38 protein-coding genes and 1 tRNA gene (2 of these 39 cut by a window edge) are annotated in these 57,671 nt (G+C 64.4%); 19 read left to right on the top strand and 20 right to left on the bottom strand.

The genetic code is table 11. The annotated features are described in order from the left end of the window. Positions 1-741 carry the start of a hypothetical protein gene (locus B0919_RS16090; protein ID WP_078013307.1) on the bottom strand. It extends 2,139 nt beyond the left edge of the window, so only the first 741 of its 2,880 coding nucleotides appear in the window; its start codon is at positions 739-741; the stop codon falls past the left edge of the window. 270 nt (positions 742-1,011) lie between these two features. Beyond that, the gene (locus tag B0919_RS16095) at positions 1,012-1,407 is read right to left on the bottom strand and encodes a hypothetical protein (protein ID WP_078013449.1); all 396 of its coding nucleotides are present in this window, start codon (positions 1,405-1,407) and stop codon (positions 1,012-1,014) included. 184 nt (positions 1,408-1,591) lie between these two features. Here B0919_RS16095 and B0919_RS16100 point away from each other — a divergent pair, with 184 nt between their 5' ends. The 3 genes from B0919_RS16100 (at position 1,592) to B0919_RS16110 (ending at position 7,188) form a co-directional block, all read left to right on the top strand. Then, entirely contained in the window at positions 1,592-5,023 is a 3,432-nt protein-coding gene (locus B0919_RS16100; protein ID WP_176133082.1) for a PAS domain-containing protein, read from the top strand. A gap of 89 nt (positions 5,024-5,112) precedes the next feature. Beyond that, positions 5,113-6,267, top strand: a complete 1,155-nt coding sequence (locus B0919_RS16105) for a methionine aminotransferase (RefSeq protein ID WP_078013309.1) — start codon at positions 5,113-5,115, stop codon at positions 6,265-6,267. A gap of 117 nt (positions 6,268-6,384) precedes the next feature. After that, positions 6,385-7,188, top strand: a complete 804-nt coding sequence (locus B0919_RS16110) for an amidohydrolase (RefSeq protein ID WP_078013310.1) — start codon at positions 6,385-6,387, stop codon at positions 7,186-7,188. 114 nt (positions 7,189-7,302) lie between these two features. On the opposite strand, the gene B0919_RS16115 is transcribed toward B0919_RS16110, so the two are convergent. Next, a complete protein-coding gene (locus B0919_RS16115; protein WP_078013311.1) occupies positions 7,303-9,582 on the bottom strand; it encodes an FG-GAP-like repeat-containing protein in 2,280 nt (759 codons plus the stop codon). Positions 9,583-9,696: 114 nt separating this feature from the next. Here B0919_RS16115 and B0919_RS16120 point away from each other — a divergent pair, with 114 nt between their 5' ends. Next, positions 9,697-11,001 carry a UDP-N-acetylmuramoyl-tripeptide--D-alanyl-D-alanine ligase gene (locus B0919_RS16120; protein ID WP_078013312.1) on the top strand — a complete coding sequence of 435 codons (1,305 nt, stop codon included), beginning with the start codon at positions 9,697-9,699 and terminating at the stop codon, positions 10,999-11,001. Between the two features lie 83 nt (positions 11,002-11,084). On the opposite strand, the gene rfbC is transcribed toward B0919_RS16120, so the two are convergent. The 7 genes from rfbC to B0919_RS16155 form a co-directional block, all read right to left on the bottom strand. Further along, positions 11,085-11,636 (bottom strand): dTDP-4-dehydrorhamnose 3,5-epimerase, encoded by a 552-nt coding sequence (rfbC, locus tag B0919_RS16125; RefSeq protein ID WP_078013313.1) that lies wholly within the window; start codon positions 11,634-11,636, stop codon positions 11,085-11,087. 73 nt (positions 11,637-11,709) lie between these two features. After that, positions 11,710-12,828 (bottom strand): glycosyltransferase family 4 protein, encoded by a 1,119-nt coding sequence (locus tag B0919_RS16130; RefSeq protein WP_078013450.1) that lies wholly within the window; start codon positions 12,826-12,828, stop codon positions 11,710-11,712. 232 nt (positions 12,829-13,060) lie between these two features. Continuing rightward, positions 13,061-14,890: a T9SS type A sorting domain-containing protein gene (locus tag B0919_RS16135; protein WP_139362180.1), complete on the bottom strand. Its 1,830-nt coding sequence runs from the start codon at positions 14,888-14,890 to the stop codon at positions 13,061-13,063. Between the two features lie 103 nt (positions 14,891-14,993). Next, positions 14,994-15,695 (bottom strand): hypothetical protein, encoded by a 702-nt coding sequence (locus tag B0919_RS16140; RefSeq protein WP_078013315.1) that lies wholly within the window; start codon positions 15,693-15,695, stop codon positions 14,994-14,996. Positions 15,696-16,451: 756 nt separating this feature from the next. Further along, positions 16,452-17,183, bottom strand: coding sequence for a hypothetical protein (locus B0919_RS25875; protein ID WP_078013316.1), 732 nt, complete (start codon positions 17,181-17,183; stop codon positions 16,452-16,454). Between the two features lie 160 nt (positions 17,184-17,343). Next, positions 17,344-17,892, bottom strand: coding sequence for a hypothetical protein (locus B0919_RS16150; RefSeq protein ID WP_078013317.1), 549 nt, complete (start codon positions 17,890-17,892; stop codon positions 17,344-17,346). Between the two features lie 32 nt (positions 17,893-17,924). After that, positions 17,925-18,632 carry a hypothetical protein gene (locus B0919_RS16155; protein WP_078013318.1) on the bottom strand — a complete coding sequence of 236 codons (708 nt, stop codon included), beginning with the start codon at positions 18,630-18,632 and terminating at the stop codon, positions 17,925-17,927. Positions 18,633-18,931: 299 nt separating this feature from the next. On the opposite strand from B0919_RS16155, the gene B0919_RS16160 reads away from it, so the two are divergent. The 8 genes from B0919_RS16160 (at position 18,932) to ppk1 (ending at position 33,053) form a co-directional block, all read left to right on the top strand. Beyond that, a complete protein-coding gene (locus B0919_RS16160) occupies positions 18,932-21,559 on the top strand; it encodes a cellulase family glycosylhydrolase (protein ID WP_078013319.1) in 2,628 nt (875 codons plus the stop codon). Between the two features lie 6 nt (positions 21,560-21,565). Beyond that, positions 21,566-23,995, top strand: coding sequence for a glycoside hydrolase family 2 protein (locus B0919_RS16165; protein WP_078013320.1), 2,430 nt, complete (start codon positions 21,566-21,568; stop codon positions 23,993-23,995). A gap of 212 nt (positions 23,996-24,207) precedes the next feature. Beyond that, positions 24,208-25,080 carry a GNAT family N-acetyltransferase gene (locus B0919_RS16170; protein WP_078013321.1) on the top strand — a complete coding sequence of 291 codons (873 nt, stop codon included), beginning with the start codon at positions 24,208-24,210 and terminating at the stop codon, positions 25,078-25,080. 174 nt (positions 25,081-25,254) lie between these two features. Next, on the top strand, positions 25,255-26,619 hold the full coding sequence (hflX, locus tag B0919_RS16175) for a GTPase HflX (protein ID WP_078013322.1): 1,365 nt from the start codon (positions 25,255-25,257) through the stop codon (positions 26,617-26,619). Positions 26,620-26,828: 209 nt separating this feature from the next. Next, on the top strand, positions 26,829-28,103 hold the full coding sequence (locus B0919_RS16180; RefSeq protein WP_176133083.1) for a M43 family zinc metalloprotease: 1,275 nt from the start codon (positions 26,829-26,831) through the stop codon (positions 28,101-28,103). Between the two features lie 357 nt (positions 28,104-28,460). After that, complete coding sequence (locus B0919_RS25340; RefSeq protein WP_176133084.1) at positions 28,461-30,182, top strand: GEVED domain-containing protein; 1,722 nt, start codon at positions 28,461-28,463, stop codon at positions 30,180-30,182. Between the two features lie 165 nt (positions 30,183-30,347). After that, positions 30,348-30,845, top strand: a complete 498-nt coding sequence (locus B0919_RS16190; RefSeq protein ID WP_078013323.1) for a SixA phosphatase family protein — start codon at positions 30,348-30,350, stop codon at positions 30,843-30,845. A 114-nt stretch (positions 30,846-30,959) separates the two neighbouring features. Continuing rightward, a complete protein-coding gene (gene ppk1 / locus B0919_RS16195) occupies positions 30,960-33,053 on the top strand; it encodes a polyphosphate kinase 1 (RefSeq protein ID WP_078013324.1) in 2,094 nt (697 codons plus the stop codon). A gap of 167 nt (positions 33,054-33,220) precedes the next feature. Here ppk1 and B0919_RS16200 read toward each other — a convergent pair whose 3' ends face one another. Together B0919_RS16200 and B0919_RS16205 are read right to left on the bottom strand one after the other, a co-directional pair. Then, on the bottom strand, positions 33,221-34,363 hold the full coding sequence (locus B0919_RS16200) for a DUF6268 family outer membrane beta-barrel protein (protein ID WP_078013325.1): 1,143 nt from the start codon (positions 34,361-34,363) through the stop codon (positions 33,221-33,223). Between the two features lie 208 nt (positions 34,364-34,571). Further along, positions 34,572-38,495 (bottom strand): metallophosphoesterase, encoded by a 3,924-nt coding sequence (locus B0919_RS16205; RefSeq protein WP_254846597.1) that lies wholly within the window; start codon positions 38,493-38,495, stop codon positions 34,572-34,574. 227 nt (positions 38,496-38,722) lie between these two features. Between B0919_RS16205 and B0919_RS16210 the strand changes: the two genes are divergently transcribed. Then, entirely contained in the window at positions 38,723-39,946 is a 1,224-nt protein-coding gene (locus B0919_RS16210) for a Pycsar system effector family protein (protein ID WP_078013327.1), read from the top strand. Between the two features lie 7 nt (positions 39,947-39,953). On the opposite strand, the gene B0919_RS16215 is transcribed toward B0919_RS16210, so the two are convergent. After that, a complete protein-coding gene (locus B0919_RS16215; RefSeq protein ID WP_078013328.1) occupies positions 39,954-41,117 on the bottom strand; it encodes a DUF2652 domain-containing protein in 1,164 nt (387 codons plus the stop codon). 161 nt (positions 41,118-41,278) lie between these two features. On the opposite strand from B0919_RS16215, the gene B0919_RS16220 reads away from it, so the two are divergent. Then, a tRNA-Arg gene (locus B0919_RS16220) sits at positions 41,279-41,353 on the top strand. A gap of 379 nt (positions 41,354-41,732) precedes the next feature. After that, positions 41,733-42,293 (top strand): cupin domain-containing protein, encoded by a 561-nt coding sequence (locus tag B0919_RS16225; protein WP_078013329.1) that lies wholly within the window; start codon positions 41,733-41,735, stop codon positions 42,291-42,293. Positions 42,294-42,581: 288 nt separating this feature from the next. Here B0919_RS16225 and B0919_RS16230 read toward each other — a convergent pair whose 3' ends face one another. The 3 genes from B0919_RS16230 to B0919_RS16240 form a co-directional block, all read right to left on the bottom strand. Next, entirely contained in the window at positions 42,582-44,018 is a 1,437-nt protein-coding gene (locus tag B0919_RS16230; protein WP_078013330.1) for a TolC family protein, read from the bottom strand. Continuing rightward, a complete protein-coding gene (locus B0919_RS16235; protein ID WP_078013331.1) occupies positions 44,011-47,208 on the bottom strand; it encodes an efflux RND transporter permease subunit in 3,198 nt (1,065 codons plus the stop codon). Before B0919_RS16235 ends, B0919_RS16230 begins: the two co-directional genes overlap by 8 nt. A 141-nt stretch (positions 47,209-47,349) precedes the next feature. Then, positions 47,350-48,438, bottom strand: a complete 1,089-nt coding sequence (locus B0919_RS16240) for an efflux RND transporter periplasmic adaptor subunit (protein WP_078013332.1) — start codon at positions 48,436-48,438, stop codon at positions 47,350-47,352. A gap of 711 nt (positions 48,439-49,149) precedes the next feature. Between B0919_RS16240 and B0919_RS16245 the strand changes: the two genes are divergently transcribed. Next, a complete protein-coding gene (locus B0919_RS16245) occupies positions 49,150-49,416 on the top strand; it encodes a hypothetical protein (RefSeq protein WP_078013333.1) in 267 nt (88 codons plus the stop codon). Positions 49,417-49,610: 194 nt separating this feature from the next. Here B0919_RS16245 and B0919_RS16250 read toward each other — a convergent pair whose 3' ends face one another. Next, positions 49,611-50,087 carry a hypothetical protein gene (locus tag B0919_RS16250; protein WP_078013334.1) on the bottom strand — a complete coding sequence of 159 codons (477 nt, stop codon included), beginning with the start codon at positions 50,085-50,087 and terminating at the stop codon, positions 49,611-49,613. A 584-nt stretch (positions 50,088-50,671) separates the two neighbouring features. Here B0919_RS16250 and B0919_RS16255 point away from each other — a divergent pair. The 3 genes from B0919_RS16255 to B0919_RS16265 all read left to right on the top strand — a co-directional run bounded on the left by B0919_RS16255 (position 50,672) and on the right by B0919_RS16265 (position 54,743). Then, a complete protein-coding gene (locus tag B0919_RS16255; protein ID WP_176133085.1) occupies positions 50,672-51,697 on the top strand; it encodes a LacI family DNA-binding transcriptional regulator in 1,026 nt (341 codons plus the stop codon). 166 nt (positions 51,698-51,863) lie between these two features. Next, positions 51,864-53,921, top strand: a complete 2,058-nt coding sequence (locus tag B0919_RS16260; RefSeq protein ID WP_078013336.1) for a M13 family metallopeptidase — start codon at positions 51,864-51,866, stop codon at positions 53,919-53,921. Between the two features lie 114 nt (positions 53,922-54,035). Beyond that, positions 54,036-54,743, top strand: coding sequence for a TIGR04283 family arsenosugar biosynthesis glycosyltransferase (locus B0919_RS16265; protein ID WP_078013337.1), 708 nt, complete (start codon positions 54,036-54,038; stop codon positions 54,741-54,743). 190 nt (positions 54,744-54,933) lie between these two features. Here B0919_RS16265 and B0919_RS16270 read toward each other — a convergent pair whose 3' ends face one another. From B0919_RS16270 to B0919_RS16280, 3 genes are all read right to left on the bottom strand, one after another. Further along, positions 54,934-55,620 (bottom strand): DUF1345 domain-containing protein, encoded by a 687-nt coding sequence (locus tag B0919_RS16270; protein WP_078013338.1) that lies wholly within the window; start codon positions 55,618-55,620, stop codon positions 54,934-54,936. Between the two features lie 80 nt (positions 55,621-55,700). Next, on the bottom strand, positions 55,701-57,047 hold the full coding sequence (locus tag B0919_RS16275; RefSeq protein ID WP_078013339.1) for a sensor histidine kinase: 1,347 nt from the start codon (positions 57,045-57,047) through the stop codon (positions 55,701-55,703). Between the two features lie 147 nt (positions 57,048-57,194). Then, positions 57,195-57,671: the 3' end of a sigma-54-dependent transcriptional regulator gene (locus B0919_RS16280; protein WP_078013340.1), read on the bottom strand. Its footprint extends 912 nt past the window's final position; the window shows 477 of its 1,389 coding nt (coding positions 913-1,389); its start codon lies beyond the right edge, outside the window; the stop codon is at positions 57,195-57,197.

A 57,671-nucleotide genomic window follows, 5' to 3' on the forward strand; every position in this document is an offset into this window, starting at 1 on the left:
GCGCGTCAGCACCCGGTCCCAGGCGTCGGGGCCGTAGTGGTTTTTCAGGTACGAGGTCATGAAATACCCCAGCACGTACCAGTCGGGCACCTGGTCGCGGAAGGAGCCGCCCACGGCCTTGGGGTACGAGTAGAGCCGCCCGGCCAGCAGGTTGGCGCGCAGGCCCACGTCGAAGCTGGGGATGCGCCCGCGGCCGCTGCGCGTCAGGGCCGTTTCGGTGCCCACGGCGTCGCCCTCAAAAAACCACGGCGGCAGGCCCACCGAAGCCACGCCCAGGGCGCCCTCGCCCAGCAGCGGCACCAGCACCCGCCCGATGCCTTGCCGGGCCTTGTCGAACTGCCCCACGTGGCGAAACTCGTGCACCACCAGCTGATCCAGCCAGTCCACGGTGCCCAGGCTCATGTCCTGCGGCGGCACGATAAAAAACTCGGCGTGGCGCGGCAGAAAGGTCACAAAGGCGTTGTTGACGGTGGTCTGATTCTGCAGCACCACCGTCAGGGGCCGGGCCGAAACGCCCAGGGAGCGGGTGCCGGCCGCGTGGGCCTGCTCCAGCCGCCGGGCCGTGTGCCGGGCCGCCGAATCGAGCCCTTGGGCGTAGAGCACGCGAAAGTGAGGAGTCCGGACCTGCTGCCAGCGCAGCGAGGGTGGGTTTTGGTCGAGGATGGGCAGGGACTGCGCCTGGGCGGCCGACGCGGCGCTGAGTGCGGCAGCCAGCAGGGCAAATGCGGGAGTGCGGAGCATAGAAAGTAAAGCTGGCCCCAGCGGCGCGGATTTGCAACTGCCAGCCGGGCACTTTGCCGCGCCCAGCCAGGCTACGGGCACCGCTATACTGGCTGCCGACTTCTATTTACTCGCCGTAGCCGCGCGGCTTTGCCTAGAAGCACCCGGCCCGCGCTGCTTATCAGGCAGTGCGGGACGTTTTGTTATTGTCCAGGCTATACAGCGGCAGGAGCCGCCGGTCGGACGCAGCCGCACGGTTTCGCATTACTCATTGGTCCGCTCTCCGCCAACTCACACCTGCCGCAGCCAGGCGCTGGCCGTGTCGATGTTGTCGAACGTCATCACGACGGGCTTCTCGGTGTGCGCCAGGGTCAGGTCGGTGCTGAGGCGGCTGTAAATATTGGGCGAGTACACCCAGGCGAAGTACTCCAGCCCGGCCTCGGCCATGAGCGGAAACCACACCTTGCCGCCCCACTCCGACGCATCCGACCAGATGGTTTGCACCCGCCGGTTGTCGTTGAGCACCTTGCGGCAGCGTTCCTGGCGCAGCAGGCCCAGCATCTTCAGCGCCCCGGCCTGCACCGAGAAGTCGTCCTGCTCGGCTTGCCAGTCAGCATAAAGCCAGTCGTTCGAGTAATCGTAAGAAATACTGATGACCGAATCTTGGTGCAGGAGGCGCAGGGCCATACGTAGAAGCAAAAACAATCGGCTGATAACGGCATATTGGCGGGCCGGGTTACGATTTTGCCGGCCAAAGCCGAAAAAAACTTTCCGGGACCGGACAATAAGCACCGTCAAGCGCCGGATGGCTTGCCGCCACCCCTTATCTTTGAGGGAGGCCCCTGCCCCATTCTCCTCCGCTGACGTCGCCATGTCCTTGTTGCAAACGCCTGATTTTGGGCTGCTGTTCGATGCGCTGCCCACGCCGCACCTGGCGCTGGCGCCCGACCTGACGGTGGCAGCTACCAACGCGGCCATGGCCACATGGCTGGGCCAACCGGCCGCGCACCTCCTCGGCCGACCAGCCGCCGAGGTGCTGCCGCTAGCCTCCGAGGAGCCCCGCTGGCCGCAACTGCTGCGTGATATTCAGGCCTGCCCCGACGAGCATACTCTTACGCTCCTGGCGCCCGGCGGCACGCTTCGGCGCCTTACTCTCAGTGCGGTACTAGCGCCCGATAGCGGCGAGCTGCGCTACCTGCTGGCCCGGCCCGCCGCCTCCGATGTGGCCCCGGGCGTGCGGCGCCAGCAGGAGCAGTTCCGCTTTCTGAGTGAGTTCATTCCCCAGCTGGTATGGACCACCGATGCCTACGGTCGCCACGACTACTTTAACCAGCGCTGGCGTGACTACACGGGCCATGCCGGCGTGGCCGCTCCCGAGGTAGCGTGGATCAGCCAGCTGCACGAAACGGAGCAATCGGCCGCGCGCGAACGGTGGCTGCTGGCCCTGCGGACCGGCGCCCCATACCGCGGCGAATCCCGCCTGCGCAGCCACGACGGGCGCTACCGCTGGTTTCTGATTCAGGCCCTGCCCCTGCACGACACGCACGGCCAGCTCAGCCAGTGGCTGGGCACCTGCACCGACATCGACGACGCCAAGCGCGTGCAGCAGCGCCTGCTGGCCAAGGACCGGCAGCTGCAGCAAATTCTGCGGCAGGTGCCCGCGCACGTGGCTACCTTGTTTGGGCCGGAGCACATCTGCTCCTTTGCCACGCCCAACTTCCTGGAACTGCTGGAGGGCCGCCTGCGCGTGGGCTGGGCTCTGGGCCAGACGCTGCCCGAATTTGCCGAACAGGGCGTACTGGCCCTGCTCGACGCGGCCTACCGCACGGGCCAAACCAGCATGCACCAGGCCTACCCGCTGGCCTGGAACGCCCCCGACGGCACGGCGCGCCCACGGCGGTACTTCGACCTGACGCTACAGCCGCTGTTCAACGAGCACCATCAGGTGCAGGGCGTGCTGTTTTTTGCGGTGGAGGTGACACCCCGCGTGCTGGCCCGCCGCCGCAACGAGCGTCTGGCCGCCGCCGTGCGCCGCCGCGACGAGCAGATCCGCACCATGACGGAGGCGCTGCCGCTGATCAGCTACATCCAGGCGCCGGGGGGCCGCATCGTGTACGTGAGCCCCCAGTGGGCCGCCTACACCGGCACGCCCGCCACCGCCGCCCGCGGCGGACAGGGCTGGCGCACCCTGGTGCACCCCGACGACCAGCCCCAGCTGGCCACGGCCTTTGCCGGCGCCCGGCGCGAGCAGCGCGCCTGGAGCACCGAGTTGCGCCTGCGGGCCGCCGACGGGCAGTACCGCTGGCACCAGGCCCGCTCCCTGCCCATGTTCGACGAGCAGGGCCGGCTGAACCGCTGGTACGGTTCGCTCATCGACGTGCACGAACACAAGGCGCTGGCCGAGCAGCTGCGCCAGAGCGAGCAGCAGTTCCGCTTCCTCACCGACGTAGTACCGCTCTTCACCTGGACGGCCCGGCCCGACGGCGTGCTGGAATTTGCCAACCGCCGCTTTCTGGAATACTCCGGCCTGTCCGCCTCGGCGCTGCCCGATGGCTCGTGGCTGGAGGCCATTCACCCCGACGACCAGGCTGCTACCCGCCAGCTGTGGGCCGCAAGCTTGTCCACGGGCGCAGATTTTCAGGTGCAGCACCGCGTGCGCAGCTGCCAGGGCGACTACCGCTGGCACCTGGTGCGCGCCACCGCCATGCGCGACGAGGCCGGGGGCATCCTGCAGTGGTACGGCTCCAGCACCGACATCCACGAGCAGCGCGCCCTCAACGACCAGTTGCGCTACTCCGAAGAGCGGTTCCGCCTGCTCACGCACAGCATTCCGCACATCATCTGGACGGCCACGGCCCAGGGCACGCTGGATTACCTGAGCCCGCAGTGGTTCCGCCTCACCGGCCAGGACCCGCTCGACCCGACGCTGCTCGGCGCCGATGCCGGCTGGCTGCGGGCCGTGCACCCGGATGATCTGCCGCTGGCCAAGCGGGAAATCGGCAACGCCCTGACCAAGCGCCTGGCCTACACCATGCACGTGCGCCTGCGCCGCCGCGACGGGCAGTACCGCTGGCACCTGGTGCGCGGCGTGCCCGAGCTGGGGCCCGATGGCGCGGTGCTCCGCCTGTTCGGCTCCAATACCGACATCCACGACCAGTACGAGCTGCAGGCCGAGCTGCGCCGCTCCGAGGCCGAATTCCGCTTTCTGGCCGACAGCATTCCGCAGCTGGTATGGACCCTCGGCCCCGACGGCACACCAGAGTTCCTCAACGAAGGCTGGCTGCAGTACACGGGCTTCGGCGTGGAAGAAGTGCGCCAGAACGGCTGGGGCGTGCTCGTTCCGCCCGCCGAGCGCGACGAGGCCATGCAGGTGATGAGCGACAACATCAGCCAGGGAAGAGCCCACGAGCACGAAAACCGCCTGCGCCGCGCCGCCGACGGGCAATACCGCTGGCACCTGCACCGCGCCCGCCCCATGCACGACGCCGAGGGCCGCATCATCCGCTGGTTCGGCACCAGCACCGATGTGGACGACTACAAGCGCTTCCAGCACGAGCTGGAAACGCGCAATGCGGAGCTGATGCGCATCAACCAGGACCTGGATAACTTTGTGTACACGGCCTCGCACGATCTGAAGCAGCCCATCGACAACATGGCCAGCATCTTCCAGGAGCTGGCCCGCACGGCCCACTACGACGACCCCGACGCGCCCGCCCTGGTAGCCATGTTTGAGCACTCCATCGACCAGCTCTACGGCACCATTCAGGAGCTGGCCGCGCTGGTGCAGGTGCAGAAGCGCAACCTGGAAGTAGCCCCGGAGGAAGTGCGCCTGGAGCGCCTGACCCAGGAAGTGCTGCACAGCATCAGCGAGCAGATACGGGCCGTGGGCGCCGTGGTGGAAACGGATTTTGCGGCCGTGCCCGCCGTGGAGTTTGTACGGCCGAACCTGCAGAGCGTGCTCTACAACCTCATCAGCAACGCCGTGAAGTACGCCGACCCGCAACGCCCGCCGCGCATCCGGGTGTGGACCGAGCACGACGCCGACGGCCGCCCCGTCCTCGGCGTGCAGGACAATGGCCTCGGCATCGACCTGGAGCGCCACGGCAAGGATCTGTTTCAGCTGTTCCGCCGTTTCCACGACCACGTGCCGGGGTCCGGCACCGGCCTGTACCTGGTGCAGCGCTTGGTGCAGGCCCACGGCGGCCGCATCGAGGTACAGAGCACCTTGGGCGAGGGCACCACGTTCTGGGTGCAGCTGGCATCACGCCGTACGGGACGGATGCTCGTGGCCGATCCGACTTAATCTTCCGTTACCGCAGGCCATTACGAGCGACGCGTGTATTTTCGGAGCCCGCTGCCCGGTGGGCTTCCTCCACGCACGTTTTCTGTCCCTTGCTTACTTCCAAACTCCCCGACGTCGGCACGAGCATTTTCGCCGTGATGACGCAGCTGGCCACCGAGCACGGCGCCATCAACCTCGCCCAGGGTTTCCCGGACTTCAACCCGCCCGCCGCCCTTACCGAGGCCCTGGTGCGCCACGCCCAGGGAGCGCAGCACCAGTACGCCCCCATGCCCGGCCTGCCGCGGCTGCGCGAGCTGATTGCCACCAAAACCGCCGCCGTGTACGGCGTGCCCGCGCCCGACCCGGCCACCGACATTACCGTGTGCAGCGGCGCCACCGAGGCGCTGTTTGCCGTGATTACCGCCGTGGTGCAGCCCGGCGACGAGGTGCTGGTGCTGGAGCCAGCCTACGATTCCTACGCTCCCGCCATCCGGCTGGCGGGCGGCCGGCCGGTGTACGTGCCGCTGCGCCTCCCCTACTTTCGTCCCGACTGGGACCAGGTGCGCGCCGCCCTCACGCCCCGCACCCGGCTGGTAATGGTGAACACCCCGCACAACCCTACCGGCACGGTGTGGACGGCCGACGACTGGCAGCAGCTGGCCGAGGCCCTGGCTTCGAGCGACGCGCTGCTGCTCTCCGACGAGGTGTATGAGCACATGGTGTTCGACGGGCGGCCGCACCGCTCGGCCCTGCAGCACCCCGAGCTGCGCGCCCGGGCCTTTGTGGTGTCGTCGTTCGGCAAGACCTACCACGCCACGGGCTGGAAAGTGGGGTACTGCGTGGCTCCGCCGGCCCTTAGCGCCGAAGTGCGCCGCGTGCACCAGTTCGTGACCTTTGCGGTGAGCACGCTCAGCCAGCTCGCCATTGCCGATGTGCTCGGCGATGCTGCGTCCTACGATTACCTGCCCGCCTTCATGCAGCACAAGCGCGACTTGTTCCGCGAGCTGCTACAGGGCTCCGGCTTCGAGCTGCTGCCTTCCGAGGGCTCTTACTTTCAGCTGGCCCGCTACCAGCAGCTGGCCCCTGGCCTCGACGATGTCACCTTTGCCCGCCGCCTCACGGCGGAAGCCGGGGTAGCGGTAGTGCCCGTGTCGGCGTTCTACCACGACGGCACCGACCATGGCCTGGTGCGTTTCTGCTTTGCCAAGCAGGATGACACGCTGCGCGCCGCGGCCGAACGGCTACGCCGCGTACGTTTGGATTAAATATCAGGCAGTTGGACGGGGCCTATACAATCATTAGCACTTTACGCATTATATGTTGTGTTTTTGCTACCGATTGATTAATATGCCTTACCATCTGCCCAATAGTCATTTTTGCCTGTGTCCGATCTTACCGTCTCCTTCGTTCAGTCGGCCACCCAGTGGCACGACCCGGCGGCCAACCGCGCCACGCTCACGGCGCACATTGCCGAAATTTCCGTACCGACGGACCTGATTGTGCTGCCCGAGATGTTCAGCACCGGTTTTACTATGGCGGCGGCCGACTGGGCCGAGCCCGTGGAAGGCCCCACCCTGGCCTGGATGCGCGAGCTGGCCGCCGAGCGCGACGCCGTGGTGACCGGCAGCGTCATCACCCACGACGAGGGCCACTACTACAACCGCCTCCTATGGGTGCGCCCCGACGGCACGTACAGCCACTACGACAAGCGCCACCTGTTCCGCATGGCCGGGGAACATGAGGTCTACACCGCCGGGCAGCAGCGCCTCGTGGAAGAGTGGCGTGGCTGGCGCATCTGCCCGCTGGTGTGCTACGACCTGCGCTTTCCCGTGTGGAGCCGCAACGACCAACAGCAGCCCTACGACCTGCTGCTGTACGTGGCCAACTGGCCCGCCGCCCGCCGTACCGCCTGGATTACGCTGCTGCGGGCCCGCGCTATCGAAAACCTGGCCTACACCATGGGCGTGAACTGCGTGGGCCTCGACCTCAACGGCCAGCCCTACGACGGCGACTCAGCCCTGCTCGACATGAAGGGCGAGTACCTGGTGGAAGTCGGCAATCAGGAAACGGGCATCACGCGCACGCTGCGCCGCGCCGACTTGGAGGCCTACCGCTGCCGCTTCCCGGCCCTGCTCGACGCGGATGAGTTCGAGCTGCGCACCAGCGGTGAATTGGTGAAATTGTGAATTGGATAGTTGTCGTTCTGACAACACCTAATTACCAAAACGGTCCCGACTGCAGCAGTCGGGGCCGTTTTGGCTCAGGCTCGTGGCACGTTAACTCACTTGTTCACGATTTCACTACTTGACGGTGAGGCGCTGCACGCCGCGGCGGCCGGTGGCGTCGGTGGCTTCCAGCAGGTACACGCCGGCGGCCAGCCCCTCCACGCGCAGTTGGTGGCGGCGCTGCGGGGCGTCGGCTTGCCGCACGGTACGTCCGAGCAGGTCGCGCAGCACCACGCGGGCGGCGTTGGGTGTTTCCACGGTCACCACGTTATCGGCTGGGTTGGGGTATACCTGCACGGCCAGCGCGTCGGCGGCCTTGCTGCGGGTGCTCAGCACGCGGCCGCGGGTGCCATAGAGCAGCAGCCCGCCGGTTTCGAGGCCCACCACCAGCTCGGGCGCGCCGTCGGCGGTGAGGTCGGCCAGCGTGATGTGGTTGCGGGCGCGGCTGATGCGGCCCCAGTCGGAGGCCTCGTACTGGTTGGTGAGCGGGTTCAGCAGCAGGTCGGTGCGGTCGAGGAACACCCCGCTCTGGGCGCGGAAGTTGGCAAACAGGTGCAGCGTGCCGGTGTGGTCCACCGTCAGCAGGTCGGGGTTGCCGTCGCCGTCCACATCGGCCACGGCCGGCGAAATGCCGAAGGGCAGCGTGTTGGCGGCCGTGCGGATGCGGCCAAAGTCGTCGTTGGTGAGCGTAAAGCCATCGTTCAGCGGCTGGCTGGGGTTGCGGCGGTAGTAGAGCAGGTGGCCCGCGGTGGTCTGCGAATTGGTACCCACCAGCAGGTCCAGGTACCCGTCGCCGTCCACGTCGGTGAAGTAGGGCGTGTCGCCGGGCACGTTGCCCACGTTGTTGAGGCTGTTCAGCTGGGCGGTGTTGAACGCCGCCGGCTGGCCGGGGCGGGCCGTGTTCAGGAAGTAGTACACGAAGGTGGCGCCGATGTTGTAGCCGCCGAAGGCCAGGTCCAGGGCGCCGTCGCGGTTCAGGTCCACCAGCTGCGGGCGCAGGTTGCCCCAGTTGCCCGCCGACAGGTTCAGGTAGTCCTCGGTGACGAGGCTGAACACGGGGCGGCCGGCCGTGCCCACGTTGCGGTAGTAGGAAAGCGTGGCCCGCAGATTGTTGTAGCTCATCGGCGCGCCGTACTGGTCCTGGGCGTTGCCGATGATCATATCGGGCAGCCCGTCGCCGTCCACGTCGCCGAAGGTGGCGGCGGCGCCCTCGCTCACGTCGATCATCTCGCTCTGCAGGAAGCTGCCGCTGCGGCGCACGTAGGCCGGCGCGGCGGCCGTGCCGCGGTTCTCAAACCACATGCCGGTGTTGCGCAGGCTCACCAGGTCGCTGTTGTCGACCAGGCCCGGCGCCACCACCAGGTCCGCTTTGCCATCCTGGGTGGCGTCCACGGCGTAGGGCACCAGGTAGTTGGGCATGCTCACGCTGCCCAGGCCGTTGGGCAGGTTGGTCAGGATGCTGTTGGCGTCGGTGCTGGCGCTGGCGGCCGTGCCCGTGTTGCGGATGCCCACCAGCTCGGGGCAGCTGTCGCGGCCCAGCAGCAGGTCCTGGTCGCCGTCGTTGTCGAAATCCTGCAGCAGCAGCCCGAAGCCGCCGGTGTGGTTGGTCTTGTGAGGGTCGGGCGGCGCGGCGGTGCGGCAGGCCAGCCCGGCCGGGGTGTAATCGGTGCAGGTGGTGCCGCACCACGTCAGGCCCGCCCACCGGTCAGTTACCAGCTCGTACTGCAGGCCGCCGCAAGTGGGGCTGGTGTTGCGCAGGTACTGAATCAGCGTACCGCCACCGAAGTCAAAGGCCAGAATATCGAGCTTCCCGTCGCCGTCCACGTCCTGAATGGCCGGAATGTCGTAGCCCCCGAGGTGAATGTTGGCGCTTTGGGTGGGCGTGTAGAAGTACTCCAGCCGCGCATTGACGAGCCGGAAGCTGGGCCGGCCGTTCTGCGGCTCGTTGCGAAACACGCGCACGTCGCCGGGGCCAGCCTGCGTCCACAGGTCGGGGCGGCCGTCGCAGTCGTAGTCGCGCAGCAGCACCCAGTTGTTGAGGTCGGCTGGAAACAGGCTTTCGTACTCGGGCGCATACTGCCAGCGGCGTCCGCCGCCCGAGGCGGGCACGCTCAGGTAGGTGAGCACGCGCGCGTTCATGCGCTCAAACACGAATAGGTCGTTGACGTTGTCCCCGTTCAGGTCGATGCTGGAGTACTGGGGGCTGTTGAGGCCGCCGGTCCACGCCTGCCGCAGTGTATCGGTACTGGTCTTGACCACGGCCGCCTGCGGGCGGTATTCGAAGCCGAACGGGCTCTGGGCCGCTGCGCCCAAGGGCAGCAGCAGGGCCAGTAACGCGGGTAAACGACGCAGCATAAGGCGAGGCTTGGCGGGTGAAAAGCAACAAATAGAAATCGGACGCCGACAATCAGCAAAATTTGCGCCGGAGCCAGAAGGTTCCGGCCACCCAAATTACGCCAACTCACCGGTATGTCGCCGATTTCCATTCCCGAGCTGTACGCCCGATTCCGCCAGTGCCGCAGCGTGAGCACCGATACGCGCCAGGCGCAGGACCAGACCCTGTTCGTGGCGCTGAACGGGCCCAGCTTCCGCGGCGCCGACTTTGCCCCGCAGGCCCTGGCCCAAGGCGCGCGCCTGGCCCTCGTCGACGATGCGGCGCTGGCCGCCACCGACGCGGAGCGCTACGCCTACGTGCCCGACACGCTATTGGCCCTGCAGCAGCTGGCGCATCATCACCGGCGGCAGCTCGGCGCCCTGCCCGTGCTGGCCGTGACGGGCTCCAACGGCAAAACCACCACCAAGGAGCTGCTGCACGCCGTGCTCAGCCGCCGCTACCGCGTGCAGTACACCCGCGGCAACCTCAACAACCACATCGGCGTGCCGCTGACGCTGCTCAGCATCGACGCCGCGCAGCACGATCTGGCGGTGGTGGAAATGGGCGCTAATCACCAGGGCGAAATCGAGAGCTACTGCCAGTACGCCGAGCCCACGCACGGACTCATCACCAACATCGGCAAGGCGCACCTGGAGGGCTTCGGCGGGGCCGAGGGCGTGGCCAAGGGCAAAACCGAGCTGTTTCGCTACCTGGCCGCTACGGGCGGCACGGCCTTCGTGAACACCCAGGATACGCGCCTGCCCGCGCTGGGCGAGCTGGTGCCCCAGCGCGTGACCTACCCCAGCCCCGGCGACACCTACCCGGCCGAACTCGTAGCGGCCGCCCCGCGTGTGGAGCTGCGCCTCTTCGACGGCACGCCGGTGCAGGCCGCCATTACGGGCGCCTACAACTTCCTGAACCTGGCCGCCGCCGCCGCTGTGGGGGCGCATTTCGGCGTTTCCACGGCCGATATTGCCGCTGCCCTGGCCGGCTATGACCCGCAAAACAACCGCTCGCAGCTGGTGCGCACCGAGCGCAACGAGGTAATTCTGGACGCCTACAACGCCAACCCGTCGTCCATGGCCGCGGCCATTGCCAGCCTGGCGGCGCGCCCGGCCCCAGTGGCCGGGAAAGTGGCTATCCTGGCCGATATGTTTGAGCTGGGCGACGAAAGCGCCGCCGAGCACCACGCCCTCGGCGAGCTGCTGGCGCGGCAGGAGTTCGGCACGGTGCTGCTCATCGGCGAGGAAATGCAGCGGGCGCAGCGCCCCGGCTTCCGCCACTTCGCTACCAAGGCGCAGGCCGCGCACTGGCTGCGCGAACATCCGCTCGCAGGCCGCCTGATCCTGGTGAAAGGCTCGCGCGGTATGGGCCTGGAAACGCTGATGGAACTGTTGTAAGGGTAAGCGTTGAGGCGGGTAGGAGTGTAAGAGTTGTCGGGCTGATGACTCTTACACTCCTACCCGCCTCAACGCTTACCCTATTAGAACGGGCTGTCCAGGTCGGCCAGCTTCGGCAGGATTTCGTCTTTGGGCGACACGTTCGGGGCGCCGCCGGTCCAGCCCCAGTCGATGCCGATGGCTGGGTCGTTCCACAGCAGGCCGCCTTCGGAGGCGGGGTGGTAGTAGTTGGAGCACTTGTAGAGGAACACGGTGTCGTCGTCGAGGGCGAGGAAGCCGTGGGCGAAGCCGACCGGGATGTAGAGCATGTTGGCCCGCTCGGCGTCGAGCAGGGCGGCGGTGTACTGCCCGTAGGTGGGCGAGTCGCGGCGGATGTCCACGGCCACGTCGTAGGCGCGGCCCCGGGCCACGCGCACCAGCTTGGCCTGGGCGTAGGGCGGGCGCTGAAAGTGCAAGCCGCGCAGCACGCCAGCCGAGGAAATGGATTGGTTGTCCTGCACCCACTCCTCCCCGATGCCGGCCTTCTCGGCCAGCGTGCGGGCGCTGTACGACTCGAAGAACACGCCACGGGCGTCGCCGAAAATGCGCGGCACCAGCTCGATAACCCCGCTGAGCGGGTGTTGGATAACTTCCATAAGTCAGGAGAACGGGGAAAGGCGAAGAAGAAGGAGCGGCGGGGGCACGTACGCACCGGCCCGGCCGAAGGGTTTAGCGGCGGCCGATTTCGGCCACGGTGCGCAGGTATTTGTCGAGCACCAGCCGCTCGTCGAACTTGGTTTCGGCCAGGCGGCGCGAGGTCTGGCCCATGCGCTGCAGCTCGGCGTCGGGCAGGCCGAGTACCTGCAGCATCTTGGCCGCGAGGTCGTCGGCGGAGCGTACCTGGCACAGGTAGCCGTTTTGGCCGTCGACCACGGTTTCGCGGCAGCCGGGCACGTCGGTGGTCACCAGGGGCTTGCCCAGGGCGGCGGCTTCGAGCAGGGTTTTGGGGGTGCCTTCGCGGTAGGAGGGCAGCACCACGCAGTCGGCCTGGCGGATGTGGCTGGGCACGTCGTCGGAGGTGCCGAGGTACTCCACGTTACCGGCCTTCATCCACTCCTCAAACACCGCGCGCTTCACGCCCACGCCGCCCGACTCATCGATGCCGCCGAGCAGCTGAATGCGGGTACCGGGCACGGCGGCGCGCACCTGCCGGGCGGCCTCGAAGTACTCTTCCACGCCCTTTTCGTAGAGCACGCGGGCAATCATGAGGAACACGAACGGCGCGTGGCGCACGGGCGCGGCCGGGTCGGGGCGGAACTTCTCCACGTCGATGCCCGAGCCGGGCACCAGGTCGGTGATGCTCTCGCGCACGAGGCCGTGCTCCAGGAAAAGCTGCCGGTCGTCGTTGTTCTGAAAAAATACCCGCTTGGGGAAGCGAAAGGCGAAGCGGTACAGCCCCAGCGCCACCTTGCTCACGAAGTTCTTGACGATGAACACCGTGCCCAGGCCCGACACGTTGTTGGCGCACGGAATGCCCGCCAGCCGGGCCGCGATGGTGCCGTAGATGTTGGGCTTGATGGTGTAGTGCAGGATGACGTCGGGCCGCTCGCGGCGGTAGATGTCGTAGAAGCGCTTGGTGAGCAGGGCGTCCTTGACGGGGTTGGTGCCCTTGTTTTCCATCAATACCGGCACGTAGCGGCAGCCCAGCTCGGTTTCGAGGCGCTGGGAGTAGGCGTCGGGCGGGGCAATGGCCAGCACCTCGTGGCCGGCCTGCTGCAGGGCGCGCACGAGGTTGCGGCGAAAGTTCCAGATGTTCCAGCTGGTATTGATGACGATGGCAACGCGCATAAAAAAGCCGGCGCGGGTAGGGCGCCGGGCGGCAAAGGTAAGGCAGCCGGGCGGCTGACGCGGCAATGCCGGCCGGAAGCGGCCGCTGGTGCAGCCGCCGCGCAAGTGCTCCGCCAGGAAACGACTGTAGGTTATTCGTGCCGCCGACGAAAATAACCTACACGCATTGTAGCTTATTTTCGTCGGCGGCGCGAATAACCTACACCCGCCGCGCGCTTAGGCAGCGGCCGGCTTAGTGGTGCCGCACCTGTATCCGGTGCCGAATGGCCCGCCCGCCGATTCGCAAAAAGTACGTTCCTTCGGGCAGCGCCCGTGTGGATAGCTGATGCTGCCTGGCCGCCACCGTTGCCACCGGCGCGCCGGAAGCGTTGTAGAGGGTGGCCCCGGCGCTGCTTTTGATGGTCAGCGACTCGTCGGCCGGGTTGGGGTAAGCGGCTTGCTGGGCGGTGCTCGTGCCGCAGGTGTAGTCAAACTCCTCGCAGAAGAAGGTGCCTACCTGGAACACGTTGACGGCCGTGCCAGCCGGGGTGCAGCTGTTGCGCACTTCCACCATCAGGTCGAAGGAGCCCTGCGGATCGGTAATGTACACGGGCACCTGATTGCCGGTGGAGCCGAAGCGCAGGCGGCCGCCGTTGCCGCTGATGCTCCATTTGAACGTGGCGCCCGGGTCGGCGGCGCGGGCCGTGAAATACACGAGGCCGGTGCTGCACAGGTTGAGGTCGTTGTAGCCCAGGCTGTCGGGCTGGGGCGGACCGTAGCTGGCCTTGAAGGCCGTGATGGCGCTGGCGGCGCAGTTGGCATTGACGGCCTGCACCCGCACCGTGCCGCTGCCCCCGCCCGTGGCCGAGCCCACCGATACGCTGGCCCCGGTGGCGCTGGTGGCCCCGTTGACGCGCATCGAGCCGGTGGTCGTCCAGGCATAGGAGGTGGCGCCCGGGGCGCTGGCCGTGATGGTGGCGGGCTGGCAGAGCACCTGCACGGCCCCCGGCTGCGGCTGCGGCAGCCCGCTGAGCGTGGGCTGGGCTACCTGCGCCACCACCGATACCGTAACGGGCGTCGCCATTGTCGGTGCCGGTGCGCAGGCCCCGTTGCGGCAGTAAGTGCCCTGCAGACCGGCTGTACCCGTGCCGCTGCCGCCCGAGGCCACGAGCACGGGCGCGGCCGTGTTGCCGCCGCTCACCAGCTGCAGTACCCCGCCGGCGCTCCAGCTGTAGTTTGTGAAGCTGCCGCCGGTCGGCAGCGGATCATAAGCCGGGCGGAAGTGGTAGTCGGTCTGGTCGCCGCAGCTGAGCGTCAGGTTGCCCCCGTTGGGGGTGCGGTCGGTGACGATGCGCAAGGTGGGCACCGGGCGCGTGACGGTAGCCGATGCCGCCAGGCTCTGGCTAGATACCGTACTGGTCGGGCCATTGAAACCGCAGGAGGTATCGGCCGCACGCACCGTAACGGTGCCGCCGGTGCCAGGTGTAGGCGTGACTGCGATGCTGTTGCCGCTGTAGTTGTTGATGAGCACGGCCGTTGTTCCATCCGAAGGCTGGCCGTTGGGAAACTGCCAGAACTGCGGGATGGTCCAGTAGTAGCCAGAGGCCAGTACTGTCGGGCTGTTCGCCGGCCCGGGCACGCTCACCTGCGGCACACTCAGGGTGACGGAACCCGTTGCGTTGTTGCCGAAGCCCACGTCGCCGCTGACCGTGACCGGGCCGATGGCCGTCTGGCTCAGCGAGCGGACGAAGACGCTTTTGGGACCATACAGCTGACTAGAAGTTGAATTGACGCACCCTGTAGCTTGTACCTGCAAGCTGGTCGGGTTGCCAGGTCCCGTGGGTACATCATTCCACACCACGCTGACCAAGGCTGTGCCGACGCCGTTCACGATCTGCCCACCATTAATGGTCCAAGTGTAGCTGCACCCGCCCGACGAGGCGGCTGTGGTCACGCTGTACAGGTACGTTCTACCCGGGCACACAGGCTGCCCGTTCGTAGGGTCGTTGATGCCTTGGCCAGCGGCGCCTTGCGCCAACAGCCCGAGCAACAGCAACAAATAGAGGTGTTGAAGTCGTCGCATAAGCGTAAAAGAGGGTTGGAATGGAAAAAGGATATCGAGCTTGGCCTGTAACAGGGTCACGCAAGAAGCATCTACCCAAAAGAGAAGCGGCTCGTCAGCTACCTTAGAAGCGGAAGCTCAACCCTACCAACTGCACCGGGCGCAGCACGAAACCGAGACGCTTGCTAGTGTAAAAGGAAGATGCCCGAACAAGTGAGCCTGCAGTGTTTTGTCGGACTATATCAATGGTGTAATCATCACGGCGGCGCACATAGCTAAGCGGAGCGGCGGCTTCAGCGAATAAGGATATGGCAGAACCCAGGTGCAAGCGCAGGCCTACAAAAGGCCGCGCCTGCGCTTGCCAGTATTCACCTACATAGCGGAGGTCTGTTGCGTAGGTGCCCACGCCGTTGGTGTTGGGCGTCTCGCGCAGCACGCGGGAGGTGGTGCGGCCCAGGCCGGCGCCGAGCTCGGCGCCGTAGCAGAGCTGCCAGCGGCGGGCCAGCGGGCGCTGCCACTCGTAGCCGGCCAGGGCGGTGAGCTCCCAGGCGCGGCGGCCCGAGCCGGCCAGCTGCCCGGCGTAGTCGCTCGTGTCCTGGCGGGCGTACTGGCCCACCACCCGCAGGCGCAGGGCCTTGGTGGGGCCGAGCGGGCGGCGGTAGAGCAGGCCCACGGGCAGGGCGCGGTTGCCGGTGAAGAAGTGGTCGAGCTGCGGCGAGGCCGTCAGGCCCAGCTCGTAGCGGCGGGCGGTGGTGTCCGGGGCCTGGGCCTGGGCCAGCAGCGGGGCGGCCGCCAGCAGGCCGCCGAGTAAGAAGAAACGCGTCATAGCGGAAAGAATAAGCGGGGTGCGGCGGCCAACGGCCCGCCGGCGGATCAGCCCACAAAGAGCGGCCGCGGGCCCGCCGCGGGCCAGGCAGCAACGGCCCCGGCTGTGACGGCCCACAGGACCACCGGCACGCCTGCCCCCCCGCACAACAAATACTTGATTAGCAGCACCAAAATCCAGAACCACCCGGGATACAGGCGTGGCCAAACCCCGGCGCCTGTGACGAGCGGGCGTTGCCGTCGGCCGGCACCACCTCCACGGGCGGGATGCTCAGGGTCAGAACGCCGGTGCTGCCGAAGCCCAAGTCCCCGCTGGTTGTGATGGGGCCGATGGGCTTGTTGGTGATGCTGCGGATGTAGACCTTGAGTTGCTGAGAAGTAGAATTAGCCTATGCGGGGTTACAGTTGCTGGCCGCTACCTGCAGCGTGGCTTCGTGGTTGCCGAACCACGTTACGTCCGGCCACACGACCCGCATAACTGAAAAGGATGATCCATTGGGGTCTTGCAAGCTGACGCCGGTACTAGGTTGCCAGGTATAGGTACTGCACGACGAACCGCTGGCCGGCACGGCGGTATACGTATATGGCCGCCCGGGACACACCGGCAATGTGCCGTAAGGATTGCTGATGGTGACACTGGGGTTTTGCGCTTTCACAGCGTGAGTCACTGCCAGCAGCGGGGCGGCTAGCAAGTGGACGAACAATAAAGCGTATTTCATTAAATGGCGAAAAAATGGTTAAACGGGTAAATGCAAAATCAAAATCTTACAGCAACACCAACAAACTGCACCGGGCGCCACTGCAAGGCCAAGTTCCGGCCTCGGAAATCAGCGAAGCCGCCGGCCGGCGACGTGTAGTCCGGCATGTTGTTGTACCACTGAGTTCCTTTGACGCGCAGCTTGTAGGTGTGCCATTCGTACGCGGCGGAAGCAGCGGACTCGATGAACACGCCCAAGCGGGGCGCTAGCTGCCAGTGCAGCCCGACAAAGCCGCGCAACTGCGCTTGGATGCGCCGGGTGGTATAGGTACCGTCCTGAAAAAGGTACCCCGTCTGGTTGTATGAATAGTACACCGAGCGCATCTTTTCCACTCGCCAGTCAACCCCAGCTTCCACACCGTAGTAGCCGCGCAGACGCTTGGCCAACGGGCGCTGCCATTCATAACCAGCAAACGCCCCCATGCCCCAACGTTGCGCGTTCGAGCCCTTGTCAAGGCCGATGAAGTTGCCCGGTCGCTGCTGCGGGTAGTCTACTGTATCGCGGCGGCTGTAGCGGCCCACCAGGCGCAGGCGCAGGGCCTTGGCGGGGCCGAGCGGGCGGCGGTAGAGCAGGCCCACGGGCAGGGCGCGGTTGCCGGTGAAGAAGTGGTCGAGCTGCGGCGAGGCCGTCAGGCCCAGCTCGTAGCGGCGGGCGGTGGTGTCCGGGGCCTGGGCCTGGGCCAGCAGCGGGGCGGCGGCCAGCAGGCCGCCGAGTAAGAAGAAACGCGTCATAGCGGAAAGAATAAGCGGGGTGCGGCGGCCAACGGCCCGCCGGCGGATCAGCCCACAAAGAGCGGCCGCGGGCCCGCCGCGGGCCAGGCAGCAACGGCCCCGGCTGTGACGGCCCACAGGACCACCGGCACGCCTGCCCCCCCGCACAACAAATACTTGATTAGCAGCACCAAAATCCAGAACCACCCGGGATACAGGCGTGGCCAAACCCCGGCGCCTGTGACGAGCGGGCGTTGCCGTCGGCCGGCACCACCTCCACGGGCGGGATGCTCAGGGTCAGAACGCCGGTGCTGCCGAAGCCCAAGTCCCCGCTGGTTGTGATGGGGCCGATGGGCTTGTTGGTGATGCTGCGGATGTAGACCTTGAGTTGTTCCGATACTGTGTTGCCGGCGCTGTTGCTGCAATTGCTGGCCGCTACCTGCAGCGTGGCTTCGTGGTTGCCGAACCACGTCACGTCCGGCCACGCAACGCTCATGATGGCAGCGGTCGTGCCGTTCGGGTTCTGCAGGCTGACGCCCGAGCTGGGCTGCCAGGTGTAGGCGCAGCTCGACGAGCCGCTGGCCGGCACGGCGGTATACGTATAGGGCCGCCCGGGGCACACCGGCAATGTGCCGTAAGGATTGCTGATGGTTACTCTTTGCGCCGCCGCAGGCGAACTGCCCGCCGCCCAAGCGGCGAGCAGCATCAACGCGTGAACAATGCGTTTCATGTGGTATATGGGATGAGGTAAAGAAAAGCCCTTTAGAAGCGCACGTCCGCGCCAAACAACTGCACCAGCCGCCAGTTGAGCGTGAGTGTTTTGCTCTCGTAATGCGCAGAGGCCCCCAAACTAGACTGATAGCCCGGCATTGCCACGTACTCCTGATAACCCTTTACTCTAACATCATCCTCGCGGCGTTGGTAGCCGGCGGCCACCGCTGTTTCGGCGAACACGCCCAGACGCGGGGTGGCTTGCCAGCGCAAGCCGGCAAAGCCGTCGGCCTGCAGCTGCCAGCGCTTGATGCGGGTGATGTCGTCGTAGTAGTAGGGCCCGGTGGGGTTGACCCAGCGGCGCACCTCGCGCACCTTGTCCAGGCTGTAGCCCAGGCCCAGCTCCGCCCCATAATAAGCGCGCAGGCGCCCGGCCAGCGGCCGCTGCCACTCGAGCCCCGCGTAGGCGGCCACGCCCCAGCGGCGCGTGCCCGTGCCGGGCTGGTAGCCCAGAAACTCCGCCAGCGTGTCGCGGCGGCTGTACTGGCCGACTGCCCGCAGGCGCAGGGCCTTGGCGGCGCTGAGCGGGCGGCGGTAGAGCAGGCCCACGGGCAGGGCGCGGTTGCGGGCGAAGAAGTGGTCGAGCTGCGGCGAGGCCGTCAGGCCCAGCTCGTAGCGGCGGGCGGTGGTGTCCGGGGCCTGGGCCTGGGCCAGCAGCGGGGCGGCGGCCAGCAGGCCGCCGAGCAGGAAGAAGCGCATAAACAACTAAAGAGGCAGGTAATAATGCCGGCAAGCTACCGCCGGCGGGCCAAACGGGCCGCAAGGTGCGGCCCGGGCGCCGCCCATACCAGGAAGAAAGCGCGGGTTTTGCGACGCTCATTTGCGCCGCTGGCAGGCGTCGCCGCCTTTTCTTCGCGCATTAGCACTTATTCATCAACCCGTTATACCCCGTCAGCCTTATACCATTGCTTCACCAAAGCAGCCCGCTTGTGACGCGGCGCGCCTCCCTGCTTGGCCGGGGCACGTAAGTTTGCGGTGTGAATTACTTTCTTCCGCGTATGCTCCAGCTTCGTGGGCTGCTGCCGCTGCTCTGCTGCCTCGGCCTTGCTACTGCCGCTCCGGCCCAATCCCGCTCCGCCGCCAGCGCGGGCGTTTTCGTCGATCAACAAGGCGTGCTGCGCTGGCAGGACTCCAGGCGCGAGGTAGCCCTGTTCGGGGTGAACTACACCACGCCCTTTGCCCACGCCTACCGCGCCCATCAGCGGGTGGGCGCCAACCCCGAGCAGGCCATCCGGCAGGACGTGTACCACCTGGCCCGCCTGGGCGTGGACGCCTTCCGGGTGCACGTGTGGGACGTGGAAATCACCGATACCACGGGCAATCTGCAGCAAAACGAGCACCTGCGCCTGCTCGATTTTCTGCTGGCCGAGCTCAAGCAGCGCGGCATCAAGATCATCCTTACGCCCATTGCCTACTGGAACAACGGCTACCCCGAGCCCGACACTGGCACGGGCTTTTCCAGCATCTACTCCAAGGCCGAGGCCTACGTGAACCCGCGCGCCATCCGGGCCCAGGAAACGTACCTGACGCAGTTTCTGAACCACCAGAACCCCTACACCAAGCTCGCCCTGCGCGACGACCCGGACATCATTGCCTTCGAGGTGTGCAACGAGCCGCGCTACCACGAGCCCAAAGCCCAGGTGACGGACTTTGCCAACCGCATGGTAAAGGCTATGCGCGCCACCGGCCTGCAGAAGCCTATTTTCTACAACATCGCCGAAAACTACCCGGTGCACGAGGCCATTCTCGACGCCAACGTGGACGGGCTGACCTTTCAGTGGTACCCGCAGGGGCTGGTGAGCGGGCACGAGTTGCGTGGCAACCTGCTGCCCTACGTAGATCAGTACCCGATTCCGTACCGCCAGGACCCGCGCTTCCAACGCCGGGCCAAGATGGTGTACGAGTTTGAGTCGGCCGACGTGCTGCAGCCCATCATGTACCCGATGATGGCGCGCAGCTTCCGCGAGGCCGGGTTTCAGTGGGCTACGCAGTTTGCCTACGACCCGCTAGCCATTGCGCCTTATAACACCGAGTACCAGACGCATTACCTGAACCTGGCCTACACGCCGAGCAAGGCAATGAGCATGCTCATTGCCGGCAAGGTATTCCGCACGGTGCAGCGCGGCCAGCAGTTCCGCCGCTACCCCGCCGATTCGGTGTTCGGGGCCTTCCGCGTGAGCTACCGCGAGCAGCTGAGCGAGATGAACACCGACGAGGAGTTCTACTACACCAACTCGACCCGCACCCAGCCGAAGCGACTGGCCAGGCTGCAGCATCTGGCCGGCGTGGGCTCGTCGCCGGTGGTGACGTACGGCGGTACCGGCGCCTACTTCCTCGACCGGCTGGCCCCGGGCGTGTGGCGCCTGGAGGTGATGCCCGACGCGGTGCCGTTGCGGGACCCGTTCGAAACGGCCTCGTTGCGCAAGGCTGTGACCAGCATCCGCTGGAACGAGCAGCCCCTGCGTGTGCAGCTGCCCGACCTGGGTTCGGCTTTCACGCTGCGCGGCCTCAACCAGGGCAACCGCGTCCAGCAGCAGGCGCAGGGCGGCGCCCTGACGGTGCATCCGGGCACGTACCTGCTTACCACCCGCGAGCAAGACGCCGCGAAGTGGGTAACGCAGGATCGTAAGCTGGGCGTGCTTGGGCTGAGCGAGTTCGTGGCCCCGCTACCCACCCCCGACCAGCCGACCACGCAGCCCGTGCCGACGGTGCGGTCGACGCCGCCGGCGCAGGCCACGGCGGGCCAGCCCCTGCAGCTGCGCGTGCAGGTAGCAGGGGCCGAGCTGCAAGACAGCCTGCTGCTAGTGGCGCAGCACTTCTACGGCCGCACCCGCCGCCTGCCGATGACGCGCCTGGGCCTCAGCACCGCCGAAGCCACAGTGCCCGCCGAACTACTGTATCCCGGCCTGCTGCGCTATTGGGTGGTGCTGAAACCCCAGAAAAAGTCCGCCGGTCAGCCCATCCGCACCTTCCCCGCTGGCCAGCTGGGCCAGCCATCCGACTGGGACTTTTTCTCCCAGGAGCACTGGGAAGTGCCCATTGTGGCGGCTGGCAGCCCGCTGCCGCTGTTCCGCGCCGCCCACGACCAGCGCCGGGTGGAAGTGCGCGGCACCGAAAACGCCTTTTCCGGCTGGGCCGACTACGTAACCACGCCCGCCGGCGAGCTGGCCCTGCGCCTGGTGGTGCCCGTGCCCTCGGCCCAGGCCGCTGCCAGCTCCGAAGCAGCTGCCCCGGCCGTGAGTTTGCGCGCTTACTTTGCCGATCAGCTGCTGGGCCGTAGCGCCGAGCTGGCCGGCGCCAAAGAGCTGCTGGTGCGCGTGCGCAGCAACCAGCCCGCCGCCAGGGCCAAGGTGCTGCTCGTCACCCGGGATGCCGCGGCGTATTCGGCCGCGCTGCCACTTACGGCGGACTGGCAAACGGTGCGCATCCCGCTCAGCGCGCTGCAGCCCGACGCTATGCTCATCACGCCGCGCCCCTACCCGGGCTTTCTGCCTCTGCACTTCAAGCCGGCCAATCAGCCCGCCCAGCTGCGCCTGGCCGACGCCGAAGTGCTGCAAATCGTAGTAGACGGCCCGGCCACCGGCTCCCCGATTCAAGTAGATCTGGAGTCGGTTTCGCTCCAATAAGTACCCATGCCCCGAATCCTCACTTCCCGCATAGCTGCGGCGGTTCCGCTAACCGCTCTGCTGCTGGCCGCCGGCCTCACGCAGTGCACCAGCAGCCATGTGCCCGCCTCCTCGACTGCCGAAACCTTCCGCCCCCTGGGCGCGCTGGACTTCAACCCCGACTGGCAGTTTAGCCAGAGCCGCGACACGGCCGTAACGGCCGCGCTCTTCGACCGGGCCGCCACTACGCTGCCCTGGGCCGCGGCCACGCTGCCGCACACGGCGCAGCTGGAGCCGGTAAATACCGCGCAACGTCAGTGGCAGGGCATCAGCTTCTACCGCAAGTTTTTCCGGGTACCGGCCGGCGCCGCGGGCAAGCGCGTGGCCGTGCACTTCGGCGCGGCTATGCACACGGCTGATGTGTACCTGAACGGCCGGCGCCTGCAGCGCCACTACGGCGGCTATTTGCCCTTCGAGGTCGACCTGACCGACCAACTCAAGCCCGACCAGGACAACTGCCTGCTGGTGCGCCTCAGCAACGAAGACGACCCGACGGTACCGCCCGGCAAGCCGCTCAAGGACCTCGACTTCAACTTCTACAGCGGCCTGTACCGCGGCGCCGAGCTGCGCCTGCAGGCCCCGCTGCACATCACCGATGCCGTGCAGGCCGGCCGCGTGGCCGGGGGCGGCGTGTTTGTGAACTACACCAACGTCTCGGCCGAATCGGCGACGCTGCGGCTGCAGACGGAGGTGCAAAACCACCACCCCAGCGCCCAAAGCCTGCAGGTGCACGCCACCCTGCGCGACGAGCGGGGCCGCGTGGTAGCCCAGCAAACCGAGGAGCTGCGCGACGTGCCAGCCAATTCGTTTGGCCGCGTGGTGCACCTGATGAACATCAGCCGGCCGCAGCTCTGGTCGCCGGAGCAGCCCTACCTGTACCGCCTCGCCGTGGAAGTGCGCCAGGGCCGGCAGGTGCTCGACCGGCAGGAGCTGAGCACCGGCGTGCGCAGCATCCGCTTCGCGCCCGAGGGCTTTTACCTGAACGGGCAGACGCTGCGGCTGCGCGGCACCAACCGCCACCAGGAGTACCCCTACCTGGGCTACGCCGTGTCGGACAACGCGCAGTACCGCGACGCGTGGAAAATCCGCGAGGCCGGCTTCAACTTCGTGCGCTGCTCGCACTATCCGCCCTCCCCGGCTTTCCTGCAGGCCTGCGACGAGCTGGGCATTCTGGTGATGAACTCCATTCCGGGCTGGCAGTTTTTCGGCGACGCCACCTTTCAGCAGCGCAGCCTGCAGAACGTGCGCGACATGGTGCGCCGCGACCGGAACCACCCCAGCATCATCCTCTGGGAGGCGGCCCTGAACGAGACGGGCATGAGCAAGCCGTACATGGACGAGGCGCACCGCATTGTGCACCAGGAGCTGCCTTTCAAGGAAGGTGTGTACACCTGCGGCTGGCTTGATTACGCTTACGACGTGTTCATCCCGGCCCGGCAGCACGCCAAGGCGCCCGATTACTGGAACAAGTACGCCCAGCCCAAGCCCATCCTCCTCTGCGAGTACGGCGACTGGGAATACTACGCCCAGAACGCGGGCTTCAACCAGAAAGCCTACGAAGGCCTGAAGGAATCGGAGCGCACCTCGCGGCAGCTGCGCGGGCAGGGCGAGCGGGCCCTGGCCCAGCAGGCCCTGAACTTCCAGGAAGCCCACAACGACAACTTCCGCGGCCCGGCCGTGGGCGACGCCAACTGGCTGCTGTTCGACTACAAGCGCGGCTACGCGCCCGACATCGAGTCGTCGGGCGTGGGTGATATTTTCCGCCTGCCCAAGTTCGCTTACTACTTCTACCAGAGCCAGTACGGCCCCGTGGCCGACCGCCACGGCTTCGGCTGGCCCATGGTGTACATTGCCAACTACTGGACGCCGACCTCGGCCAAGGAAGTAGTGGTGTACAGCAACGCCGACGAAGTGGAGCTGCTGCTCAACGGCCAGATAGTAGCCCGCCAGAAGCCCGACCGCAACGCCTTCTCCGACCGGCTGGCGCACCCGCCGTTCACCTTCGCGCTACCTGCCTTCGCGCCCGGCACGCTGCAGGCCGTGGCCTACCTCGGCGGCAAGCGCGTGGCCACGGCCGAGCGCCGCACGCCCGGCGCCCCCGCCCGCCTGCTGCTGCGCTACGACCGCAGCAACCGCGACCTGAGCAGCGGCCAGCAGGATGCCGTGTTCGTCTACGCCTCGGTGGTCGATGCCACCGGCGAAGTAGTGCCCACGGCTACCACCCGGGTGCGCTTCGCGGCGCAGGGCCCGGCCGAGCTGGTGGGCGACGCCGCCCCGGCGGCCGAAGCGGGCATTGCCGCGGCCGTGCTGCGCGCCGGGCAGCAGGCGGGCACGGTGCGCCTCACCGCCACAGCCGACGGCCTGTCGGCTGCCTCGCTCGACATTCCGGTGCGCTAACCGCCTGCGGGGTGGAGCTACAAACCACATCACATAGCTCCACCCCAGCCTGAGCGGCCATCCGGCGCATTGGGTCGTACCTTGCGGCTGCCTATCACAGTGGTTTCAGGTTCCGTGTACACCATAAAAGTCCGTGCCACGACGCCCGCGCTCCGGCGCGGGCCTACAAATCGGGCCCACGGACGCCGAAACTGCTCTAGCTTTCTGTTGCCATGATTGAAACTCCGCGCCTGCAGCTGATTCCCTGCACTCCAGCCCACTTCGAGGCGGCGCTGGCGGGCCGGCACGTGCTGGCTGCCGTGCTGGGCGTGGCCGCGGCGCCGGGTTGGGCCGGCTCGCCCGAAGCCGAAGCCGTGCTGGCGCCCGGCTACCAGCACCTGCGCCGCCAGCCCACGCTCCAGGGCTGGTGGATCTACCTGCTGGTGCACCGCAGTGAGCAGCAGCTCATCGGCCTGGCCGGCTTCAAAGGCCGCCCCGACGAGCAGGGCAGCGTGGAAATCGGCTACAGCCTGATGGAAGCCTACCGCGGCCAGGGCCTGGCTACCGAAGCCACGCAGGCCCTGGTGGACTTTGCCTTCGGCCACGCGCAGGTGCAGCGCGTCACGGCCCTGACGCTGCCCACGCACAGCGCCTCCTGCCGCGTGCTGGAGAAGTGCGGGCTGCAGTTCGTGGGCCCCTCCCTCGACCCCAACGGGGGCGAGGTGTGGGAGTGGGCCCGCCAGCGCCCCGCCGGTGCTTCGGCCGCGGGCCCGCTGCTGACGGCCGCGGCTGCCCTGCTGGTGTTTCTCAGCGCCTGCGGCGAGAGCAAAGCCCCCGCTACTGACGCTCCGGCGCCTCCGGCCGCCGTAGCCACGGCTGCTATTGACCCGGGCAAGGCGCTGTTTGAGCAGAACTGCGTACTGTGCCACGGCCCCGATGGCAAGCGCGGCCTCAACGGTGCCCACGACCTGACCAAGAGCAACCTGAACCAGATGGGACGCGTGTACATGGTCACCAACGGCCTGGGCAAGATGCCCGGCTTCAAGGGCCAGCTCACGCCCGAGCAAATCGAGCAGGTGGCCGCTTACAGCCTCACACTGAAGTAGTGTAATCGGCACGCTATCCGGCAGCCTACCTTTGCCGTATGCTACTTGGAGGAAGCCTGCCGCCCGGCGGGCTTCTTTGCTTGCCCGAGCGCACCGGTCCAACAGGCCAGCGCTTACCTTCCCTGGCTCGTCAGCTCCCTGACGGCCGACTACCTTCTACCTAGCTCCCACTCCATGGCTAACCGCCCCACCTCCAAACGCCGCCACAGCGCCACCCGGCACCCCGGCGCTACCGATACGGTAAAAGGCCGCGCCGGCCGCATTCTGGCCAAAGGCAACAAGGACGCCACCTACGAAACCTCTCTGGAGTCCGAAACCGCCGTGCTGGTGGCCGTGCCCGACAAGCGCCAGGACGACGCCCTCACCACCGAATACCTCGACGAGCTGGCCTTCCTGACCGAAACGGCCGGCACGGTGCCCACCAAGCGCTTTATCCAGAAGCTCGAAAAGCCCGACATCCGTACCTTCGTCGGCTCGGGCAAGCTGGAGGAAATCCGCGCCTACGTGCACCACCACAACACCACCATGGTGGTGTTCGACGACGACCTTTCGCCCTCGCAGCTGCGCAACCTGGAAAAGGAGCTGAAGGTCAAAATCCTCGACCGTACACTGCTTATCCTCGACATCTTCGCCTCCCGGGCCAAGACGGCTACGGCCCGCACCCAGGTGGAGCTGGCTCAGTACCAGTACCTGCTGCCCCGCCTCACCGGCCTCTGGACTCACTTGGAGCGCCAGCGCGGCGGCGTGGGCATGCGCGGTCCGGGTGAACGGGAAATCGAGACGGACCGCCGCGTGGTGCGCGACCGGATCAGCCTGCTGAAGGACCAGCTCAAGGATTTCGACAAGCAAAGCCAGACCCAGCGCAAAGCCCGCGCAGGCATTGCGCGGGTGGCCCTGGTGGGCTACACCAACGTGGGCAAGAGCACGCTGATGAATCTGCTCAGCCGCGCCGACGTGTTTGCCGAAAACAAGCTTTTCGCCACCCTCGACTCGACGGTGCGCAAGGTGGTGCTCGAAAACATTCCCTTCCTGCTCTCCGACACCGTCGGCTTTATCCGCAAGCTGCCCACGCGCCTGATCGAAAGCTTTAAGTCGACGCTGGACGAAATCCGGGAGGCCGACCTGCTGCTGCACGTGGTGGACATTTCGCACCCCATGTTCGAGGAGCAGATTCAGGTCGTCAACGACACGCTCAAGGACATCGGCGCGGCTGAAAAGCCCACCATTCTGGTGTTCAACAAAATCGACCAATACCAGACCGACGTGGACCCGGCGGCCCACCTGCACGACGTGGAGCCCGACCACGACGAAGACCTGCACCACGCCGACGACGTGCAGCAACGCCCCACGCTGGAGCAGCTGCAGAGCTCTTACATGGCCCGCCTGCACGACCCGGTCATTTTTATTTCGGCCCAGGAGCGGCAGAACGTGGATGAGCTGCGCGCCATGCTTGTGCGGCGGCTGCGCACCATCTACGAGCATCAGTACCCCGGCCAGCCGCCCTACGCCGACCCGGCCGCCGCTGCCGACGAGCAATAGGGGCTGCTACGCTCACTCTGGTTTTGCCCGGATAGTCCAGTTTCTGCGGAAGCTCGACTATCCGGGCTTCTTTTTGTCTATTCTACAAAACGCGTAACCAGAATATGCAGCAATTTTAATTTATATCAGTATCTCTACTGATTTTTTGATAATATCGTAACATTTACTTTACTTATGCGTCTCAACCTGACCCAACCAAACCCTTCTTTATGAAAAAAACATTCTACGCTCTCGCACTCGCTAGCCTGGGTTTTGCATCCGTTTTCTCGGCTTCGGCCCAGTCCAACGTTGCTAACGCGCAAGGTATGCTGCAGAAGCAGGGCCGCCAGTGCGCCGCCATGGAAGTGCTGGCCGCCCAGATGGCCGCCGACCCGGCCATGGGCCAGCGCATGGCCGCCATCGAAGCCCAGACGCAGGCCTTTGCGGCTAGCCCCACCGCCAACCGTGGCAACGCGGTAGTGACCATCCCGGTGGTGGTGCACGTGCTCTACAACACGACTGCCCAGAACGTCCCGACCCAGCAGATCATCGACCAGATTGCGGTGCTGAACAAGGACTACAGCAAGACCAATTCCGACATTACCAAAGTGCCGTCGGCCTTCTCGGGCCTGGCGTCGGGCACCAACGTGCAGTTCGTGCTGGCCCAGCGCGACCCGAACGGCAACCCCACCACGGGCATCATCCGCAAGCAGACCAAGGTGTCGTCGTGGAGCACGAACGACGCGGTGAAGAACTCCAAGCGCGGCGGCGACGACGCCTGGCCCGCTGGCAAATACCTGAACCTGTGGGTGTGCAACCTGGGCCAGGGCCTGCTGGGCTATGCGCAGTTCCCCGGCGGATCGGCCACCACCGACGGCGTGGTAGTGCTGTACTCTTCGCTGCCCGGCGGCTCGGCGGCGCCCTATAACATGGGCCGCACCGCCACTCACGAAGTAGGTCACTGGCTGAACCTGCGCCACATCTGGGGCGACGCCAGCTGCGGCAACGACCTGGTGAGCGACACGCCCACGCAGCAGACCTCGAACTACGGCTGCCCCAGCTTCCCGCACGTAACCTGCTCGAACGGCGCCAACGGCGACATGTTCATGAACTACATGGACTACACCGACGACGCCTGCATGTACATGTTCTCGGCCGGCCAGGCTTCGCGCATGAACGCCCTGTTTGCGGCCGGCGGCGCCCGCGCTTCGCTGACCACCTCCAACGGCGGCACCGCCCCGCGCACTACGGCTACGCTGGGCACGCAGTACTCGCTGTACCCCAACCCGGCTTCGACTACGCTGAACCTGACCGACGCTACCTCGGCTGCCCGTAACGCCAACGTAAGCGTGAAGGTGTACGACATCCACGGCTTGGTGATGAAGGGCGCCAGCTACAACCCCGCCACGGGCCAGCTGAACGTACAAAGCCTCGACAAAGGCCTGTATCGCGTGGCTATCAACGATGGCAGCCAAGTAGTACAGAAGAGCTTTGTGAAAGAGTAAGCTCCGCTTCTCCGCTTTGTACCAAAAAGCCCATCCAATTGTGGATGGGCTTTTTTATTACTTGATCTACCTACGGCTGCAGAATTTTATCGAAATCAAATTATAGATAATAACATACTTCACTTATAAGTATGATTCAATTCCAAAATTGAAATAAGCATAAAAGTCAAAAATCGCGCAAAAGTACATTTATATTCCAGCAATATCAGAATATTAAGAGTGCATCTAAATTATTTATGTGTTTTTCGCAAAAACACCTGCCAAACGCTTGTTAGGATGATGATAATGTTAAATATTGGCCTCACTAATTCCATTTTCTTCACCCATCCCCTTTTTTCCACCACCAAAACCCTTCGTATGAAACAAACTCTCTACGCTGCTTTAGCATGCCTGGGCTTGCTGACTTCGGCAGGTGCTGCGCAGGCTCAGCGCAAATGCGCTACCATGGAAAGCCTGGCGGCCCAGCTAGCCGCCGATCCGTCGCTGGCCCAGCGCCGCGCCGCCATCGAAGCTCAGGCCCGTGCTTTCGAAGCCAACCCCACTCAGGGCACTGCCCAGCGCGGCAACGCGGTGGTGACCATCCCGGTGGTGGTGCACGTGCTCTACAACACGGCCGCCCAGAACATTTCGGACGCCCAGATTCAGTCGCAGCTTGACGTGCTGAACCAGGACTACAGCAAAACCAACGCCGACTACACCAAGACGCCGTCGGCCTTTGCCGGGCTGGTGGCCAACGTAGGCGTGCAGTTCGTGCTGGCCAAGCAAACCCCGACCGGCGCCGCCACGACGGGCATCGAGCGGAAGCAAACCACGAAGACCTCGTGGGGCACCGATGACTCGATGAAAAAAGCCAGCACCGGTGGTCTGGATGCCTGGAACTCGAGCAAGTACCTGAACCTGTGGGTGTGCAACCTCTCGGGCGGCGTGCTGGGCTACGCGCAGTTCCCCGGCGGCGCGGCCGCTACCGACGGCGTGGTAATCCTGACGACGGCCTTCGGCAAAGGCGGCTCGGCCGTGGCACCCTTCAACCTGGGCCGTACCGCGACGCACGAAGTAGGTCACTGGCTGAACCTGAACCACATCTGGGGTGACGATGGCACTTCCTGCTCGGGCACCGACAACGTAGCCGACACGCCCAACCAGGCCGACGAAAACTACGGCACGCCCGCGTACCCGAACCCCTCCTGCTCGAACACCAGCGACATGTTCATGAACTACATGGACTACGTGGACGACGCAGCCATGTACATGTTCTCCACCGGCCAGTCCTCGCGCATGAACGCGCTGTTTGCCACGGGCGGTGCCCGCGCCGGGCTGCTCACCTCGGTAGGCGGCACGGCTCCCGGCGGCGGCACCACTCCCACGCCCACTACGCCGACCTACTGCGCTTCCAAAGGCAGCAGCGTGAGCTACGAGTGGGTTGACCTGGTGCAGTTGGGCTCCATCAACCGCACCTCGGCCGCCAACGCCGGCTACTACGACGGCACGGCCCTGGGCACCACGGTAGCGGCCGGCTCGGCCCAGACCATCTACTACTCGGCCGGTTACGCTTCGTCGGCTTACACCGAGTACTGGAAGATCTACATCGACTACAACCAGGACGGTGACTTCGCCGACGCGGGCGAGCTGGTAGCCAGCCGCTCGAGCAGCGCCAGCACCACGCTGAGCAGCGCCTTCACGGTACCCACCACGGCCAAAAGCGGCAAAACCCGCCTGCGCGTGGTGATGAGCGACAACTCGGCCACCACCAGCTGCGGCTCCTACAGCTACGGCGAGACGGAGGATTACTCCATCACCATCTCGGGCGGTCTGCGCACGGCCGAATCGGCGAAGGCCGAGGTAGCCGACTACAAGCTGTTCCCGAACCCGACCAGCGGCGCACTGAACCTGGTGCTGCCCGCAGGCCACAAAGCCGCCGACGTGCAGGTGCAAGTATTCGACGTGCGCGGCGCCAGCATGAAGCAAGTGCGCTACGACGGCTCGGGCATGCTGGAAGTGCAACAGCTGCCGGCCGGCGTGTACACCCTGCGCCTGCAAGACGGCAACACGGTGGTGCACCAGCGCTTCGTGAAGCAATAAGCCACCACCCGGGCGTCGTTGCAGCCGCCCGGCTCACTCACCAACCGAAGAGCCCGTTCCGCCTCGCCGCGGGGCGGGCTTTTTTCTGGTAGATACAGCCCGTCAGCGAATAACTATTTTCGGCGGGGCTCAGTAAAGAAGCCCACTACTCCCCTCCCCGCATCCATGAAAACCCTGTACCTGATGCGCCACGCCAAGTCGAGCTGGAACTTCGACGGGCTCAGCGACAAAGAACGGCCCCTCAACAACCGCGGCCGCACCGATGCGCCCCACATGGGGCAGGCCCTGGTGAAGCGCAATGTCCAGCTGAATCTGCTGGTGAGCAGCCCGGCCGTGCGGGCCCTGAGCACCGCCGCGCTGGTAGCCAAGGAGCTGGAATACCCCGCCGACCGCATCCACGTCATCGACGGCATTTACGAGGCCGACCTGGACCGCCTGCTCGACATTATCCGCGACCTGCCGGACGAAGCCGATTCGGTGCTGCTGGTCGGGCACAACCCCACCATCACCGACACGGTCAATGCGCTGTCGCCTTCGCCGGTAAACGAAATGACTACCGCGGCGATGGTGTGCCTGCGCTTCTCGACGGATAGCTGGCTGGATGCGCACCGCACCAACGCCGAGCTGTACTTCGTGGATTCGCCGAAGAACTACGAGGAATAAGTGGTGAAATGGTGAGGTGGTGAACTGGTAAGTGTCGTGCTGCTTGCGCTAGCTGCGCGGTGTTGACCTACCGAACATCAACTCACCATTTCACCACTCACCATTTCAGCACCTATGCCGCACGACACCCAACCCACGCCCCTCTCAGCGGAGCCCACGCTGCTCAACCGCGAGCAAAGCTGGCTGAACTTCAACGCCCGGGTGCTGCAGGAAGCCCAGAACCCCGAGGTGCCTCTGCTGGAGCGGCTGAAGTTTCTGGCCATTTTCTCCTCCAACCTCGACGAATATTTCAAGGTGCGCGTGGCTACCCTGCGCCGGCTGCAGAACCTGAAGAAGAAAACCCGCGCCAAGCTGGGCGAAGACCCCGGCGAGCTGCTGCAGCAGGTGCTGACGGAGGTGGGGCGGCAGCAGGAAGTTTTCGGCGAGACGTTTCGTGACCAGATATTGCCGGAGCTGCACCGCCACCACATTCACCTGGTGACGGAACAGGACCTCACGGCCGAGCAGCACCAGTGGGTGCAGCAGTACTTCCGCGAGCGGGTGCAGGATCTGCTTTCCCCCGTCGTGCTCGACGACAACCTGCACCACCTGTTCCTGAAGGACCAGACCACCTATCTGACCTTTTACCTCACCGGCCACGCCAAAGGCAAAAAGGCCGAGAACGAGGAGCGGGTGCTGGTGATGGAGCTGCCCACCAAGCGCCACGGCGGCCGCTTCGTGCAGCTGCCCGACGCGGGCCCCGAGCACTACGTGATGTTTCTGGACGACGTAGTGCGCTGCTGTGCCCACGAGCTGTTTCCGAAGTACGAGGCGGTGGAGGTGCACAGCATCAAGATGTCGCGCGACGCGGAGCTGGACATTCAGGAGGAAGTATCGGGCAACCTGCTGGCCAAAATCAAGAGCAGCCTGCAGAAGCGCGAAACCGGCTACCCCGCCCGCCTGCTCTACGACCCGGCCATGCCCAAACCGGTGCTGCGGGCCATCATGCAGAAAACGGGCATCGGCAAGGAGGAACTGGTGGAGGGCAGCCGCTACCACAACTTCCGCGACTTTTTCGGCTTTCCGGGCTTCGGGCTGACCACGCTGCAGTACCCGCCGCAGGTGGCCCTGCCCCACCCCACGCTGCCGCGCGGCAAGGAAGACAGCCTGCTGGCCGCCATCGGGCAGCGCGACCATCTGATTCACTACCCCTATCAGTCGTTCGATTACGTGACGCGGCTGATCAAGGAAGCCGCCAAGGACCCCGCCGTGACCGATGTGGGCATTACGCTCTACCGCGTGGCCGACAAGAGCAAGGTGGCCAAAGCCCTGCTCAAAGCCGCCAAGCACGGCAAGCAGGTAACGGTGGTGGTCGAGTTGAAAGCCCGCTTCGACGAGGAATCCAACATCCGCTGGGCTGAGAAGCTGGAGCAGGCCGGCGCCACGGTCATTTACGGCGTGCCGGAGCTGAAGGTGCACGCCAAGCTGCTGCTCATCCGGCGGCAGGAAGGCGACGCTGCCCGTCATTATGCCTACCTGAGCACCGGCAACTTCAACGAAGCCACCGCGCACGTGTACGCCGACCACGGCCTGTTTACGGCCGATGAGCGGCTGACCGCGGAAGTGGCCCGCGTCTTCGACTTCTTCCGCACCCGCGAAACGCCGGCACCGTTTGGGCACCTGCTCGTGGCCCCGTTTGAACTGCGCCAGCGCCTAAACCACCTCATCGACGTGGAAATCGAGCACGCACGGGCCGGCGAGGAAGCCTACATCATCCTGAAGCTAAACGCGCTGCAGGACGAAGGCATGATTCGCAAGCTCTACGAAGCCAGCCAGGCCGGCGTGCGCGTGGAACTGCTGATCCGGGGCATTTCGTGCCTGTTGCCGGGTGTGGCGGGCCAGAGCGAGAACATTCAGCAGCGCGGCATCGTGGACCGCTACCTGGAGCACGCCCGCGTGTACGTGTTTGCCAACGGCGGGCAGGAGCGCGTGTACATGGCCTCGGCCGACTGGATGACGCGCAACCTCGACCGCCGCGTGGAAGTAGCCTTTCCCATCTACGACGCCGAAGTACGCCGCGAGGTGCGCTACCTAGTGGATTTGCAGCGCCAGGACAACCAAAAGTCACGCGACTGGCAAAACGAGTACCTGCGCGAAGGCGCGGAGGAAAAGCCGGTACGCGCCCAGGCGGAGACGTACGAGTACCTGCGCAAAAGGCGGAAGAAGTAGCCGGTAGCACTGCCAAGCGCAAACCGTCAGAACAAAAACAGCCGTGCCCGAAACCAAGTGTCCCTGGTTTCGGGCACGGCTGTTTTTGGCTTCTACTAGTGGTACCGTCGTGCTTCTAGAGGAAGGCTTGCTTCGCTCCGCTCGCCATGACGGCGGCTTGAGCCGTCTTACTGCCCGGCCGTTTTCTTCAGGAACTTGCGCGGGGGCACTAGGAATACCTCCACGCTGGCGTAGGGCGCGCCGCCCACGGTGTTGTCGATGATGCGCGGGCGGGGGCTGCCGCGGAACAGGCTAAACCCTTGGTTGCCTTTTTCATCCAGGGCGTTGAAGGAAGCGTTGTAGCGGTAGCCGGCTTCCACCCCGAACCAGATGAAGTCGTAGATTTCACGCTCCAACCGCAAGCGGGGCTTCAGCTCGGTCTGGCGCAGAATGAGGGTTTCCAGCTGGTTGTCCAGCGGCTTGCGCAGCTTGATGTTGTAGTTGTAGCCGTCGACGGTGTAGCCGGCAAAGAGCAGCGTGCTGGGCGACACGTTGTAGCGCACCGTCACGCGGGCCGGAAACAACGACTCCACGCCCCAATGCTTGTTCCAGGTGCGGTTGTAGAGGATAACCGGGTAGATGCTCTGCCGCCCGAAGGTGTAGCCCAGCTGCCCACCGATACCCCAAGCGAAGCTGGGTGAGCGTTTCCAGCCGTAGATGAACTCAGCCGACATCTTCAGGTAGTCCTTGGGTGCCGACAGCTCGCCGGAGGTGTAGTCGCCGTTCAGCTCACCCTTCACGCGGGCAATGTACCAGTGCACGTTGTCGATGGGCCGGATGGCGGCTATCTGCGCCCCGATGACCTTGAGGCCCTTGTCTTCGAGGTTGCGGTAGAAGTTCGACGCGTCCGGGTTCTTGAACTGGAACTCCTCCCGGTCGTAGTTCAAGCCCAGAATCAGCTTCAGGTGCGGGTGGTTGATCAGCGGCGCGTAGGCCTTGATAAACGCCCGGGCGTTTTTGGTCACGGTGGTTTTGGCCCGTCCCTCCGGCTCCCGGTCGCGCAGCTTGGTATCGATGCTGAAGTTGCCGAGCCGCTCGTAGTGAAAAACCACGCCCTTGCTGGGCCCGCCGCCGATAACGGAGGGCACGGCGAATTCCTGGCTTTGGCCCACCTGATCGGCAGCCACCGTGTCGGTGGGCAGCGGGGCGGGCGGCGGGTAGATGGGCGTGCGCGGGGGCTGGTCCTGGGCCCGGACCGCAAGGGCGCTCAGGCTGCATACGCCAGCCAGGAGCAGGCCACGAAAACGCGAGAAAGTAAGGTTTGTCGGCATGGCCGAAGTCGTTCGGTGAGAGAGTGGCGGCAAGGCTAGATGTTGGGCTAAACGTGAACGAAGCAAAAAGGCTACGCCCCAAATCAGTGCGGGGGATTTTTGTCGACCTGCCGGCGCGAAAAAGGCCCCGGCAGGTATCCGCCGGGGCCTTTTTGCAGGGCTGATAACGGTACTGACCACGGCTATTTTTACCGCAGCCGGCAGCCCGTTAGAAGAGGAAGTCGAAGCCGATGTTGACCAGGCTTTCCTCGCCCACGGAGTACGTGGCGTTGATGACGGCCTGCTTCAGCACGTCGATCCAGATGCCGCCGCCCACGCCGGTATGGAAGGCGTCGATGCCGGTTTCCACGTCGTAAGGGCTGTACACGCGGCCAGCGTCGGCCAAGCCCATGATGCCGAACTTGCCCGGCAGCAGGTAGGCGTTGAAGGTGAAGAGCTGCACGCGCACTTCGGCGTTGGCGTAGGTCATGCCGCGGCCGGCAAAGCGCGTGCGGCGGTAGCCGCGCAGGTTGGTGGTGCCGCCCAGCGTGTTGGCCTGGTAGAAGCGGTAGTCGCCGAAGTTGCGCGCCGCCCCGATGCGTCCGGCCCAGGTGAGCTGGAAGGGGAAGTTCGGCGACACGTAGAAGCGCACTTCCGAGGCCAGGCGGCCGTACTTGAGCTTCTCGCCGTTGATCTGCGCGTTGTACTCGGCCGAGTTGTACCAGCGCAGGCCGATGCGCGGGTTTTTGGGCGAAGAGCTGGCGTCGAGGTTCAGGTAGGCCCGGCCGCCCACGTAGCGGTTCGTGCCGAAGTCGGACTCCCGGATGCCCGTAGCCGCGCCGGTGTAGCCGTTGTCGAGCCCGCGCTGGATTTCACGCCCGATCTGCGCCCGGTCGATGCGCCACTGGTCGTACTGCGGGCCGAAGCCGAACTTCAGGAAGCTGAACACATCGGTTTCCAGCGTGGGCGAGAAGTTGAAGCGCGAGAAGCGGATGCGGTAGGTGTCGTTGATGGCGCGGTTGCCGAGCGGATTGCCGCTGCCTTCGTTCTGGGCCACGTTGCGGGTGTCGTTGCCCTCCCCGAAGTAGTTGTAGAGCAGCTGCGGGCCGTAGAGCTGCGAGTTGACGCGCAGGTCGTACTTGCCCAGCACGTCGGTAAATACGCCGGTGTAGCGCACGTTGTAAGCGTCGCGGCTCGGCGCGTAATTGGCCACCAGCGTCTGCTCGGTGGCGAATGGCTCGCGGCGGAAGCTGTAGGTGCGCAGCGTGCCGCCGCCCCCGATGAACACGCCGTCGTCGACGTTGTAGCCGAAGTACACGGCCGGCCCGAAGTAGGGCAGCTTGTAGTCCTTCTTGTCGGTGCGCGAGGGGTAGTCATACTGGCTTACCTCGGTGCCGGGCGCCAGGCGCAGGCGCGTTTCCTTGCCCGGCACGATGACGTTGCCCGTATCGGCGTCGTACACCTGCACCGAGTGCGGCCGCAGGAAGGAGCCGCCCTTGGTTGACACGTCCACGATACTATCGCGGTCGGTGCCGCCGATGATGCGCACGCGGATGCTGCTGGGCTGGTCGCCGCTCACGCGGTACGAATCGGTGCCGGCGAAGCCGTAGAGGCGAATTTCCTTGGTGGTCTTGCCGTCGTAGGTCTGCTCCCACAGCGTCTTGGTGGTCTTGCCCTCCTTGTTCACCTTCTTCACCAGCACGCGGGTTTTATCATCCGCGAGGCGCTCCACGAAGAAGCGTTCCTGCTTCTCGCTGCCCTTCACTTCCACTTTCTCGCTGAGCAACTCGGCGTAGTCGGCGGCCAGCTTGGGCAGCAGGTCGCGGCGGCTCTTGAGCTTGGCCGAAATTTCCGGTCCGTGCAGTTGGTAGATGTCAGCGGGCCAGCGTGAGCGAAGCGCCGAGTCGATGACGGCGTCGGTCAGGCGGGCCTTCATGTCCTCGGCGGTTTTCACCCAGTCGGCTTTCGATACCTCGCCCAGAAACACCCGGTCGTTGGCCAGCGCCGTCAGGTTCAGGCCTTTCCAGTCGGCGTAGTCCTCGCCGAAGTTCTGGAAGTTGCGCACGGCCCACTTGCGGCGGGCCAGCCAGGGGAAAAACCCGTCGCCCTTGAAAAAGGCAATGTCGCGGTCTTCGGGCACGGCCGTAAAGGTCCGGTCGCCTTCCTCGTCCTTGCTCTCGGCCCAGCGCCACTGGTCCTCGTGCCGGTCCCAGTCGCCGATCCACATGTCGAACAAACGGGAGCGGGCAAAGGCCTTGGGCCGGATGTGGTTGTCGTTGTCCTGGCGCAGGCGCTCCAGCACCTTGTCGGTGCCCACCAGGTTGGTGGCGTAGCCCAAGGAGGCCACGTTGCTCTGGTCGTCCTTGGCGTCTTCTTCCAGGGCGGCGGGCGTGTTCTGGAAGCGCGCCAGGTACTGGCCCAGCAGCGGATCCTGCGGCACGTAGCGCAGTTCGGGGTTGGTGTGCAGGATGCCGGCGGCCTGGGCCAGCGGCGGAATTACGATGGAGCCGAAGGGGTGCTGGGCCGAAATCTGGTCCTGCAGAATGTCCTTGGCCGCCGACTCGCGCAGGGCCTCGGGCAGCACGGCCGCCGGGTCCTTGTCGAGCCCGCGGATGGTGTAGTTGCGGCCTTCTTCGTTGCGCACCTTCAGCGAAGCCGTCTGCTTGCCCCCGCCGATGCGGTAAGGCTCCAGCCCGCCCTTCTCGGTGGCCAGGTCCAGCACCTTGAACTTGACGGGCGTGGCCCATTCCTGTCGGTAGTGCTTGCCGAAAAAGGCGTTGTGCAGGCCACTGCGCTGGTTGTAGCGCGGGTTTACGGCCACGGTCACGGTGGAGTCGGCGTAGTTCGGGCGGCCCTTAACGTCCACGTTGAAGGGGTCCGGGGCCATGGCTGCGTCGCCGGCCTGGGCCTGCTTGGCGTACATAGCCTGCCGGAACACCAGGTGGCCCGACTCGCCCTTGTCGTTCGGAATCCAGTACTCCAGCCATACCTGGCCGTTTTCGTAGTAGTTCACGCGGGCCCAGCCCTTCTCTTTGTCGGAGAACAGGGCTTCGCCGTCGCGGCCGGTGCGCACGTGCTGGGTTTTGCAGCCCGAGCCGGAGACAATCTGGTGCAGGTCGCCGACTTTGAAGTACTGCAGGTTGTGCTCGTGGCCGGAGGCGTACACCGTGTTCGGGTACTTGGCAAAAATATCCATCAGCCCCTTCTTGTACTGCTGGTACAGCGGGTGCGGAATGTCCTGCGACACCCCGCCGTACTTGCGCGCAAAGGGGTATACCGAGCCGATAATCGGGAATGGGATGAAGGCGTACTTGTAGACGATGCTCAGCGGAAACAGGTGGTCGGCCAGGGTAAAGTAGCCGCCGTGAATGCCGTCGGAGAAAATGGGGTGGTGCGCCACCACCACCACGTTCTTGTTGCGGTGCTTGGCCATCAAGTCCTCCAGCTGGGTGAAGAAGTCGGCCTCGTTGGCCACGCCGCAGCCGCTGTTGGCGCCGTAGGGGCGCTCCGAGCTCTGCAAAAACCACTGCGAGTTGACGGCAATGATGGCCAGGTTGTCCTGCACCAGGATTTCGTAGGGACCGGGGCAGCCGTTGGCCGGGATGTAGAAAGGCCCGGTGCGCGTGAAGGCGGCCGAGTCTTTGTTCATGTAGTCCTCGATAAAGGTCTGGGCCCGAATCACCTGGTCGAGCCCGCCCTTCAGGCCCTGCTTCCAGTCGTGGTTGCCGGGAATCATGTACTTCTCGCCCTTGTAGTTGCGCAGCACATTGATTTGCTCGATCAGGCGCTGCTCCGACACCTTGCGGTCCAGGGCGCCCTGCGGCGGCAGGCCGTACTCGTAGATGTTGTCGCCGAGGTAAATGGTGGTGCTCCGCTCGCCTTCCTTCATGATCTGCTTGCGCAGGAAGTTCAACGACGGTTCGCCGCCTGCTTCGGGCAGGGCAGGCTTGCCCACGTCGCCGATCAGGAAGACGGTGTAGCGCAGGGTGGAGCTATCGGGCGGGGTGAGTTTTTCCCAGTCCTTGCCGATGCCGCGGTAATTGGGGCGTTCGGGGTGCGCGGTCTGGGTTTTGGTGCCTTGGGCGAGGGCCGAAAACCACGGTCCCAGGCTGCCGACCAGCATCAGGAAGCTAGTCAGGAGAAGTCGGCTCATAAGCGGAGAGAGGAGAGAGAAGGTGCGGGAAAGGAGCGGCTGCACGGTCCGGGCCGCCAGGGGCGGCGGGCTCGTCACAAGCCCGATACGCAGCGGGCGGCTCTGGCGTTGGGCGCCGATACGCACGCGGTGGCGGCGGGGTTGGGTACCCCGGCGGAACCTGCGCGCCCGAGTTGCGTTGATATTCCGTTGGCGCGGCCGGCCGCCGCCCGCCTTTGCTCCCCTACATGGAACCGACCTCTCTCCTCAAACCGGCCAAGGCCGAAATCGTCAAGCAGGCCAAAGCGTACGTCGAGCAGCTCTTCGACCAGCGCCTGCCGCGCCAGCTGGTGTACCACACCTTCAAGCATACCAATACGGTAGCCAAAGAAGCCGCTGCCCTCGGCCAGGCCGCCCGCCTCTCTCCTGCCGACCAAGAAGCCCTGGTGCTGGCCGCCTGGTTTCACGACACCGGCTACCTCGACCGCTACGACGGGCACGAGTACCGCAGCATGGAGCTGGCCGAAGAGTGGCTCACGCAAAAAGGGTACCCCGCCGAGCGCATTGCCCTTATTAAGGACATCATCCGGGCCACGCACCGCGACGAACCGCGCGACACCGAGCTGCAAAAGCTGCTGGTGGATGCCGACCTGAGCAACCTCGGCCGCGAGGACTGCCTGGCCGACGCCGAGCTGCTGCGCACGGAGTGGGAAGCCACGCACGGCAAGGTGTATTCCAACATCGAATGGGCCGAGTTTCAGCTGGATTTTCTGCTGCAGCACAAGTATCTCTCCGACGCGGGCCAGGAACGGTACGGAGCCCGGCTCAAGGAAAATATCCAGGAGCAGCGCAAGTCACTGAAGAAGCAGGAGAAGAAGGCCAAGAAAAAGGAGGAGGAAGCCGAGGGCTTCGCCGAGGGCAAGCGCGGGGTCGAAACCATGTTTCGGGCCACCTACAGCCAGCACCAGCGCCTCTCGCAGATGGCCGACCAGAAGGCCAACATGATGATCAGCCTGAACACGGTGCTGCTGTCGGTCATCATCACCTACCTCGGCGCCAAGACGTCCACCATCGGGCCGGCTTTCACCAAAAACCCCGTGCTGGCCGTGCCCATGGGCCTGCTGGTGGCCACAGCACTGGCTTCGGTGGTGACGGCCATCCTCTCGGCCCAGCCCGACGTGACCAGCTTCAAATGGCTGCGCCGCTCCCCGCAGATTGCCACCAACCGCCGCGTCAACCTGCTGTTCTTCGGCAACTTCACCAAGCTCAGCCTCGACAACTTTCAGGAAGGCATGCACGAGCTGATGCGCGACCGGGAATTGCTCTACAACAACATGATAACCGACATTTACTACCTCGGCGAAGTGTTGGCCCGCAAGTACCGCCTGCTGCGCATCAGCTACACCATCTTCATGGTCGGCCTGATCCTGACCGCTCTGGCCTTCGCCATCGTGATGCTGTACAAGGCATAAGGGTGAACTAGTTCACTACCTCAAACAGCCCCGCCAGCTGCCGCACCGACTGGCCCAGCCAGCGGTGCAGGCGGTGGAGCTGGCCTTTGCGCACCAAGCGCCGGGCGCTGGCAATGTGGCCGTAGCGAAACTCCATCGTCACCAAGCAGTGGCCTGCATCGATGGCCTCAAGGCGGAAAAACAGCAGGGCATTGGGAAACAGGCGCCAGTGCGCCACCTTCTCCACGTACTCCATGTGGTCGTCGTCGGTGCTTAGGTGCTGCACCACCTGCAGGTCGATCTGGCCGGTGTACAGGTCCAGCTTGTAGTTGGCGCCGGGGCGGCGGGCTTTGCTCGCGTCGTAGTGCACGGCGCTGGTGCCCGCCAGCCAGCGGGGGCGCTGGCGCATATTGCTCACCACGCGCTGCACCTGCTGCACGGGCGCGGCTACCACGCGTTGCACCTTCACGCGGCAGGCCACGGGCAGCTTGCCATCGACCTCGTCGGCCTGCACCAGCAGCCGCAGCGGGGTGAGGTAGGCATAGAAGTAACGGATTTCGCCCAAATACTCGTAGGCGGTGGCGCTGCGCTGCAGGCGCGTCCAGGCAAAGCAGCGCTCCACTTCGGCGGGGTCCTGGGTGCGGAAGTAGTCCTCGGTAAGTAGCACGTACTCCGAGCCGGCCACGTTGTTTTTGAGCAGGCGGTGCGCCACTATCACGTCGCGGCCCAGCAGCTTCTTAAACTCCCGGATGTCGGCCACGCTCACCCGGCCGTAGTGCCCGATGATTTTAATCGTCAGCCCGGCCTCCTGCAGCGCCGCCGACAGCTCCGAATCGGTGTCGCGGGCCACCACGCGCAGGTAGTTCTGAAAGTCCAGGAAGATGCGCCGGCACTGCTGCACCAGCTCGGCCACCGGCGGCGGTGGCCCGAGGCGGTAAAACAGAATGGCGTCGCCCTGAATTTCGGCCACCTGCAGGTCGGAGCAGTTGGCTTCAATCAGGATTTCCAACAAATCGGCCACCAGATGCGGCGCCTGCGGGTGATTGGCCTCTTCGATAAAGCGCGTAAAGCCGCTGATGTCTGGAATCAGCAGCAAGGCGGGCTGGGTATCGTCGGCCGCCCCGCCCGGCCGGCCCGGCTGGCGCCGGCCGGCGGAGCGGCGGGCCGCGCGCAATTCATCGAGTAGGCCCATAGCGGAGCAGAGGCAGCCGTGGGAAAACCGGCCCCGCCGCCTATACGGCCCCGCCGCCCGGCCGGATACCTACCAAGCTGTTACCTTTTGCTGACCCGACGAAGCCATGGGCATTTGGGCGCGGCGGCGTTTCGGTGTATTTTTGTTGGTACCGCTGAGCCGGCTGCGTAGTTCAACGGATAGAATAGGCGTTTCCTAAACGCTTGATATGGGTTCGATTCCCGTCGCGGCTACCATAAACCGCGTTTCCGTTTTGGAGACGCGGTTTTTATTTTTCAGGGGCGATTTAAGAGACCAGCCAAAGACATTAATGGCCCGACTGTTACTTGCGGTTAACTAATGGCAGTAATTAACTCAAAGGGGAGTGCCCAACTTGACAAGTAACCGCGAGATTAAAGCAATTGCCTCCAGTACCCAACCGTTAGTGCTATGAGCTTCTGAACCTCAACACCAAATCAACAGTCAGCACTTTTTACAGACTCAACCCAGACAATTCTTTATTCAAACCCTTATATTAAACCAGTTAAGTAGTTGTTGAGCAGTTGATTCAACGCCATACAGCGCAGATAGCTCCTGCCGTAAGTCACAAACCCCTTCAGCAAGCAAGCTAAGCTTATGAAGCGTAGACAATTTGTGCATAAGGCCCTAAGCGTTTCACTGGGTACATTGGCTTATCTACCGGGTGAAGCCAGGCAAGCGCGCGGACCAGGCTTCAAGGTACCTGCGGGTGAGGGGCGCTACCGGGGGCACATCCACGTTGGCGGCTTCAACTCCAACATCATTGACGTGAAGATTTCGGGCAAAGACACCAGTGGTGGTTTCGCCGTTTTCGAGCAGCTCAACCGCACGCCGGGGAAAGGCACTCCGATGCATGTGCACCCTAGCCAGGACGAGGTGTTTTATATCTTGGAGGGGGAGTTTTATTTTCAGGTAGGCTCCGATAAATACGCTCTGAAAACGGGCGACACCATCTTTCTGCCGCGCAACGTCCCGCACTCGTGGATTCAGCTTAGCTCCGCAGGCCGCACGATGATGACATTTCAACCTGCGGGTCAGATGGAGGAGATGTTTGTGGCCTTTTCCAACCTGAAAACGCCACCCACTCCTGAAGAAGCCGCCCAGCTGTTTGCCGGTCACGGTGTCCGGATTGTGGGGCCGCCGGTCACGAGAGACTAAGCCAAGCACTACATAGCCCAGCCAGCATAGGACGCATTGAGGGCGAGAGGACGACGTTCCGCATTGGGCGCCGCCGGCTCCTCTCCTGCCCGAGTCAAGGAACACCATTACGTGACGCCAGCAGAACGCTTTCCGGTTGTGCCCCCTTGTTGGTGTATCTCGGGTCGTACTACTGCCGCTAGAGCTACAGAAAAAGGGCTTTCCTGCGACAGGAAAGCCCTTTTTTCGTTTTCAAAAGCAGCGTACACGCCTCTTTTCCGGCTGCGCATTTTGCGCCGCACAGCGGGCTTACTGCCAGCCGCCGCCCAGCGCCCGGTACACGTTCACCGTGGCATTGAGCTGCTGCATCTTGGTTTCGATCAGGTCGAACTTCGATTCCAGGGCGTCGCGCTGGGTGAAGAGCACTTCGGTGTAGTCGGCGCGGGCGTAGTTGAACAGATTGGTGGAAATGCTGACGGACTGATTAAGCGCTTCCACTTCCCGCGCCTTGGCGTCGTAGCTGTTTTGCAGGTTGCTGATGTTGGCCAGCTGGTTGGCTACTTCCACGTAGGCGTTCAGGATGGTCCGCTCGTAGTCGAACACGGCCTGCGTCTGCCGGGCGTTGGCGGAGTAGTACAGGGCCTTGATGCCGTTTTTGTTGATGAGCGGCGCCACCAGGTTGCCCGCCAGCGAAAACAGCATGGACTGGGGCGCGTTGACCAGCAGATCGGGCCGGAAGGCCTGGAAGCCGACGCCCGCATCAATGCTCAGGCGCGGGTAGAAGTTGGCGCGGGCTACGGTCACGTCCAGCTTGGCGGCGGCCAGGTTCTGCTCGGCCTGCCGGATGTCGGGGCGGTTCTGCAGCAGCTGCGCGGGCACGCCGGTCTGCACCGCTTTCGGCACCAGATTGTTGAAGGCCTGGTCGTCGCGCACCACTGGCTGCGGGTAGCGGCCCACCAGGAAGTTGATGCGGTTTTCCGTCTCCGTGATGCGCTGCTGAATCTGGTAGCGCCGCGCGGTGGTGTTTTGCACCTGCGCCTCAAAGCGCTTCACGGCCAGCTCCGTCACCCGGGCCGCATCCTTCTGCAGGCGCACGGCGCGCAGCGCGTTCGTCTGAATGTCGATGTTCTGCCGCACGATGGCCAGCTGATTGTCGAGGGCCAGCAACTCGTAGTACGAGTTGGCTATTTCGGCAATCAGGTTGGTGGTGGTGAAATTCCGGCCTTCCACCGACGCCAGGTAGCGCTTCACGGCGGCCTGGCGGGCGTTGCGCAGCTTGTGCCAGATGTCCACTTCCCAGCTGGCAAAGGCGCCCACCTGAAAGTTGGTCAGCGGGTCGGGCGTGCGCCGCTCGCGAATGTCGACGGCCTCTTCCGTGGCGCCCTGCAGCGTGTAGCGGCCCACGCGGTCGGCGGCGGCCTGCACGCCCAGGCCCACCGAAGGCAGGTACTCACCTTTGCGGGCGCGGATTTCCTGCTGGGCTATTTCGATTTCCTGCCGCGTGATGTTCAGCTCCTGGTTGCGCACCAGGGCCGTATCGATCAGGGCCACCAGGTTGGGGTCGGTGAAAAACTCTTTCCACCGCACCCGTCCCAGGTTGTTCGTCGAATCCTGCGCGCTGCCGGTGTAGGCCACCGGCACCGTGCGATTCTCTTGTTTCTGAACCAGCTGCGGGGTTTTGCAGGCGGCCACCGCTACCGAGAGCGTGGCGGCGCCCAGCACCTGGTACAGGCGTGTCTTAAGCATAAGGCTGAGCTTCTTCTTCTTCAACTAAAACGTGGGGCTCGAACTCGGTCAGCGGGTGCTCGTTCTCGTCCCCGATGAGCTTGCGGCCGTCGGCCAGGGTGCCGAAGATGTAGTACAGGCCCGGCACGATGATGACGCCGAAAATGGTACCGAACAGCATCCCGCCCAGCGCCGACGTACCGATGGTGCGGTTGCCGATGGCACCGGCGCCGTGGGCAATAACCAGCGGAATCAGACCGGCAATGAAGGCAAACGAGGTCATCAGGATCGGACGGAAACGCACCCGGGCGCCTTCGATGGCCGCCTCGCGGACCGACATACCTTCCTCGCGCTTCTGCACCGCGAATTCCACGATCAGCACCGCGTTCTTACCCAGCAGGCCCACCAGCATGATCAGGCCCACCTGGGCGTAGATGTTGTTGGCCAGGCCCATGCCCTTGATGAGCAGGAACGAGCCGAAAATACCGGCCGGCAGTGAGAAGATTACCGCCAGCGGCAGCAGGAAGCTTTCGTACTGCGCGGCCAGCACCAGGTACACGAAGCCGAGTACGATCATGAAAATCACGATGGCCTCGTTGCCGCGCGACACCTCGTCCTTCGAGAGGCCGCCCCAGTCGATGTCGTAGCCGCGGGGCAGGTTTTTGGCCGCCACTTCCTGCACGGCCTTGATGGCCTCACCCGAACTGAAGCCCTGGGCCGCGTCGCCGCGGATGGAGGCCGTGGGGTACATGTTGTAGCGGTTGATTTCGTTGGCGCCCTGGCTCTTCACCACTTTCATGAAGGCCGAGAACGGCACCATTTCGCCCTTGTCGTTTTTCACCCACATGTTCAGGATGTCGCTGGGCAGGCGGCGGTACTCCGGCGAGGCCTGCACGAACACCTTGAAGAAGCGCTGGAACTTGATGAAGCCCAGCTCGTAGGTCGAGCCCACCATGATGCTCAGCGTGTTCATGGCGTTGCCGATGCTCACGCCCTTCTGCATGGCCAGCTGGTTGTCGATCTGCAGCTCGTACTGCGGATAGTTGGCCGAGAAGAAGGTAAACAGCCCGGCCAGCTCCTTGCGCTTCTTCAGCTCGCGCATGAAGTCCTCGTTCACTTTTTCCAGCGCCTTGTAGTCGCCGGTGGCGGTTTTGTCGAGCAGCTGCAGCTGGAAACCACCCGCCGCGCCGTAGCCCGGTACTGCCGGCGGCTCGAAGAATTCGATGGTCGCGCCGGGAATTTCCTTGGCCTTTTCTTCCAGGCCCATCACGATGTCGTGGATGGACTCCTTCCGTTCGTCCCAGGGCTTGAGGTCGATGAGCAGGGTACCGGCGTTGGAGCCGCGGCCCTCGGTGAGGACCTCGTAGCCAGCCAGCGAGGAAATACTTTCGATGCCGGGTACTTCCTTGGCCAGCTGCGAGAGGCGCTGCGACAGTTCGTTGGTGCGTTCCAGCGTGGAGCCGGGCGGCGTCTGGATGATGGCGTAGAGCATGCCCTGGTCTTCGGCCGGGATGAAGCCGGCCGGCAGCGTGCTCGAGATACCGAAAATGCCGAAGCCGAAGATCAGCAGGATGCCGAAGGTGACCACGCGGCGGTCGACAATCTTCTCCAGAATGTTGGTGTAACGCCCCGTCAGGCGCTCGAAGCCGCGGTTAAACCAGTCGATGAAGCGGTTGATAGGCGACTTTTTCTTCGGATGGCTGGGGTCGTGCTTCTTCAGAATCATGGCGCAGAGCACCGGCGTCAGCGTCAGGGCCACGATACCCGAAATGACGATGCTGGAGGCCATCGTGATGGAGAACTGCCGGTAGAAAATGCCCACCGGGCCGCTCATGAAGGCTACGGGCACGAACACGGCCGTCATCAGCAGGGTAATGGCAATTACAGCGCCGCTGATTTCGCCGATTACCTCGCGCACGGCCCCGTATGGAGAGAGGTGCTTTTCCGCCATCTTGGCGTGCACGGCTTCCACCACCACGATGGCGTCGTCCACCACGATACCGATGGCCAGTACCAGTGCGAACAGTGTAATCATGTTGATGGTCATCCCGAAGGCCTGCATGGCAATGAAGGCCCCCACCAGTGACACCGGCACGGCAATAATCGGGATGAGCGTGCTGCGCCAGTCGCCGAGGAACAGGAACACCACCAACGCTACCAGGATAAAGGCGTCGCGCAGGGTGTGAATCACGTTTTCGGTGGAGGCGTCGAGGAAGTTCGAGACGTCGTAGCTGATTTTGTAGTCCATGCCGGGGGGCATGGTCTTCTTCAGCTCATCCAGCTTGTCCTTCACGCGGGCAATGACCTCCTTGGCGTTCGAGCCGTAGGTCTGCTTGAGCATGATGGCCGCCGAGGGGTAGCCGTCGAGGTTGGAGTAGATGTCGTAGAACTCCGAACCCAGCTCCACGTTGGCCACGTCCTTGAGGCGCAGCGTTTCGCCGTTGGCATTGGCCTTGATGATGACGTTCTGGTACTGCTGCACGTCGCTGAAGCGGCCCTGGTAGGTCAGCACGTATTCCAGCGCCGAAGCCTCCTTGCCGTCGGCGCGGCCGATACGGCCCGGCGAACCGATAACGCTCTGATCATTAAGCGCCTCCATCACGTCGTCCACCGACAGGTTGTAGGCGCGCATGCGGTCGGGCTTCAGCCAGATGCGCATGGCGTACTGGCGCGACCCGAGGATGCTGGCGCGGCCGATGCCGTCGATACGCTGGATTTCGGGCAGCATGTTCACCCCCGCGTAGTTGAACAAGTACCGCATGTCGGTATTCTTGTCCTTGCTGTAGAGGTTCACGTACATGAGCATGTTCGGCACCACGCGGTTCACAATCACGCCCTCGCGCTGCACCAGCACCGGCAAGCGGTTCAGGATCTGCGCAATGCGGGTGTTTACGTTTACTACCGCCTGCTCGGGGTCGGTGCCCAGGTTGAACACCACCTGAATGTTGGCCTCCCCGGCCGACACGGCGTCGGAGGTCATGTACTTCATGCCCGGCACGCCGTTGATGGCCTGCTCCAGCGGAATGAGCACCGATTCGGTCAGCACCTTGGCGCTGGCGCCCGGGTACGCCGTGCTCACCATCACCATGGGCGGCGAAATCTCCGGGAACTGGGAGTTGGGCAGGGTATTGATGGCCAGGATGCCCAGGAACATGATTACCACCGATATAACGATGGCAAACACTGGCCGGCGAAGGAATCTGCTGAACATTATAATGCTCTGTTCGTGGCTATTGGGACGTCATGCTGCGCTTGCCGAAGCATCTCGCCGGATAGTCTTTTTTCTATCTGACGAAGCGGTAGAGATGCTTCGCGGGGCTCAGCATGACGTTCTTTTTTGAAGCACTCGGCCCTATTCCGAGTATGCCTGCAGGTGCGGGATAACCTGCTTCGGGTCTTCGTACTTGAAGTCGATTTTGTCCCCGTCTTTCACTTTGCGGATGCCTTCCAGCATGATCTTGTCGCTGGCTTTCAGGCCGCCCGAGACGATGTAGAGCTCCGGCATTTCGGCGGCCACGGTCACCTCGCGCTGGTGCACCTTTTTCTTGTCGTCCACCACGTAGACGAACTTCTTCTCCAGCACCTCGAAGGTGGCTTTCTGCGGAATGATGATGGCGTTCCTGAGCGGCACGGTCATCAGCACCGAGCCGGTTTCGCCGTTGCGCAGCAAGCCTTTGGGGTTGGGGAAAGTGGCCCGGAAGGCGATGTTGCCGGTTTCGTTGTTGAAGTCGGCCTCGATGGTCTGCACCACGCCTGGGTAAGGAAACACCTCGTTGTTGGCCATGCGCAGCTGCACCTGCATGGGGCTGCTGCTCTGGGTCTGGCCTTTATAAGCCAGGTACTCGGCCTCGGGCACGTTGTAGTACACCCACATCTTGCTGTTGTCCGACAGCGTGGTGAGCAGGTCGCCTTCGTCCAGGAGGCTACCCAGCCGGGCCTGGAAATGGTCCATGATGCCGCTGAACGGCGCTCGGATGGTGGTGAAGCCCAGATGCGTCTGGGCCAGGGCTACTTCGGCCTTGGCCTTTTCCAGCTTGGCCTGCGACAGCGCCAGCTCGTTGGGCGACACCACGTTGCCGTCGGCCAGCTTCTTGGTGTTCTTGTACTCGATGTCCACGAACTTGGCCTCGGCCTCGGCTTTCTTCAGCTCGGCTTGGTAGAGCAGTGGCATGATCTGGAACATAATCTGTCCCTCGTGCACCTGCTGCCCCTCGTCGACGAAAATCTTCTGCAGGTAGCCTTTCTCCAGCGCCCGCACCTCGATGTGCTGGATGGAGTGAATCTGGGACACGTACTCTTTGGTGATGGTCGTGTCCTTCTGCAGCGGACTGGTAACCAGGAATTTTACTTTTTCTTCCTTTACCTCTTCGTGTTTCGTGCAGCTGGAGGAGCAGTACAAGAAACCCAAGCTCATACCCATGAGCAGGACTGTTCTTTTCATGAGAACCTTGACAGGCGTTTAGTAATCCGAGAAAATGGGGCTGGACAGGGGGCGCGGCGTGCCAGCAGCCAGAGCGGGCGCGGCAGCGGCCGCCAATGGGTCAACCTGGCTAAGTCGGGGTTGGCTTGCCGGTAGGCCACCGGACAATTGTTTCCACCCCTGAGACTTCATCGAATGGGCAGAAAGGCCTGATCCGTGCTTATACATGCTTCGCAGTCGACTGGACCGGTGCTGCAAGGCGCTTGCTGCCAGCAGAATACCGGCATCAGCGCCACGCAATGCGGGCAGCCCCAAGGGGGGTAATGCCGACGCCGCACCGTTGGTATCGTGTGTTGAGTGCTGCAAAGCAACCACCGCCCACATGAAGAGGCTATGAAAGAGCGGCCTACCTCTATTTACCTATATGTGCGCTGTACGGCCCAGCGAAACTCACCCCGCCGCCAGCTTCGGCGCCGCACACCAGCAAGTATTCCACTAGCATTAGGGCGCGGGCCACTGCAATACACTGGCGGGGTCTTACATTCCCTTTCCCAACAGCGCACTGGCGACGGAGCGCGGCGGCCTGGTCGGAAACCCATACCCGCCCGGGCCAGGCGCCGACCGGCTTCCTCGCTGATACGCAGTACTCAACCGCTCTTCTGCCCACCGGCACGCCCCTGCGTTATAGGCCGCCCCAGCATGTAACCATTCCCCTCCTAACTATTTCCCATCATGCCCTACAACACCAATCCCCTACGCGCCCTCACGCCGCAGGAGCGCCAGTCGCCGCTATCGAAGCTGCTGCTGCAAGGCCGCTTGCAGGACTTTCACCGCTCGTTCGTGCAGAGCCGGGGCCCCGAGCCGCTGCTCACCCTTTACGGCCAGGCCCTGGCGGCCTGGATCGAGCACCCCGCCACTGACGTCGACCACGTAGAGCGTCTGTTCGACCACATCGCCCTGCACGCTCCGGAGGCCGACGCGGAGGACTGGGAGGCATAGCAGGAGCGTCCTGCCTGCCAGCTTAGGAGTTGCGCCGGGCATTTGGCCACTGCTTAACCCACACCTATACCCAACAAAAAACCGCCCCTGGAGCCAGGGGCGGTTTTTTGTTTTTCAGACCATCAAACGATGGGTAGCCTTCGGGCTACGAACGGATGCGCTGCTGCAACAACGCGCCGTATGGGGTTGCCAGCTTAGGAAGCCTGCATGAGGGCGCAGGGGCCCTCAGCCGCTTTCAGGGCGCCGCGGCGCTGCGTGGAAGCGCTGATTTGCCTCAGGGCTTTCTGCACGGTGATGGTGCAGATGCGCTCGGCGTAGCCCAACTCCACTACGCGCTGCGCCAACAGCGGCAGCGTCCAGCGGCGGTGGTTGGCCGGGGCCGGGCCGCGCATCAGGCGGCGCAGCAGCCCTTCCAGCTTCGGAGTGAGCTTGGTGGGGGCCCCGCAACGCGGCACGGCGTGCAGGTAATCGTTGAAGCCCTGCTGGCTAAAGGCCCGGCGCATGCTGTACACGCGGTCGATGCTCAGGCCGAGCAGCTCACCCGATTCCTGCGCCGGCACGTCGGCCAGCCAGTGCTGCAACACCTGGGCGCGGTTGCGCTGTTGGCGGGAAATCGTTTCGGAGCTGATAAAATCGGCCAGATAGGCCTGCTGCTTCCGGGTTAACTGCAAAGAATGACGCTGACGACCCATCGGGAGTAAAATGAATCTGGGGGACCATGAAAAGCACGATGCGGCCAGCGTGGGGCGGGCATCTGCAACTTCCTTGGGGAGGGAAGCCGCAGCAGCTCATCCGCAGCCGAAAACTCCGGCATCGAGGGTTTGATGGCCCGAATCTAGATAGCACTTCAGAATTACGCAAACGTTTGCACAAAATTGCTGGCAGAAATTCATTCCCGCTCGTCCAAGAAGAGGAACCATCTTCAGCTTTACTGTGGAGGTCTGCTTGTGGACTATCAGGGCAATAGTGGCGTTTACAGACTAATTACGATGGTGCTTCTGTCTACTTAAAAGCCTGACGCCAACCGGCAAGCATTTCTTCAACCCGGATTTTTTGACGGCCCGACTCGGCCGCTTTGCTTAATTGCGGTCCGGAACCTTCAACTTTGTGCAAACGGTTGCATAGCTACCTTCAGCCGTCAAGCACCTTTTGCCCATTGCCGTAAGGTTTTTTTGGCCGCGCGGAGCCGGTGCTGCGGCGCCCGTTAGTGGCCGAATTCTCCGAACTTGCCTCCGTTTCCTTTTCCGTCTTTCCTGTGTCAACGCATCGCGCTTCTATCTCGGACCTGGCAGCTCAGCTCAACTTGTCCGTTTCGACTATTTCGCGGGCGCTGAACGACCACCCCAGCATCAGCGACGCTACCAAGCGGCGGGTGTGGGACATGGCCCAGCAGCTGAACTACCAGCCCAACCAGCTGGCCGCCGCCCTGCGCAAGGGCCGCAGCAATACGCTCGGCGTCATCGTGCCGCACATCGACGGGCACTTCTTCGCCCTGGTCCTCAAGGGCATCGAGAACGGCGCCAACCAGGCAGGCTTCAACGTGATGATCTGCCAGTCGAACGAAAACGTGGTGCACGAGAAGAAAAACCTCGATACCCTGCTCAACGCGCAGGTGGAGGGCATTCTGGTGTCGTTGTCGCTGACGACTAAGGACGTCAAGCACTTTGAGGACGTGCGCCGCCGCGACTTACCGCTGGTGTTCTTCGACCGCATCATGGAGTCGCCGGACGTCTCGGCTGTGGTGCTGGATGACTACCAAGGTGCCTACCAAGCCATGCAGCACCTCATCGAGCAGGGTTGCCGCCGCATTGCCCACATCGGCGGGCCACAGCACCTGAACATCTGCAAAAACCGCTACCGCGCCTACCTCGACGCCTTGCGCGACCATAACCTGGAGCAGGACGCTTCCATGGTATACTTCTGCGACCTGACCCTGCCCGAGGGCAAGGTGGCCATGGAAAACCTGCTGAACCAGCACCCTGACCTCGACGGCGTGTTTTCGGCCAACGACTTAGCCCTGGCCGGCGGCATGCAGGTGCTGCGGGCCCGCGGCCGCCGCATTCCGCAGGACGTGGCCCTGGCCGGCTTCAGCAACGAGCTGTTTGCTTCTCTTACCGAGCCCATGCTCACCACCGTGGACCAGCGCTGCGAGGAAATGGGCCGCACGGCCGTGAAGCTGCTGCTGGACATGGTGGCCGAGCAGCCGCGCAAGCTGCCGCCGCGCCAGATTGTGCTGCAGCCCGAGTTGCTGGTGCGCGAGTCGTCGCAGCGCCACGAATAAGCCCTGAGGAACTCACCTAAAAGCGCCCGCCTTCGCCTGCCGAGGGCGGGCTTTTTTGCGCGGGCGCCGGCGCCTGTTAGCTTCGCAGCAGCCGCATCTTGCAGCCCGGTTCGCCGGTCCAGCGTCTGTTGACCTTATTACTTACTCCTCCCCTTCTCTTCTCCGTATGAACCACACCCCTGCCATCGGCCGCTGGCTGCTGGCGGCGCCCCTGCTGGGCGCCATGCTGCTGACGGGCTGCCAGTCCGGCGGCTCTTCCCAGGCCCGGCCCGACGTGCTGCAGGCCAGCCTCGACACCACCGCCCATCCCGGCGACGACTTCTTTCAGTACGCCAACGGCACCTGGCTGAAGCAGCACCCTATTCCGGCCTCCGAAAGCAACTGGAGCATCGGCAAGGAGGTGCAGAACGAGGTGTACGCCCGCCTGCGCGCCCTGAGCGAGGAGGCCGCCAAAGCCAATGCCGCCGCGGGCAGCACGCAGCAGAAAATCGGGGATTTCTGGGCGACGGGCATGGATTCGGTGGCGGCCGATAAGCAGGGCGCCGCGCCGCTGAAGGCCGAGCTGGACCGCATTGCCGCCATCCGCTCCGGCGCCGACGTGCCGGCCGTGGTGGCCCGCCTGCAGCCCATCGGCGTGAATGCGCTCATCGGGCCCTACGTGATGCAGGACGCGAAGAACAGCGAGAAAATGGCGCTGTACCTGTACCAGGCCGGCCTGGGCCTGCCCAACCGCGACTACTACTTCAACAAGGACACGCGCACGCGCAACATCCGCCAGCAATACGGGCGGCACGTGCAGCGCATGTTCGAGCTGCTGGGCCAGGACTCGGTGACGGCCAAGCAGAACAGCGCCCGTGTGGTGGCGCTGGAAACCAAGCTGGCGGCCTCCTCGCGCAAGCTGGAGGACCTGCGCGACCCGTACGCCAACTACAACAAGATGGCCGTGGCCGACCTGCAGAAGCTCACGCCCGGCCTCGATTGGCGCCCGTGGCTGCAGCAGATGGAGCTTAGCAAGGTTGATACCGTCATTGTGGGCCAGCCGGAGTTTTACCGCACGGTGGGCCAGCTGCTGAAGTCGGCGCCGAAGGAGGATTGGCAGGCCTACCTGCAGTGGCAGCTGGCGCACGCCTACGCGCCCAACCTCAGCCGCGCCTTCGACCAGGAAAACTTCCGCTTCTACGGCACCGTGCTGCAGGGCAGCAAGGAGCAGCGCCCGCGCTGGAAGCGCGTGCTCGACGCCGAAGAATCCGCCATGGGCGAGGCGCTGGGGCAGCTGTTTGTGAAGGAATACTTCACACCGGCCACCAAGGAGCGCTACGAAAAGCTCACGCAGAACGTCATGGCGGCCTTCCGCGAGCATATTCAGCAGCTCGACTGGATGAGCCCGGCCACCAAGGAAAAGGCCCTGGTGAAGCTCGGCAAAATCACGCCGAAGGTGGGCTACCCCGACAAGTGGAAGGACTACTCGGCCCTGCCGATTGGGCGCGAGTCGTACGCCCAGAACGTGATGAACGCTAACCGGTGGGGCTACCGCTACAACATCGGTAAGCTGGGCAAGCCCGTGGACCGCACCGAATGGGACATGACGCCGCAGACCTACAACGCGTACTATAACCCCTCCAACAACGAGATTGTGCTGCCGGCGGCCATCTTCGCCATTCCGGGGCTGAAGGATGAAGAGGCCGACGACGCCATCATCTACGGCTACGCCGGGGCCAGCACCATCGGCCACGAACTCACGCACGGCTTCGACGACGAGGGCAGCCAGTTCGACGAGAAGGGCAACCTGCGCAACTGGTGGACCAAGCAGGACCGCGCCGAATTCCAGAAGCGCGTGAACCAGATTGTGCGCCAGTTCAACGGCTACACCGTGCTCGATTCCTTGCACATCAACGGCAAGGCCACGGCCGGCGAAAACATTGCCGACCTGGGCGGCATCGTCATTGCCTACGATGCCTTCAAGAAAACCGAGCAGTTCAAGAAGGGTGAGAAAATCGGCGGCCTCACGCCCCAGCAGCGCTACTTCCTGGGCTACGCCCTGGGCTGGCAGGGCCACCAGCGCGACGAGCAACTGGCCCAGCGCATCATGACCGACGTACACTCGCCGGCGCAATACCGCGTGAATGGCCCCATGGCCGACGTGCCGGCCTTCTACGAAGCCTTCAAGGTACAGCCCGGCCAGAAGCTCTATCGCGCCGACACGGCCCAGGTGCGCATCTGGTAACCAGCTGACATATAATGCTTCGAAAAGCCGGTTGACCTGCGTCAACCGGCTTTTCTATTTTGGTCCCCGCTGCGGCCTGTATAACCCCGCCGCGCCTTCTGCGTCTTACCCGGTATGAGCTCAGTCGCCGTCAGCATCATCATTCCCGCTTACAACGAGGCGGCGGGCATCGGGGCGCTGGTGCGCTACCTGCGGGCCGCTACGGCCGATGAGGCCGCCGAAATCATCGTGGCCGATGGGCAGAGCACCGACGGCACGGCCGAAGCCGCCGAAGCCGCCGGCGCGCGGGTGCTGCAGTGCCCGCAGCGCGGCCGGGCCGCGCAGATGAACCACGGCGCGGCCCAGGCCCACGGCGCCGTGCTCTACTTTCTGCACGCCGATACGTACCCGCCGGCGGGCTTCCTAGCCGACATTCGCCGGGCCGTGGCCGCGGGCTATGGTAGCGGCTGCTTCCGCCTGCAGTTTGACTGCCGGCACTGGTTTCTGCGCCTGAGCGCCTGGTTTACCCGCTTCGAAGCCGAAATGGTGCGCTTCGGCGACCAGAGCCTGTTTGTGCGGCGCGCGGTGTTCGAGCAGGCCGGTGGGTTTCGCACCGATATGGTGGTGCTGGAGGACCAGGAAATCACGCGGCGGCTGCGGCGCTGCGGGCGGTTTGCGGTGCTGCCGCGGGCCGTGATTACCTCGGCCCGCAAGTACCTCGACAACGGCGTGTACCGGCTGCAGTCGGTGTTTTTGCTGATCTGCGTGCTGTACCGGCTAGGGGTGCCGCAGCCACGGCTGCGGCAGGTGTACCGCGCCCTGATCCAGCAGGATAAAATCTGACCGTGCCCGGCGGCATCGGTCAAGCAATGAACAACAGCCCCGGCAACCGGGCATTAAGCGGCAATAGCCGCTGGACCGGTACTACACCATTTGGGCCTTAGTCTGCAGTGCGGAGCGGCTATAGGCTTAGTAGAGGCAACGTCGTTTCGGCGGCGCAGGCGTTTTTCAATCAGCATGCCCTTACCGACCGCTACAGAATGCCCGCCACGGCGCTTACCGTCAGGGCCACTACGGCGGTGTTGAAGCCGAAGGAAATGAGGCCGTGCAGCAGCGCCACCCGTCGCAGGGCCCGGCCGCTGATGCTGATATCCGCCGTCTGGGCCGTCATGCCGATGACGAAGGAGAAATAGGCAAAGTCGAGGTAATCCGGGGCAGATCCGGCCCCGGGAAAGTCCAGGCCGCGGGCGTCGCCGTGGGGGCCGGGGGCGTAGTACAGATGAGCGTAGCGCAGCGTAAACACCGTGTGCATCAGCAGCCAGGCACTCATCACAGCCGTAATGGACAGGGCCGCGTAAGGCGCCAGCGTGGGCCGGGCCAGAGCCCGCACTTCGTCGAGCAGCGCCACCACGGCCAGCAGGCTAGCCAGGGCCGCCCCCACGACAAACACGAACGACCAGGTGCGCCCGGGGTCTTCGCTGGAAGCCACCGCCCGGATGTGGGCGGCCTCGGCCGTGACGATGGCCACCCACATCAGCCCGAGCGAGGTGAGGGCAAATACATCCCAGGCCGCTACCGCCCGGGTTACGCCCGGCAAGTGGCCCGGCAGCCCGACGAAGGCTGCGGCGGCCAGCGCCCCGGCCAGCAGCAGGCGCACCAGGGCCGGAAGCTGCCCCAGGCGGTGTAATCCCCGAAACCACAACGAAGGCATGGCAGCCATAGGACGAAAGCCGCGGACCAGGCACTGCGGCGGGCCGAAGCTACCGGATAATGCCCGAAGCCTCGCCGGCACCGGGCACGCTACACCACCGGGCCGACGGCGGCCAGGCGCGGGGCATCGGCCGCGACTAGCTCGATGCGGAAGGCCGTGCGCCCGGTGCCGGCGTCGGTAGCTAGGCTGAAGGCAAAGTGGTGCTGCAGCAGAATGTCGCGGATCATGGTCAGGCCGATGCCCTGCCCGTCGCGCTTGGTGCTGAAGAAGGGCGTGAACAGGTGCGGCTGCACCTCGGGCGCAATGCCCGGGCCGTCGTTTTCGATGATTACCGTAGGCGGACTAGCGGTGGTGCGCACCCACAGGTTGCCATCCTGTTCGATGGCTTCGAGGGCGTTTTTGCAGATGTTGAGCAGGGCCTGCTCCATTTGCTGCGCGTCGAGGGCCACAAACAGCGGCCCGGGGGCCAGCTCCCAGTGCCACTTGATGCCGCGCTTTTCACTCTGTACCTGCAGCAGGCGGCAGATGGCCCGGAGCTGCTCGTGCACATCAGTAGGGCGCGGCTGCGGCGGGGGCAGGCGCACCAGGTTAGCAAAGCCGGCAATAAAGTTGGCCAGGTGCGTGTTGCGCTGCACCGACACGTCGAGGGCCTCGGTGAAGTCGGCGCGGTCGTCGGCAGTGAGCTGGCCAGCGTAGTAGCGAAACGACTGCAGGATGGAGTTGACGGCGCCGATGGAGTTGTTGATTTCGTGCGACATCATCCGGATCAGCTTCTCGTACGCCTGCTTTTCCTGCCGGATCAGCTCCTGCGTCAGCTCCTCCAGCACGATGAAGTGACGGGTAAAGCCGCGGTCCAGGAAGTGCGAAGTGCTGGCCCGGTACGTCTGCAGGCCCGAGAGCTGCACCACCTGCGGCTCGCCGGGCACGAGGTGGCTCAGCACGCGGCCCCACTCGCCGGGCAGCGCCGCCGGCAGCAGGCCCTGCAGCGCGGCTGCGGGCTGGCCCAGGCAGTGCTCGGCCGCCGGATTCACGCCCTGAATGCTGCCATTAAAATCGAGCAGCAGAATGCCGGCCGGCGACGCATCGATGAGCCGCTCCAGCAAAAAGCTTTTCTCGTGCTGGGTGATGCGCTCTTGCCGCAGCTCGTCAATCATGGTGTTGTAGGTGTCGATGAGCTGGTCCATTTCCGTCTGACCCACCGGCAGGAATTTCATGGTGAAGTCCCGGTCGCGGATGGCCTCGGTGCCGGCGGCAATCAGGTTTAGCGGGCGCACGAAGCCCCGGTACAGCTGCACGCTGAGCACGGCCGTAGCCAACAGCAGGACCTCGGTGGCCAGAAACAGCCATAGGTTGGTTTGGCGGAACTGAAATGCCAGCCCGGCAATGGCCACGTGGACCAGGACCACGAAGAGAATGTACTTGGTGCGAAGGGTCATGCAGCGCGTTCAATAAAGAACGTCCTGTCGAGCGAAGCCGGGACATCTCGCCTGCTGACTCCTGAAAGTAACCTCAACGAGCAGATTACTATCCGGCGAGATGTCTCGACAAGCTCGACAGGACGTTCTTTTTACTTTCCACAAACGTTACTGCGCGGCGTCGAACGGGATATTGAACTTCTCCAGACGGCGGTACAGGGCCCCACGACTCAGGCCCAGGGCCTTGGCCACGCGCGAGAGGTTGCCGGCGTAAAAGTCCACCGTCTTGCGAATCATCTGCGCCTCCAGCTCGTCCAGGGTCATCATGCCCACCTCGGGCAGGGCGCCGGGCTCGGCCTTGGCGGGCAGGCGCTGGGTCTGGGCCTGAAAATCCTCGGGCCCCAGCTCATCCTTGCCGCTCACCAGCACAGCCCGCTCCACCAGGTTTTTCAGCTCGCGGATGTTGCCGGGCAAGGCCTGTTCGCGCAGCCAGTGCAGGGCGCGGGTGTTCACCTTCAGGGCCGGGCGCAGGTAGCTGGTGCGCAGGTTCTGCACGAAGTGCTGCGCCAGCAGCGGAATGTCGTCGGGCCGCTCGCGCAGGGCGGGCAGGCGCACGGTAATGAGGTTGATGCGGTAAAACAGGTC

This window comes from Hymenobacter sp. CRA2 (assembly GCF_002007105.1).
GTDB lineage: Bacteria > Bacteroidota > Bacteroidia > Cytophagales > Hymenobacteraceae > Solirubrum.

Coding starts and splice junctions, on each gene's coding strand:
- B0919_RS16140 (WP_078013315.1), bottom strand. CDS start 15,695: ATGACGCGTTTCTTCTTACTCGGCGGCCTGCTGGCGGCCGCCCCGCTG.
- ppk1 (WP_078013324.1), top strand. CDS start 30,960: ATGCCGCACGACACCCAACCCACGCCCCTCTCAGCGGAGCCCACGCTG.
- B0919_RS16215 (WP_078013328.1), bottom strand. CDS start 41,117: ATGGGCCTACTCGATGAATTGCGCGCGGCCCGCCGCTCCGCCGGCCGG.
- hflX (WP_078013322.1), top strand. CDS start 25,255: ATGGCTAACCGCCCCACCTCCAAACGCCGCCACAGCGCCACCCGGCAC.
- B0919_RS16165 (WP_078013320.1), top strand. CDS start 21,566: ATGCCCCGAATCCTCACTTCCCGCATAGCTGCGGCGGTTCCGCTAACC.
- B0919_RS16275 (WP_078013339.1), bottom strand. CDS start 57,047: ATGACCCTTCGCACCAAGTACATTCTCTTCGTGGTCCTGGTCCACGTG.
- B0919_RS16095 (WP_078013449.1), bottom strand. CDS start 1,407: ATGGCCCTGCGCCTCCTGCACCAAGATTCGGTCATCAGTATTTCTTAC.
- B0919_RS16170 (WP_078013321.1), top strand. CDS start 24,208: ATGATTGAAACTCCGCGCCTGCAGCTGATTCCCTGCACTCCAGCCCAC.
- rfbC (WP_078013313.1), bottom strand. CDS start 11,636: ATGGAAGTTATCCAACACCCGCTCAGCGGGGTTATCGAGCTGGTGCCG.
- B0919_RS16225 (WP_078013329.1), top strand. CDS start 41,733: ATGAAGCGTAGACAATTTGTGCATAAGGCCCTAAGCGTTTCACTGGGT.
- B0919_RS16245 (WP_078013333.1), top strand. CDS start 49,150: ATGCCCTACAACACCAATCCCCTACGCGCCCTCACGCCGCAGGAGCGC.
- B0919_RS16155 (WP_078013318.1), bottom strand. CDS start 18,632: ATGCGCTTCTTCCTGCTCGGCGGCCTGCTGGCCGCCGCCCCGCTGCTG.
- B0919_RS16265 (WP_078013337.1), top strand. CDS start 54,036: ATGAGCTCAGTCGCCGTCAGCATCATCATTCCCGCTTACAACGAGGCG.
- B0919_RS16150 (WP_078013317.1), bottom strand. CDS start 17,892: ATGAAACGCATTGTTCACGCGTTGATGCTGCTCGCCGCTTGGGCGGCG.
- B0919_RS16260 (WP_078013336.1), top strand. CDS start 51,864: ATGAACCACACCCCTGCCATCGGCCGCTGGCTGCTGGCGGCGCCCCTG.
- B0919_RS16130 (WP_078013450.1), bottom strand. CDS start 12,828: ATGCGCGTTGCCATCGTCATCAATACCAGCTGGAACATCTGGAACTTT.
- B0919_RS25340 (WP_176133084.1), top strand. CDS start 28,461: ATGAAACAAACTCTCTACGCTGCTTTAGCATGCCTGGGCTTGCTGACT.
- B0919_RS16180 (WP_176133083.1), top strand. CDS start 26,829: ATGAAAAAAACATTCTACGCTCTCGCACTCGCTAGCCTGGGTTTTGCA.
- B0919_RS16115 (WP_078013311.1), bottom strand. CDS start 9,582: ATGCTGCGTCGTTTACCCGCGTTACTGGCCCTGCTGCTGCCCTTGGGC.
- B0919_RS16235 (WP_078013331.1), bottom strand. CDS start 47,208: ATGTTCAGCAGATTCCTTCGCCGGCCAGTGTTTGCCATCGTTATATCG.
- B0919_RS16240 (WP_078013332.1), bottom strand. CDS start 48,438: ATGAAAAGAACAGTCCTGCTCATGGGTATGAGCTTGGGTTTCTTGTAC.
- B0919_RS16100 (WP_176133082.1), top strand. CDS start 1,592: ATGTCCTTGTTGCAAACGCCTGATTTTGGGCTGCTGTTCGATGCGCTG.
- B0919_RS25875 (WP_078013316.1), bottom strand. CDS start 17,183: ATGACGCGTTTCTTCTTACTCGGCGGCCTGCTGGCCGCCGCCCCGCTG.
- B0919_RS16205 (WP_254846597.1), bottom strand. CDS start 38,495: ATGAGCCGACTTCTCCTGACTAGCTTCCTGATGCTGGTCGGCAGCCTG.
- B0919_RS16160 (WP_078013319.1), top strand. CDS start 18,932: ATGCTCCAGCTTCGTGGGCTGCTGCCGCTGCTCTGCTGCCTCGGCCTT.
- B0919_RS16210 (WP_078013327.1), top strand. CDS start 38,723: ATGGAACCGACCTCTCTCCTCAAACCGGCCAAGGCCGAAATCGTCAAG.
- B0919_RS16230 (WP_078013330.1), bottom strand. CDS start 44,018: ATGCTTAAGACACGCCTGTACCAGGTGCTGGGCGCCGCCACGCTCTCG.
- B0919_RS16270 (WP_078013338.1), bottom strand. CDS start 55,620: ATGGCTGCCATGCCTTCGTTGTGGTTTCGGGGATTACACCGCCTGGGG.
- B0919_RS16135 (WP_139362180.1), bottom strand. CDS start 14,890: ATGCGACGACTTCAACACCTCTATTTGTTGCTGTTGCTCGGGCTGTTG.
- B0919_RS16120 (WP_078013312.1), top strand. CDS start 9,697: ATGTCGCCGATTTCCATTCCCGAGCTGTACGCCCGATTCCGCCAGTGC.
- B0919_RS16200 (WP_078013325.1), bottom strand. CDS start 34,363: ATGCCGACAAACCTTACTTTCTCGCGTTTTCGTGGCCTGCTCCTGGCT.
- B0919_RS16190 (WP_078013323.1), top strand. CDS start 30,348: ATGAAAACCCTGTACCTGATGCGCCACGCCAAGTCGAGCTGGAACTTC.